This window comes from Streptomyces poonensis (assembly GCF_014650915.1).
Classification (GTDB): Bacteria; Actinomycetota; Actinomycetes; order Streptomycetales; family Streptomycetaceae; genus Streptomyces; species Streptomyces poonensis.
Window position 1 is genome coordinate 1 of the sequence record NZ_BMVW01000001.1, and the last position, 57,671, is coordinate 57,671.

General features: G+C 71.3%; 43 protein-coding genes and 1 pseudogene (1 of these 44 running past the window's edge). 15 read left to right on the forward strand and 29 right to left on the reverse strand.

The window, feature by feature from the left end:
- The 6 genes from IE242_RS00005 to IE242_RS00030 form a co-directional block, all read right to left on the reverse strand.
- Positions 1 to 173, reverse strand: a 173-nt coding sequence (locus IE242_RS00005) for a flavodoxin-dependent (E)-4-hydroxy-3-methylbut-2-enyl-diphosphate synthase (RefSeq protein ID WP_189854020.1), incomplete at its 3' end; no start/stop codon positions are given.
- 212 nt (positions 174 to 385) lie between these two features.
- A complete protein-coding gene (locus IE242_RS00010) occupies positions 386 to 1,690 on the reverse strand; it encodes a M50 family metallopeptidase (protein ID WP_189854021.1) in 1,305 nt (434 codons plus the stop codon).
- Positions 1,687 to 2,997, reverse strand: coding sequence for a 1-deoxy-D-xylulose-5-phosphate reductoisomerase (dxr, locus tag IE242_RS00015; RefSeq protein ID WP_189854022.1), 1,311 nt, complete (start codon positions 2,995 to 2,997; stop codon positions 1,687 to 1,689). Before dxr ends, IE242_RS00010 begins: the two co-directional genes overlap by 4 nt.
- 129 nt (positions 2,998 to 3,126) lie before the next feature.
- Positions 3,127 to 5,880, reverse strand: a complete 2,754-nt coding sequence (gene secA / locus IE242_RS00020; RefSeq protein ID WP_189854023.1) for a preprotein translocase subunit SecA — start codon at positions 5,878 to 5,880, stop codon at positions 3,127 to 3,129.
- Between the two features lie 73 nt (positions 5,881 to 5,953).
- Positions 5,954 to 6,538 (reverse strand): hypothetical protein, encoded by a 585-nt coding sequence (locus tag IE242_RS00025; RefSeq protein WP_229857897.1) that lies wholly within the window; start codon positions 6,536 to 6,538, stop codon positions 5,954 to 5,956.
- A gap of 162 nt (positions 6,539 to 6,700) precedes the next feature.
- Positions 6,701 to 8,638, reverse strand: coding sequence for an acyl-CoA dehydrogenase family protein (locus IE242_RS00030; protein ID WP_189854025.1), 1,938 nt, complete (start codon positions 8,636 to 8,638; stop codon positions 6,701 to 6,703).
- A gap of 520 nt (positions 8,639 to 9,158) precedes the next feature.
- On the opposite strand from IE242_RS00030, the gene IE242_RS00035 reads away from it, so the two are divergent.
- Together IE242_RS00035 and IE242_RS00040 are read left to right on the forward strand one after the other, a co-directional pair.
- On the forward strand, positions 9,159 to 10,172 hold the full coding sequence (locus IE242_RS00035; RefSeq protein ID WP_189854026.1) for a LacI family DNA-binding transcriptional regulator: 1,014 nt from the start codon (positions 9,159 to 9,161) through the stop codon (positions 10,170 to 10,172).
- Positions 10,173 to 10,287: 115 nt separating this feature from the next.
- Complete coding sequence (locus IE242_RS00040; RefSeq protein ID WP_189854027.1) at positions 10,288 to 12,348, forward strand: glycoside hydrolase family 31 protein; 2,061 nt, start codon at positions 10,288 to 10,290, stop codon at positions 12,346 to 12,348.
- A 9-nt stretch (positions 12,349 to 12,357) separates the two neighbouring features.
- Here IE242_RS00040 and IE242_RS00045 read toward each other — a convergent pair.
- A pseudogene (locus IE242_RS00045) lies at positions 12,358 to 12,489 on the reverse strand (helix-turn-helix domain-containing protein); the annotation flags it as partial.
- Positions 12,490 to 12,505: 16 nt separating this feature from the next.
- Here IE242_RS00045 and IE242_RS00050 point away from each other — a divergent pair.
- Complete coding sequence (locus IE242_RS00050) at positions 12,506 to 12,745, forward strand: transposase (protein ID WP_189854028.1); 240 nt, start codon at positions 12,506 to 12,508, stop codon at positions 12,743 to 12,745.
- Positions 12,746 to 12,841: 96 nt separating this feature from the next.
- On the opposite strand, the gene IE242_RS00055 is transcribed toward IE242_RS00050, so the two are convergent.
- The 8 genes from IE242_RS00055 to IE242_RS00090 form a co-directional block, all read right to left on the reverse strand.
- Positions 12,842 to 13,105, reverse strand: coding sequence for a hypothetical protein (locus IE242_RS00055; RefSeq protein ID WP_189856504.1), 264 nt, complete (start codon positions 13,103 to 13,105; stop codon positions 12,842 to 12,844).
- A 288-nt stretch (positions 13,106 to 13,393) separates the two neighbouring features.
- Positions 13,394 to 14,125: a glycoside hydrolase family 12 protein gene (locus tag IE242_RS00060; RefSeq protein ID WP_189854029.1), complete on the reverse strand. Its 732-nt coding sequence runs from the start codon at positions 14,123 to 14,125 to the stop codon at positions 13,394 to 13,396.
- Between the two features lie 39 nt (positions 14,126 to 14,164).
- Positions 14,165 to 16,456: a glycosyl hydrolase family 95 catalytic domain-containing protein gene (locus IE242_RS00065; RefSeq protein WP_189854030.1), complete on the reverse strand. Its 2,292-nt coding sequence runs from the start codon at positions 16,454 to 16,456 to the stop codon at positions 14,165 to 14,167.
- Positions 16,453 to 18,459, reverse strand: a complete 2,007-nt coding sequence (locus tag IE242_RS00070; protein ID WP_189854031.1) for a beta-galactosidase — start codon at positions 18,457 to 18,459, stop codon at positions 16,453 to 16,455. Before IE242_RS00070 ends, IE242_RS00065 begins: the two co-directional genes overlap by 4 nt.
- Positions 18,459 to 20,741 (reverse strand): sialidase family protein, encoded by a 2,283-nt coding sequence (locus IE242_RS00075; protein ID WP_189854032.1) that lies wholly within the window; start codon positions 20,739 to 20,741, stop codon positions 18,459 to 18,461. The genes IE242_RS00070 and IE242_RS00075 overlap by 1 nt, the downstream gene beginning before the upstream one ends.
- A gap of 176 nt (positions 20,742 to 20,917) precedes the next feature.
- Positions 20,918 to 21,853: a carbohydrate ABC transporter permease gene (locus IE242_RS00080; protein ID WP_189854033.1), complete on the reverse strand. Its 936-nt coding sequence runs from the start codon at positions 21,851 to 21,853 to the stop codon at positions 20,918 to 20,920.
- Positions 21,850 to 22,881 (reverse strand): ABC transporter permease, encoded by a 1,032-nt coding sequence (locus IE242_RS00085; RefSeq protein WP_189854034.1) that lies wholly within the window; start codon positions 22,879 to 22,881, stop codon positions 21,850 to 21,852. Before IE242_RS00085 ends, IE242_RS00080 begins: the two co-directional genes overlap by 4 nt.
- A 27-nt stretch (positions 22,882 to 22,908) precedes the next feature.
- Positions 22,909 to 24,594, reverse strand: a complete 1,686-nt coding sequence (locus IE242_RS00090) for an extracellular solute-binding protein (RefSeq protein ID WP_189854035.1) — start codon at positions 24,592 to 24,594, stop codon at positions 22,909 to 22,911.
- A 378-nt stretch (positions 24,595 to 24,972) separates the two neighbouring features.
- On the opposite strand from IE242_RS00090, the gene IE242_RS00095 reads away from it, so the two are divergent.
- Complete coding sequence (locus tag IE242_RS00095) at positions 24,973 to 27,831, forward strand: glycoside hydrolase family 3 C-terminal domain-containing protein (protein ID WP_189854036.1); 2,859 nt, start codon at positions 24,973 to 24,975, stop codon at positions 27,829 to 27,831.
- An 87-nt stretch (positions 27,832 to 27,918) separates the two neighbouring features.
- Here the strand turns inward: IE242_RS00095 and IE242_RS00100 are convergent, their stop codons facing one another.
- From IE242_RS00100 to IE242_RS00110, 3 genes are all read right to left on the reverse strand, one after another.
- Entirely contained in the window at positions 27,919 to 29,364 is a 1,446-nt protein-coding gene (locus IE242_RS00100) for an aldehyde dehydrogenase family protein (protein WP_189854037.1), read from the reverse strand.
- Positions 29,365 to 29,514: 150 nt separating this feature from the next.
- Positions 29,515 to 31,230: a PucR family transcriptional regulator gene (locus tag IE242_RS00105; RefSeq protein WP_189854038.1), complete on the reverse strand. Its 1,716-nt coding sequence runs from the start codon at positions 31,228 to 31,230 to the stop codon at positions 29,515 to 29,517.
- Positions 31,231 to 31,334: 104 nt separating this feature from the next.
- Complete coding sequence (locus IE242_RS00110; RefSeq protein ID WP_189854039.1) at positions 31,335 to 33,698, reverse strand: ATP/GTP-binding protein; 2,364 nt, start codon at positions 33,696 to 33,698, stop codon at positions 31,335 to 31,337.
- 319 nt (positions 33,699 to 34,017) lie between these two features.
- Here IE242_RS00110 and gabT point away from each other — a divergent pair, with 319 nt between their 5' ends.
- Positions 34,018 to 35,352, forward strand: a complete 1,335-nt coding sequence (gene gabT / locus IE242_RS00115; protein WP_189854040.1) for a 4-aminobutyrate--2-oxoglutarate transaminase — start codon at positions 34,018 to 34,020, stop codon at positions 35,350 to 35,352.
- A gap of 162 nt (positions 35,353 to 35,514) precedes the next feature.
- On the forward strand, positions 35,515 to 36,375 hold the full coding sequence (locus IE242_RS00120) for a phosphatase PAP2 family protein (protein ID WP_189854041.1): 861 nt from the start codon (positions 35,515 to 35,517) through the stop codon (positions 36,373 to 36,375).
- A gap of 67 nt (positions 36,376 to 36,442) precedes the next feature.
- On the opposite strand, the gene IE242_RS00125 is transcribed toward IE242_RS00120, so the two are convergent.
- From IE242_RS00125 to IE242_RS00150, 6 genes are read right to left on the reverse strand one after another with little or no spacing between them, the layout of a single operon-like run.
- A complete protein-coding gene (locus tag IE242_RS00125; protein ID WP_189854042.1) occupies positions 36,443 to 37,861 on the reverse strand; it encodes an NAD(P)/FAD-dependent oxidoreductase in 1,419 nt (472 codons plus the stop codon).
- A gap of 58 nt (positions 37,862 to 37,919) precedes the next feature.
- Positions 37,920 to 38,753, reverse strand: a complete 834-nt coding sequence (locus IE242_RS00130; RefSeq protein ID WP_189854043.1) for an ABC transporter permease — start codon at positions 38,751 to 38,753, stop codon at positions 37,920 to 37,922.
- A 24-nt stretch (positions 38,754 to 38,777) separates the two neighbouring features.
- Positions 38,778 to 39,710 (reverse strand): ABC transporter permease, encoded by a 933-nt coding sequence (locus IE242_RS00135; RefSeq protein WP_189854044.1) that lies wholly within the window; start codon positions 39,708 to 39,710, stop codon positions 38,778 to 38,780.
- Complete coding sequence (locus tag IE242_RS00140; RefSeq protein ID WP_189854045.1) at positions 39,707 to 40,876, reverse strand: ABC transporter ATP-binding protein; 1,170 nt, start codon at positions 40,874 to 40,876, stop codon at positions 39,707 to 39,709. The genes IE242_RS00135 and IE242_RS00140 overlap by 4 nt, the downstream gene beginning before the upstream one ends.
- A 29-nt stretch (positions 40,877 to 40,905) precedes the next feature.
- A complete protein-coding gene (locus tag IE242_RS00145; RefSeq protein WP_189854046.1) occupies positions 40,906 to 42,153 on the reverse strand; it encodes a polyamine ABC transporter substrate-binding protein in 1,248 nt (415 codons plus the stop codon).
- Between the two features lie 59 nt (positions 42,154 to 42,212).
- The gene (locus tag IE242_RS00150; protein ID WP_189854047.1) at positions 42,213 to 43,895 is read right to left on the reverse strand and encodes a gamma-aminobutyraldehyde dehydrogenase; all 1,683 of its coding nucleotides are present in this window, start codon (positions 43,893 to 43,895) and stop codon (positions 42,213 to 42,215) included.
- A 168-nt stretch (positions 43,896 to 44,063) separates the two neighbouring features.
- Between IE242_RS00150 and ybiA the strand changes: the two genes are divergently transcribed.
- Positions 44,064 to 44,666 carry a riboflavin biosynthesis intermediates N-glycosidase gene (ybiA, locus tag IE242_RS00155; RefSeq protein WP_189854048.1) on the forward strand — a complete coding sequence of 201 codons (603 nt, stop codon included), beginning with the start codon at positions 44,064 to 44,066 and terminating at the stop codon, positions 44,664 to 44,666.
- Here ybiA and IE242_RS38495 read toward each other — a convergent pair.
- Complete coding sequence (locus tag IE242_RS38495) at positions 44,663 to 45,883, reverse strand: DUF4190 domain-containing protein (protein ID WP_268249411.1); 1,221 nt, start codon at positions 45,881 to 45,883, stop codon at positions 44,663 to 44,665. The genes ybiA and IE242_RS38495 overlap by 4 nt on opposite strands.
- A gap of 157 nt (positions 45,884 to 46,040) precedes the next feature.
- Between IE242_RS38495 and IE242_RS00165 the strand changes: the two genes are divergently transcribed.
- Positions 46,041 to 47,171 (forward strand): adenosine deaminase, encoded by a 1,131-nt coding sequence (locus IE242_RS00165; RefSeq protein WP_229857901.1) that lies wholly within the window; start codon positions 46,041 to 46,043, stop codon positions 47,169 to 47,171.
- 67 nt (positions 47,172 to 47,238) lie between these two features.
- Positions 47,239 to 47,952, forward strand: coding sequence for a glycerophosphodiester phosphodiesterase (locus IE242_RS00170; RefSeq protein ID WP_189854049.1), 714 nt, complete (start codon positions 47,239 to 47,241; stop codon positions 47,950 to 47,952).
- 46 nt (positions 47,953 to 47,998) lie between these two features.
- Here IE242_RS00170 and IE242_RS00175 read toward each other — a convergent pair whose 3' ends face one another.
- Both IE242_RS00175 and IE242_RS00180 read right to left on the reverse strand, forming a co-directional pair.
- Entirely contained in the window at positions 47,999 to 48,526 is a 528-nt protein-coding gene (locus IE242_RS00175) for a hypothetical protein (protein ID WP_189854050.1), read from the reverse strand.
- 169 nt (positions 48,527 to 48,695) lie between these two features.
- Positions 48,696 to 50,135, reverse strand: a complete 1,440-nt coding sequence (locus IE242_RS00180) for a gamma-aminobutyraldehyde dehydrogenase (protein WP_189854051.1) — start codon at positions 50,133 to 50,135, stop codon at positions 48,696 to 48,698.
- A gap of 164 nt (positions 50,136 to 50,299) precedes the next feature.
- Between IE242_RS00180 and IE242_RS00185 the strand changes: the two genes are divergently transcribed.
- From IE242_RS00185 to IE242_RS00210, 6 genes are all read left to right on the forward strand, one after another.
- The gene (locus IE242_RS00185) at positions 50,300 to 50,824 is read left to right on the forward strand and encodes an Lrp/AsnC family transcriptional regulator (RefSeq protein WP_189854052.1); all 525 of its coding nucleotides are present in this window, start codon (positions 50,300 to 50,302) and stop codon (positions 50,822 to 50,824) included.
- Entirely contained in the window at positions 50,809 to 52,227 is a 1,419-nt protein-coding gene (locus tag IE242_RS00190) for an aspartate aminotransferase family protein (RefSeq protein ID WP_373299426.1), read from the forward strand. Before IE242_RS00185 ends, IE242_RS00190 begins: the two co-directional genes overlap by 16 nt.
- Before the next feature lie 260 nt (positions 52,228 to 52,487).
- Positions 52,488 to 53,225 carry an ABC transporter ATP-binding protein gene (locus tag IE242_RS00195; protein WP_189854054.1) on the forward strand — a complete coding sequence of 246 codons (738 nt, stop codon included), beginning with the start codon at positions 52,488 to 52,490 and terminating at the stop codon, positions 53,223 to 53,225.
- A complete protein-coding gene (locus IE242_RS00200; protein WP_189854055.1) occupies positions 53,207 to 54,646 on the forward strand; it encodes a hypothetical protein in 1,440 nt (479 codons plus the stop codon). The genes IE242_RS00195 and IE242_RS00200 overlap by 19 nt, the downstream gene beginning before the upstream one ends.
- A gap of 123 nt (positions 54,647 to 54,769) precedes the next feature.
- On the forward strand, positions 54,770 to 55,177 hold the full coding sequence (locus IE242_RS00205) for a VOC family protein (RefSeq protein WP_189854056.1): 408 nt from the start codon (positions 54,770 to 54,772) through the stop codon (positions 55,175 to 55,177).
- Positions 55,178 to 55,437: 260 nt separating this feature from the next.
- Positions 55,438 to 56,133, forward strand: a complete 696-nt coding sequence (locus IE242_RS00210) for an LAETG motif-containing sortase-dependent surface protein (protein ID WP_229857904.1) — start codon at positions 55,438 to 55,440, stop codon at positions 56,131 to 56,133.
- Between the two features lie 295 nt (positions 56,134 to 56,428).
- On the opposite strand, the gene IE242_RS00215 is transcribed toward IE242_RS00210, so the two are convergent.
- Both IE242_RS00215 and IE242_RS00220 read right to left on the reverse strand, forming a co-directional pair.
- Positions 56,429 to 57,235, reverse strand: a complete 807-nt coding sequence (locus tag IE242_RS00215) for a maleylpyruvate isomerase family mycothiol-dependent enzyme (RefSeq protein WP_189854058.1) — start codon at positions 57,233 to 57,235, stop codon at positions 56,429 to 56,431.
- 65 nt (positions 57,236 to 57,300) lie between these two features.
- Positions 57,301 to 57,671: the end of an ABC transporter ATP-binding protein gene (locus tag IE242_RS00220; RefSeq protein ID WP_189854059.1), read on the reverse strand. 688 nt of this gene lie beyond the right edge of the window; the window shows 371 of its 1,059 coding nt (coding positions 689–1,059); the start codon falls outside the window, past its right edge; its stop codon occupies positions 57,301 to 57,303.

Genomic DNA, 57,671 nt, shown 5'->3' on the forward strand with positions numbered 1-57,671 from the left:
GCGATCTGCTGCAGCGTCGCGCCGATGTCCGACGTACGCGTCGTCGTCATCGACTGGACCGAGACGGGCGCGTCCCCGCCCACCGCCACGGAGCCGACCATGATCTGCCGGCTCTTCCGACGCTCGGCGATCTTGATCGGAACGGACGGCATGCCGAGAGAAATCGCAGTCATCTGCTGTGCAACCCCAAGTTGTCATCAAGGTCGGTCCCGGAGAACAGCGGGCCCCGGGCTCCGAGATTACGTCACCGGTCCGAGCCCCAGCACATCACGGGCTGTGAACCCACCCGAGGGGGCGACCGTGCGTCACCGCACGGCGACGGCCGGGCACCCAAGGTGCCCGGCCGTCGTGAACACGCGGTGACCGCGGTCTTCCGGAGCCCCGACTATGAGATGCGCACCGGATTCACCACGTCCGCGATCAGCACCAGGATCGTGAAGCAGACGAAGACACCGGCCACGACGTACGCGACGGGCATCAGCTTCGCCACGTCGAAGGGGCCCGGGTCCGGCCGGCGCAGCACCTTGGCCAGGTTCCGGCGGATCGACTCCCACACCGCGCCCGCGATGTGCCCGCCGTCCAGCGGGAGCAGCGGGAGCATGTTGAACAGGAAGAGGGAGAGGTTGAAGCCCGCGACCAGCATCAAGAAGGTCGCGAGCCGCTGGGTGGGCGGGATGTCCATGGCGGCGATCTCGCCGCCGACACGGGCCGCGCCGACCACGCCCATGGGCGAGTCGGCCTCGCGCGGGCCGTCGCCGAAGGCCGCGTCCCACAGGGCGGGGATCTTGCCGGGCAGGGCGACCAGCGATTCCACGCCGTTCTCGATCATGTCGCCCATGCGGTCCACGGACTGCCCGAAGGACTGGGGCACCACGTCGGTGACGGGGGTGAAGCCGAGGAAGCCGGCGGTCACGTACTCGCCCTCGACATAGCCGCCGTCGCCGTCGGTCTTGGCGACCTGGTTCTTTATGAGGGTGGCGGTGAGGTCGAGCTGCCTGCCGTCGCGCTCGACGGTGAGGGTGACCTCCTTGCCGGGGTTGGCGCGGATGTCGGCCTGGAGGGAGGACCAGTCCTTCACGGGCTCGCCGTCGAAGGCGACGATCTTGTCCTTCGCCTTGAGGCCGGCGGCTTTGGCGGGGGCGTCCTTGTCGCCCTTCTCACAGGTCGCGCGGTTCTCGCTGGCCTGGATGACGCAGTCGGAAACCGCGTTGACCTGGGTGGTCTGCGTGTTCGTGCCGAACGTCATCATCACGCCGACGAAGAGCACGACGGCGAGGACGAGGTTCGCGAAGGGGCCCGCGAACATCACGATCACGCGCTTCCACGGCTTGCGCGTGTAGAAGAGGCGCTTCTCGTCGCCGGGCTGCAGTTCCTCGAACGCGGCCGCCCGGGCGTCCTCGATCATTCCGCGGAAGGGGGATGTCGAACGGGCCTCTATGCGGCCGTCGGGGCCGGGCGGGAACATGCCGATCATGCGGATGTAGCCGCCGAGCGGGACCGCCTTGACGCCGTACTCGGTCTCGCCCTTCTTGCGCGACCAGAGGGTGGGTCCGAAGCCCACCATGTACTGGGGCACGCGGACGCCGAAGAGCTTGGCGAACGACAGGTGGCCGAGTTCGTGCCAGGCGATCGAGATCAGCAGCCCGAGTACGAAGACGACTATGCCGAGGATGGTCATCAGGGTCGTCATGCACGGGCCTCCGCGGTCGTCCGCTGGGTCGGCCCGGCCGGCGGCCGGCCCGATGGGGTCCGCTCGCCCGGCTGGGTCGTCTTGGTCAGTTCCCGGGCCCGGGCGCGTGCCCAGGTCTCCGCTTCGAGGACGTCCGCCGCGGTCAGGGAAGTTCCCGTGACGGGTGTGCCGTGCTCCTCGACGACCCGGGTCACGGTTTCCATGATCGAGTTGAACGGCAGGGCGCCGTTCAGGAACGCGTCCACACACTCCTCGTTGGCCGCATTGAACACCGCCGGCGCCGTGCCCGCGAGCTGTCCCACGTGCCGGGCGAGCCCCACCGACGGGAAGGCGTCGTCGTCCAGCGGGAAGAACTCCCAGGTGGACGCCTTGGTCCAGTCGAAGGCGGGGGCCGCGTCCGGGACGCGCTCCGGCCAGCCGAGACCGATGGCGATGGGCCCGCGCATGTCCGGGGGCGTCGCCTGGGCCAGTGTCGATCCGTCCGTGAACTCCACCATCGAGTGGACATACGACTGCGGGTGCACGACGACCTCAATGCGGTCGAAGGGAATGTCGTAGAGGAGGTGCGCCTCGATCACCTCGAGGCCCTTGTTGACGAGCGTCGCCGAGTTCACGGTGATCACCGGGCCCATGGCCCAGGTCGGGTGGGCGAGGGCGTCGGCGGGGGTGACGTCCGCCAGCTCCGCCTTCGTACGGCCCCGGAACGGTCCTCCGGAGGCCGTGACGACGAGCTTGCGCACATCGGACCGGGTGCCGGCGGCGAGCGCCTGGAACAGGGCGGCGTGCTCGGAGTCGACCGGGATGATCTGGCCCGGCTTCGCCAGCGCCTTCACCAGCGGGCCGCCGACGATGAGCGACTCCTTGTTGGCGAGCGCGAGGGTGCGGCCCGCCTCCAGGGCGGCGAGGGTGGGGGCGAGGCCGATGGAGCCGGTGATGCCGTTGAGCACGGTGTGGCCGGGGGAGGCGGCGAGCTCCGTGGCGGCGTCCGGGCCCGCGAGGATCTCCGGGAGCCGCTCCCCCGGGCCGTACACGGCGCTCAGGGCCTCCCGCAGCGCGGGCACGACGTCCTCGCGGGCGACGGCGACCGTCCGCACGCGCAGCCGGTGCGCCTGCCCGGCCAGCAGCTCCACCCTCCCCCCGGCGGCGGAGAGCCCGGTGACCCGGAACCGGTCCGGGTTGCGCAGCACGAGATCTATGGCCTGAGTGCCGATCGACCCGGTCGATCCGAGGATCACGACGTTCCGGGCCCCGGTGACGGGGTCGAAGGCGATGTGTGGGTCGGCGAGGGGGGCAGGACTGTCGCTCATGACCCCATTGTGGCCGTACGGCGGCCCCGGCAGGACAGGGGCATGGCAGGCCGCGCGCCCCTGGCGCTTCCCGGGCGCCTGCTGTGTGTCTCCTGAGTGCCTCCCGGCTGCCGCGTGCCGGGCCTGTCGTCAGCGCTTGCGGCGGCGCTTCGCCTTCGGCGGGCGGGGACCGGCGGCCGGTGGGGCGTCCTGCGGGGTGCGTGGTGAGGCGTCCGGTGAGGCGTCGGACGGGGTGAAGTCGCCCTCGACGACGCCCTCCGCCGTGTCCATGGTCGGGGCGCTGAAGTGGAGCGGGGCGTCCTGGGGGCGGCTCGGGGCGAGGCCCTCGGAGGTGGGGTCGAGGTTGAAGACGAACCCGACGGACTCCTCCTTGATGGCGTCGGTCATGGCGACGAACATGTCGAAGCCCTCCCGCTCGTACTCGACGATCGGTTCCCGGCCGAGGGTGAAGCGCAGGCCGATGCCGTCACGCAGGTAGTCCATCTCGTACAGGTGCTCGCGCCACTTGCGGTCCAGGACGGAGAGCACCACCCGGCGTTCCAGCACGCGCAGCGTCTCCGTGCCGAGTGCCGCCTCGCGGTCCGCGTAGCGGGCGTGGATGTCCTCGGTGAGGGCCTCGACCAGGTGCTGGGGGGTGAGGCCGGCGCGGCCGCCCGCCTCCTCGTCGAGGTCGTCGAGGGTGACCCGGACCGGGTAGAGCTGTTCCAGCGCGGACCACAGGCGGTCCAGGTCCCACTCCTCCGGGAAGCCCTCCTCCGTCTCCGACGTGACGTACGCCTCGACGGTGTCGTCCATGAAGTGCAGGATCTGCTCACGCATGTCCTCGCCGTCCAGGACCCGGCGGCGCTCGGCGTAGATGAGGGTGCGCTGCCGGTTGAGGACCTCGTCGAACTTCAGGACCTCCTTGCGGGACTCGAAGTGCGTCCGCTCCAGCTGGGCCTGGGCGGAGGCGACGGCGCGGGTGACGACCTTGTTCTCGATGGGGACGTCGTCGGGCAGGCCCGCCCCCTCCATCACACGGTCCACCAGCTGGGACTGGAAGAGCCGCATCAGGTTGTCCTGGAGGGAGAGGTAGAAGCGGGACTCGCCGGGGTCGCCCTGGCGGCCGGAGCGGCCGCGCAGCTGGTTGTCGATGCGGCGGGCGTCGTGCCGTTCGGTACCGAGGACGTAGAGGCCGCCGAGCTCGGTGACCTCGGCGCGTTCGGCCGCGACCCGGTCGGTGATCCGGTCGAGGACCGCCCGGTGCTCCTCCTCGCCGGCGTCCTCGGGAAGCCCGGCGGAGGCGGCGAGGGCGAGTGCCTCGGGGTTGCCGCCGAGCATGATGTCGGTGCCGCGGCCGGCCATGTTGGTGGCCACGGTGACGGCGCCCCTGCGGCCGGCCTGGGCGACGACGATCGCCTCGCGCCGGTGGTTCTTGGCGTTGAGCACCTCGTGCGGGATGCGCCGCCCGCGCAGCAGCGCGGAGAGCGTCTCGGACACCTCGACGGTGGTGGTGCCGACGAGGACGGGCTGTCCCTTGGCGTGCCGTGCCTCGATGTCGTCGACGACGGCCGCGAACTTGGCGTCCTCGGTGCGGTAGACCAGGTCGGGCCGGTCCTCGCGGATCATCGGCCTGTTGGTCGGGATCGGGACGACGCCGAGCCCGTAGATCTGCTGGAACTCGGCGGCCTCGGTCATCGCCGTGCCGGTCATGCCGGAGAGCCGGTCGTAGAGGCGGAAGAAGTTCTGGAGGGTGATGGTGGCCAGGGTCTGGTTCTCGTCCTTGACCCGGACGCCCTCCTTCGCCTCGATCGCCTGGTGCAGGCCCTCGTTGTAGCGGCGGCCGGGGAGGATACGGCCCGTGTGCTCGTCGACGATCACGACCTCGCCGTCGACGATGACGTACTCCTTGTCCCGGTGGAACAGCTCCTTGGCCCTCAGGGCGTTGTTGAGGTGGCCGATGAGCGGGGTGTGGTCGGACTCGTAGAGGCTCTCTATGCCGAGCTGGTCCTGTATGTGCTCCACCCCGCGGTCCAGGACGGCCACCGTGCGCTTCCGGGGGTCGTACTCGTAGTCGTACCGCTCCCGCAGCTGTGCCAGCCGCTCCTTGTCCTGCGGCCGGACGAAGCGTTCCTCCTGGATCCGGACGCCCTTCATGGGGCGCACCAGCCGGGCGAACGCCTCGTACCAGTGGGTGGCCTGGTCGGCGGGGCCGGAGATGATCAGCGGGGTGCGGGCCTCGTCGATGAGGATGGAGTCGGCCTCGTCGACGATCGCGAAGTGGTGGCCGCGCTGGACGAGTTCGTCCCGCGACCAGGCCATGTTGTCGCGGAGGTAGTCGAAGCCGAACTCGGTGTTGGTGCCGTACGTGATGTCGCAGGCGTACGCGGCGCGGCGCTCCTCGGGGGTGGAGCCGGTGCCGACGACGCCGACGGTCAGGCCGAGGAACTCGTACGCCCGGCCCATCCACGCGGCGTCGCGGCGGGCGAGGTAGTCGTTGACGGTGACGAGGTGGACGCCCTTGCCGGTGAGGGCGTTGAGGTAGACGGGCAGGGTGGCGACCAGGGTCTTTCCCTCACCGGTCTGCATCTCGGCGATGTTGCCGAGGTGGAGGGCGGCGCCGCCCATGACCTGCACGTCGAAGTGGCGCATGCCGAGGGTGCGGCGGGCCGCCTCGCGCATGGTGGCGAAGGCCTCCGGCAGCAGGTCGTCGAGGCTCTCGCCGTCGGCGTGGCGCTGTTTGTACTCGTCGGTGAGAGCGCGGAGTTCGGCGTCGGTCAGGCCGGTGAGGTCCTCCTCGACGGAGGCGACCTGCTGCGCGACGTACCGCAGCCGGCGCAGGGTCCTGCCCTCTCCGGCGCGCATGATCCTGCTGGTGACGGTGGTGAGGCCGAGAGCGGGCATATTCCGGACCCCCATGAACCATGAGAGAGAAGTGCGCGATCTTTTCCGGGGAGTTTTTCCTGTGCCCCGGGCCCTATCCTGGGGTTGTTCCGAGTTCCCGTTCCGAGGGCATTCCGAATTCCGGTTCCGGGGTCGTCGCTGATGCGCGTCCCGGGGGATCGGACGCGGGTTCCAGGGGGCCGGGATCGAATCCCGGCGACGTCTCCTGTTCCATCGCGTCCGTGAGCAGTCCGATCCAGCGGTTGGCCCGCTGGAGGATGTGGACGCCCTGCTGATTGGCCGTGATCACCTCGCGCAGGACGGGGTCCCCGACCACGTCCAGCGCGCTGCGGAAGAGCTGCTGGATCACCGGCCGCTCCCCCGGCCGTCCCGCGTCCAGCAGGGCGTCCACGTCGCGCGGGTCGATCCGGCGCACCCGGAGTGCGCCGAACCCGGCCACGGGCGGCCTCGGTTCCTCGTCGACGACGGCGAGCGCGCATTCGTTGAGCAGGACGGCGAGGGCGTCGCGGTGGGACTCGAAGGCCGCGGGGGCCGTGCGGCGGAGTTCTCCGGCGAGCGGAAGCACGTCGTCGCGCACCGTGCGCAGAGCCCGTAGGCGCTCCGCCTCCTGAAGATGGCGCCATGCCTCGCGGCGGGCATACCTGAGCCGGACGGACAATGTCCGTCCGTTCCCGGCCTCTGTTTCTTGGCGCATCTGTCGTCCCCGTTCACCCTTTTGCCCATTGTTGACGCATCACTTTCGTGCGGCAAGCAGCTGAACGGCAACGGGGACGACAGTGCATCAGCGTGAGGAATGGGAAATCAGTGAAATGCGAGGTGTTCAGCGGATGGGGCGGTGGACGTTCTCCCGTTCACTCGGACCCGGGGTCGCGTCGGCGATCCACGGCCCGTCGCCGGACGGGTCGATGACGCCCTGTTCCAGCCATGTGTACGTACCGGACAGAACACCCTTGACGACCTTGCGGTCGATGTCGTCGGTGTTGGTCCACAGGCGGGCGAACAGTTCGTCGACGCGGATGCGGGACTGACGGCAGAAGACGTCGGCGAGCTGGTAGGCCTCGCGGCCGTGGTCGCCGGTGGCGCGCAGGTGCTCGGCGCGCACACAGGCCGCGCTCATCGCGAACAGCTCGGCGCCGATGTCGACGATCCGGCCCAGGAAGCCCTGCTTGGTCTCCATCCGGCCCTGCCAGCGGGACATGGCGTAGAAGGTGGAGCGGGCGAGCTTGCGGGCGCTGCGCTCCACATGGCGCAGGTGCCCGGAGAGGTCGACATGGCCCTCCGGGTGGAAGTCTCCGTACGCGCGCGGGAGCCGGCCCGGGCCCGCGACCAGCTTGGGCAGCCACTTGGCGTAGAACACGCCCGCGTTGGCACCCGCCTTCGCCTTGTCGGCCAGGGACTTGTCCGGGTCGATGAGGTCGCCGGCCACGGACAGGTGGGCGTCGACGGCCTCGCGGGCGATCAGCAGGTGCATGATCTCCGTGGAGCCCTCGAAGATGCGGTTGATGCGCAGGTCGCGCAGCATCTGCTCGGCGGGGACGCCCCGTTCGCCGCGGGCCCGCAGGGACTCGGCGGTCTCGTAGCCGCGGCCGCCGCGGATCTGGACCAGTTCGTCGGCGATCAGCCAGGACATCTCGGAGCCGTACAGCTTGGCGAGGGCGGCCTCGATGCGGATGTCGTTGCGGTTCTCGTCCGCCATCTGCGACGACAGGTCGACCACTGCCTCCAGGGCGAAGGTGGTGGCCGCCATGAAGGAGATCTTCGAGCCGACCGCCTCGTGCAGCGCGACCGGCTTGCCCCACTGCTCGCGCGCCCCCGACCACTCGCGGGCGATCTTCAGGCACCACTTGCTCGTGCCGGCGCACACGGCGGGCAGTGAGAGACGTCCGGTGTTGAGCGTGGTCAGGGCGATCTTGAGTCCGGAGCCCTCCGGACCGATGCGGTTGGCCGCCGGGACGCGCACCTGGTGGAAGCGGGTCACGCCGTTCTCCAGGCCGCGCAGGCCCATGAAGGCGTTGCGGTTCTCCACGGTGATGCCCTCGGAGGCCGCCTCGACGACGAACGCGGTGATGCCGCCTTTGTGCCCCTCGGACCTCGGCACCCGTGCCATGACCACGAGCAGGTCGGCGACGACTCCGTTGGTGGTCCAGAGCTTCACCCCGTCCAGGACGTAGTCGTCCCCGTCCGGTACGGCGGTGGTGGCGAGGCGGGCCGGGTCGGAGCCCACGTCCGGCTCCGTGAGCAGGAAGGCGGTGATGTCGGTACGGGCGCAGCGCGGCAGGAAGGTGTCCTTCTGCTGCTGGGTGCCGAACATCTTCAGCGGCTGCGGTACGCCGATCGACTGGTGCGCGGAGAGCAGGGCGCCGATCGCGGGGCTCACGGAGCCGACCAGGGCGAGCGCCTTGTTGTAGTACACCTGGGTGAGGCCGAGGCCGCCGTACTTGGTGTCGATCTTCATCCCGAGGGCGCCGAGCTCCTTGAGCCCGTCGATCACGGAGTCGGGGATCCGTGCCTCGCGCTCGATGAGGACCGGGTCGACCTTCGTCTCACAGAAGTCGCGCAGTTTGGCGAGGAACTGCTCGCCGCGCTGGGCGTCCTCGTCGGCGGGCATCGGGTGCGGGTGGATCAGGTCGAGCCGGAAGCGGCCGAGGAACAGCTCCTTGGCGAAGCTGGGCTTGCGCCAGTCCTGCTCCCGGGCGGCCTCCGCCACCTGGCGTGCCTCACGTTCGGTGACTCGGGGTTGGGTTGGGCTTGCGGACATGAGGCTCACCTCGCCGCGAATAGGGATCTTGGGCCGGTTACGTTACTGACCGGTGCTACTCGATCGTATGTACCCGATTCCGGGCACGCCCACCAGTCCTCGCGCAGCGATCGGCCCAATGGGCACCGTCGGCCCGGCCGCTGTCCGGGGGCTGATGCGGAGTCAGTGACTGCTGCTGTACGGACCGAGGTGACGGTCCTCCTGCGGCCGCTCGGACGGTTGCGCTGGTGAGAGGGAAGGACCCGACCCCATGCTTGGACCGGGGGCTCGTCCCGGACGGGAACCCGCCCCCGGACCGGACCCGTCCCGAACGGGGAACACTCTTCCCGGACCGGGCGTCCCCACCGGGAAGGACGCGTCCACTCCGTCCGGATCGTCTGCGTCTCGCAAAGTCCTGTCGAAGCGCTTCGACAGCCTATGGACACCCACTCACCGTCGAGCTACTGTCGAGCCACCCTCACTCGTCCCCGTCCATGAGAGCGCATCGTCGAAGCGCTTCACACACTGCTTGGAGAGCCGGATGGTCACCCTCGCCGAGGTCGCCCAGCACGCCGGAGTCTCGGCGAGCACGGTGAGCTATGTCCTCAGCGGCAAGCGGTCCATCTCCGTGGGCACCCGGCAGCGGGTCGAACGGAGCATCCAGGAGCTCGGCTACCACCCGAACGCGGGCGCCCGGGCCCTGGCGAGCAGCAAGTCCAACATCATCGCTCTGATGGTCCCGCTCCGCACCGACATGTATGTGCCCGTGATGATGGAGATCGCCATCGCGGTCGCCACCACGGCCCGCACCCACGGGTACGACGTCCTGCTGCTCACCGGCGAGGAAGGCCCCGACGCCGTGCGCCGGGTCACCGGCAGCGGACTCGCCGACGCGATGATCCTGATGGACGTCGAGCTCGACGACGAACGGCTGCCGCTGCTCCGGCGGACGGACCAGCCGTCGGTACTCATCGGGCTGCCCGCCGACACCACCGGGCTGACCTGCGTCGATCTCGACTTCGGTGCGACGGGCGCGCTGTGCGCCGAGCATCTGGCGGCGCTCGGGCACCGCGACATCGCCGTCATCGGCGAGGCGCCCGCCGTCTACGAGCGGCACACCGGGTTCGCCGAGCGCACGCTCGACGGACTGCGGTCGCGCGCGAGGGAGATGGGGCTGCGCGTACTGCACCGTCCCTGCGAGGGCGGATACGACGCGATGGCCGTGACCCTCTCCCGGATCTTCGACGAACGTCCCGGCACCACTGGCTTCGTGGTGCAGAACGAGAACGCGGTCGAGCCGCTGCTCGCCCTGCTGCGCCAGCAGGGGCGCGCCGTGCCCGAGGACGTGTCCGTGATCGCTGTCTGCCCGGACCAGGTCGCCACCCAGGCGTCGGTACGGCTCACCTCGGTCGCCATCCCCGCGCAGGAGATGGGCCGGCGCGCGGTGGAGCACCTGGTCGCCAAGCTGGACGGACGCGGCGAGGACGACGTCGTGCTGCTCGCCCCGGAACTGACGGTACGGGCGAGCACGGGTCCGGCGCCGAGCGGCTCCTGACCCTCGACGCACCTCCGGCGCACCTCCCGAACAGTCCGAACAGTTCTGCGACCTCGCGGGCACCCCCCACCCCCTCCCGCACACCCCTGTCCGTACTCCTCCAGGAGCACCCGTCGTGCATCAGCCTGCCGAAAACCAGACCCAGCCGGCCCCGTCGGGCGCGGTCAGCCTCGCGCAGTCCTCCCCCACCGTCGGCACGTTCCGTGAGCGGGACGGTGCCCTGGAGTGGAGCGGGCGGCAGGAGACCGTGCGCATGGAACCGTGGGGGCCGGACGCGGTCCGGGTCCGGGCGCGGCTCGGCGGACCGGTCCTCGACGGACTGCCCGGCGCCCTGCTCGACGTACCGCCGAGCACCGAGAGCACCGTCAAGATCGAGGACGGGCACGGGCAGCTGACCGTCGGCGCGCTGACCGTCGAGGTCGACGCCGAGGGCATGGTCCGCTTCCTGCGCACCGCGGACGCGACCGAGCTGCTCGCCGAGGAGCGCGCCCACTTCTGGTGGCCCGGCCCGCGCCTGTACACCGCGGTCGGCAACGGGTACCACCGCCTGGAGCAGCGCTTCGCCGCGTACGACGACGAGAAGCTGTACGGCCTCGGCCAGCACCAGCACGGGCGGTTCGACCAGAAGGGCCTGGTCCTCGACCTGGTCCAGCGCAACGCCGAGGTCGGCATCCCGGTGCTCACCTCCAGCCGCGGCTACACACTGCTCTGGAACAACCCGGCCGTCGGCCGCGTCGAGCTGGCCGGCAACGGCACCCGCTGGGTCGCGGACTCGGCCCGCCAGATCGACTACTGGATCACGGCGGGCACCCCGGCCGACACCCAGCGCCGCTACAGCGCGGTGACCGGCCGCACCCCGATGCTGCCCGACTGGGCGGCCGGCTTCTGGCAGTGCAAGCTGCGCTACCGCACCCAGGACGAACTCCTCGCCGTCGCGCGCGAGTACAAGCGGCGCGGCCTGCCCATCGACGCCATCGTGTGCGACTTCTTCCACTGGACGCACCTCGGCGAGTGGAAGTTCGATCCCAAGGAGTGGCCCGACCCGGCGGCCATGGTCCGGGAGCTGGACGAACTCGGCATCAAGCTGGTGGTGAGCGTGTGGCCGTCGGTGTCGCCGCTCTCCGAAAACCACCCGGTCATGGAGCAGCGCGGCTACTTCATCGGCACCCAGTACGGCCCGATGGCGCACGCCGACTGGCCGGACAAGGAGGTCGCCTCCACCGTCCAGGTCGCCTTCTACGACGCCACGAACCCCGAGGCGCGGGAGTTCGTGTGGTCGCGGATCAAGGAGAACTACCTGGAGCCGTACGGCATCAAGGCGTTCTGGCTGGACGCCTGCGAGCCGGAGCTGAAGCCGGGCTTCGCCGAGAACCTGCGCTACTGGGCGGGCCCCGGCCTGGAGGTCGGCAACATCTACCCGCTGGAGAACGCCCGCACCTTCTACGAGGGCATGCTCGCCTCCGGCGAGGACGAGGTGGTCACCCTCAACCGCTCGGCGTGGGCGGGCAGCCAGCGCTACGGCGCCGCCCTCTGGTCCGGCGACATCGGCACCGACTTCGCGACCCTGCGCCGCCAGATCGCGGCCGGTCTGAACACCGCCCTGTCCGGCATCCCCTGGTGGAACACCGACATCGGCGGCTTCCACGGCGGCGACCCGGACGACCCCGCCTACCGCGAGGTCATGATCCGCTGGTTCCAGTTCGGCGCGCTCTCCCCGCTGATGCGGCTGCACGGCTTCCGCGACCCGGGCATGCCGCTCGGCCCCGACATGACCGGCGGCCCGAACGAGGTGTGGTCGTACGGCGAGGAGGCCGGCGCGATCCTGGAGCGGTACCTGCGGCTCCGCGAGCGGCTGAAGCCGTACGTGCTGGATGTCATGCGGGAGGCCCACGAGGAGGGCTTGCCGGTGATGCGCCCGCTGTTCCTGGAGTTCCCGGACGACCATGCGGCCTGGTCGGTCGACGACGCGTACCTCTTCGGTGCGGATCTGCTCGTCGCCCCGGTGCTGACCACGGGCGCCACGGCCCGCACGACGTACCTCCCGGCGGGCGCCACCTGGACGGACGCCTGGACGGGCGAGACGTACGAGGGCGGCCGGGCGGTGACGGTCAAGGCTCCGCTGGACCGGATTCCGCTGTTCCTGCGGGACGGGGCGCGGCTGCCCGTCGCCGAGTGACCGGTGGTGACGGGCGTCCTCGCGGGTGCGGACCGCGTCGTTGAACACGACACGGGCGCACCCGAACGCCTTCGCCAATGCGGTCTGCTGGCCGGTGTCCGGGTACAGGCGGAAGCTGTACCGAAGTTGCTCGACCCTCACGCTACGTACTTGGGTTATGGGCGAGATGCATAAGACCAGCACTGGTAGGCACTGTGCTTTCGTGATGCATGTCCACTTGGTCTTCGTGACCAAGGGTGTCTCCTCCCGCCGCCTGCGCCAGGAGTTCCCCGACTTGGTGAGCCGCTACTGGCGCGCCAACAAGCTGTGGTTCGGGTCCTACTTCGCCGGAACCGTCGGCGGCGCCCCGCTCTCCGTGGTCGAGCAGTACATCGAACAGCAGAACCGGCCGGTGTGAGCACTGCCCGGTCCCGCCGGACCTGAATCCGCGACGCTCCGCGTCGCCACCATCAGATTCGCTTCACCACCGGCCTGAAGGCCGGTTCGCTGCGAATCAATCCCGGTAGCCGTCGCGCGGGGCGTAGACGTGGAACGTCGCCTCGTCACCACGGCGCAGCACGAGGGCACGATCGCCCACCCCGGCCGACGAGGAGTAGTCGTACGAGGGCTTTCCACTGGTGTCCGCCAGCGTGGCCTCGTACGACGCCGACCAGGGGACGGAAGGGGCGGACGGGGTGCCGGTGCCGCCTGAAGTGAGGACGAGGGCTCGTGCGGGACGCGGTCCGTACGTACAAGGCGGTCCGTGGCGACCTTGCACGGGCCCTGCCATTACGGCCGCCGGCCTGCCGGGGTGGACGGACGAGTGGCCGGCACTGGGAATGCGAGGGCCGGGCGGCCCCCCATACGTGCAGGTGTGGCGTCGGGGCGGGGAGTCCGTACTCCGGCTGCCCATAGCGCATGCGGCGGGCCAGGGAGTTCGTACGGAGATCCCGCACCCGTCGGCTCCGGCCGCCGTCGGCGACGGTCTGGGACGGGGAGGCACTGCGGGTGTCGCTGCCGCGCACACCCGCAGTGCTGCTGATCCGTCTCGCCCGTCTCTGAGGTCTCAGCTGGAGGAGACCGTCAGGTTGTCGGTCCGGAAGTCCAGCCCGCCGGACGACGAGGTGATCTCGTAGCCGAACTGCACGTCGCCGATGGTCTCGTTGCCGATCCAGCCCTTGGTGTCCTTGATCCACTTCAGGATCGGGAGGATGTTGACGGTGCCGGAGGTGGAGTCGGACGTACGCAGGAACGAATAGACCTGGTTGGCGCCGTTGTCGCCCTTGTAGACGTTCCAGGTGTGGCCGCCGAGGGTGACGGTGCCCTGCGAGGTGCCGAGCGGGCCGACGGCGCCGTTGTAGTTGACCCACAGCATGATCTCGTGGTCGTAGTCGGTGTCCCAGATGTCGTACGACGTGTTGTATGCGCCGGACGACGGGACGGTGACGTTGTAGCTGCTGGTGAGCGAGGAGAGCGAGGTGATCGACTTGTTGATCACCTTCTTGGAGTTGGGGTAGGACTTGATGCCGCCGGTGTTGGGGTGGTTGGCCCAGACGCCCCAGTTGGTGCCGGAGTTGGCCCAGGTGCACTGGCTGCCGGCGCCGGAGCCCCAGATGTTGTTGTAGAGGGTGTAGCCGTTCAGCGTGGTGTTGCCCCACTGGTCGCAGGTGTTCCAGACGGCGGCCTGTGCGGGGGCGGAGGCGAGGCCGACGGTGGCGCCGAGCGCGAGGGCGGGGGCGAGCAGGGCCTTGGCGACCTTGCCGAGGGCGCTGGTCCTGCTGGGGGTGCGTGTTGCCATGGGGTGCGTTCCTTCCATGGGTGGGGGGATGACGGGGGTCTACTGCGGCCCCAGGTCGAGGACGCAGTCCTCCTCGGCACGCAGGTCGAGCGGGCGCGCGCCGGAGGGAGTCCGGAGTTCGATGCGGTGGGTGCGGGTGGGGCGGATGACCGATCGGAGGGCGCCCTCAGGCCCCCACTCCAGGTCCACCTCGGCGCCGAACCGCGTGCGGACGCCGCTCAGCCGGCCCTCGGGGTACGCGTCAGGCAGCGCGGGCAGCAGGACGAGCCGGTCGGGGGTGGAGTGGATCAGCATCTCGATCAGCACGGCGGGCAGGGCGTGGGCGGCGTCCGCGTTGTAGACGTCGCGGTGGGGGTAGTGCGCGCTCATCAGGGAGACGTGGAAGTAGTCGCCGGTCAGGACGTGGGCGAGGGCGGCCCGCACCCGTGTCCCGTCGCCGAGCCGCGCGGCGACGAGGGCGTGGTGCAGATGGCCGTGCGCGGAGTCGTTCTCGGCGCCGCGGAGTTCGAGCGCGCGGTACGCGGCCGCGGCGAGCTCCGGGGTGTCGTACGGGGTGATCTCGTCGAGCGGCCAGACACCGTACAGATGGCTGAGGTGCCGGTGGTCGTACGTGTCGTCGAGGCCGGGCCGGGCCCACTCGGCGAGGGCGCCGTCGGCGTTGACCCGGTGGGGCGGGAGCCGGTCGGCGAGGGCCCGCCAGCGGTCGGCGTCGGCGGTGCCCGGGTGGTACGCGGCGGCGGTGCGCAGCGCGTGGCGGGCGGCGGAGAGGTCCATCGCCGCGTTGATCGCGCCCCAGCTCGCGTTGGCGGGGCGGTTCTCCGGGGAGTAGGAGGGAAGGACGAGGAGGTGACCGTCCGCGTCGGTGCGGGTGAGGAAGTCCTCGTAGAACAGGGCGACTTCGGCCAGGGCGGCCCCGGTCCGCGGATCGCGCTCGCCGCGCGTCTCGTCGTGGTCGACGAGCGGCTTGAGCAGCCAGTCGGCGCCCGCGGTCCACAGGTGGAGGGGGTACTCGCGGCTGAAGTGGTACGTGTGCCCGTTCTCGCCGTCGGTGTGGGAAGGGGCGACGATCCCGCGGGCGCCGAAGATCGCGCGGGCGTTCTCGCGCCAGTCGGGGAGCTGGTGGTGGATGAGTTGGGCGTGCGCCTCGGTGACCTCGGGGAGGGCCGCCGCTGCCGCCGACGCGGTCTGGAGGTTGAGGTTGGCGTTGGTGGTGAAGGCACCGGACCAGGCCGTGTCCCAGTCGCCGGTCCACAGGCCCGTCAGCCGCGGCGGGAGCATGCCGGAGGCGGAGAGCAGGTGATAGCGGCCGGCCGCGTGCAGCCGTTCCAGCAGGGCGCGGCTGTCCGGCCGCTTGAGCAGCTCGCTGCCGGGGAGGGCGCGTTCGGCGGGGTCGGCGGCGAGGTCGAGGGTGACGCGGGTGTAGGCGGTGCGGTGGAGGGCGGTGTGGCGGGTGAGGAGATGGGTGTACGGGTCCGGGTCCTCGGCCGAGTCCGGCTCATCGGCATCCGGCAGCAGCTCGCACAGCTCCCGGCCGTGGGCCGTCACGTCCAGCTCACCGGTGTGCCGTACGACGCGGGTCAGCAGCAGTACGGAGGCCGCGCCCTCGATCCGCACACCCGGCGGGGTGAGCGTGGCGCGGCCGCCCGTGACGGCCACGAGGGTCACCCCGGTGTACGCCCGGTCGCTGTCCGGGTAGCGGGCGCGCAGGCTGAGCAACGCGCCCTCGGCGGTGAGGACGGCACCGTGGCCGACGGCGAGTTTCGGGGGCGCGCCCGGCAGCTGGTGGTCGAGAGTGATCTCCAGCTCCTCGGCCGTGATGCGCTGGACGATCACGTCGTCCGCGCGGGACACGAAGACCCTGCTGCTCCAGCCTTCGAAGACCGCCTCCACGACCCCCGTGGTGAAGTCGACGGCACGGCGGTACCGGCGCGGGTCGTCGGAACGGAGGTACCGGCGCGGCTCGGGGGAACGGCGGTCCCGGCGCGAGTCGGCGGACGACGGCCGGCGCAGTCGTATCCGGAAGGCGGGGTGGAACGGCTGCACCCACTGCAGGCCGCGCCCGTCCGTGAAGTCCTCGGCGGCGTCCGGCTCCCCGGTGAGCAGCCGGTCCTGGAGTTCGGGGAGCCGTGCCGCGAGCTCCGGCGGCCTGGCGCGCTCACCGCCGTTGGGGCGGACGAGGGTGTGATGGGTGACGATGACCCGGTCATCGTTCGGCTCACCGAACACCATGACGCCATGGCGGCCGTTACCGCTCAGGAAGGCGTCCTCCCAGCGCTCCGCGGGCTGTGGCTCCCAGGTGCCGTGCGGTGAAGCCCCGCCGACGACGCTCATGACGCTCCTGACGCTGCTGAGGTCAGCACCGCGACGCCGTACCGGCCGAGCACGACCGATCCGCCGACCGTGGCGCCCGTCAGCAGATCGCGGTGCGTGCCGGGCACGTCGACCGCGATCTCGTCCCGTCCGTGGTTGAGCAGGAAGAGGGCGTCACCCCGGCGGACCGCTTCCACCTGTGCGGGCAGCCCGTCGAGCACGGGCCGTACGCCCGCCCCGTCCGCGATCCCGGCCAGCAGGTCGCGCAGCGCCTCGGGCTCGGGGAGGGTCGAGAGGTACCAGGCGCGGCCCTTGCCCAGCACGGCGGGCAGCCCGTCCAGTTCCCCGCCCTTGTAGGGGACGGTCTCGCCGGCGGTGCCGTCGGCCTCCAGCTCCTCCGACCACAGGGTGCCGCGGAAGCCGTCGCACTGGACGGTCTCCCCGGCGGGCAGCGGCCACCACTCGTGCAGGGTGCGGATGCCGAACAGCTCGCGCAGCCGGGCGTCCATGCCGCCGGGCCGTACCCGGTCGTCCTCGTCGGCGACACCGGTCAGGAAGCCGCAGACCAGGGTGCCGCCGCCGCGGACGTAGGCCAGGAGATTGTCGATCGCGGTGTCCGTGAGCAGGTACAGCTGCGGAACGACCACCAGCCGGTAGCGGGACAGGTCGTGCTCGGGGTGGGCGAAGTCGGTGGTGAGGTGCGCCTCCCACAGGGCGCGGTGCCAGGCGCGCAGGACGACGGGCAGGTCGGCCCGGTCGAAGGGGCGGGCCTCCTGGGTGCCGGCCCACCAGGAGTGCCAGTCGTGCAGGACGGCGACGTCGGCCTCGATCCCGGTGCCGGACACCCGGGGAGCGAGGGTGGCCAGGTCGGCGCCGAGCTGCTTGACCTCCTGGAAGGCGCGGCCGTGCTCGCCCGCGTGGCCGACCATCGCGGAGTGGAACTTCTCCGCGCCCTGCCGGGACTGCCGCCACTGGAAGTAGCAGACGGCGTCCGCGCCGCGGGCCACGGCCTGCAGCGACCACAGGCGGTTGAGGCCGCGCGGTTTCGGCTGGTCCACGTCCCGCCAGCCGACGGAGCCGGTCGCCTGTTCCATGACCATCCACGGGCCGCCGCGGGCTTGGGAGCGGGTCATGTCCTGGACGAGGGCCCCCTCCTGGGCGCCGTACGGGTCGCGCGGGTCGGGGTAGAGGTCGACGGAGACGACGTCCTCCTCCCCCGCCCAGCGCCACGCGTCCTGCCCGAACCACAGCGGCATGAAGTTGGTGGTCACCGGGATGTGCGGGGTGTGCCGGCGGACGATGTCCCGCTCGGCGGTGTAACACTCCAGGAGCATGTCGGAGGTGAAGCGGCGGAAGTCCAGGACCTGGGTCGGGTTCTTCAGGTAGTGGGCGCGGCGGGGCGGAAGTATCTCCTCCCAGGCGCCGTAGCCCTGGCTCCAGAAGGCCGTCCCCCAGGCCGTGTTGAGGGCGTCGAGCGTGCCGTACCGGTCCCGCAGCCAGCCGCGGAAACGGGCGGCGGCCTCGTCGCCGTAGTCGTAGGTGCAGTACTCGTTGTTGATGTGCCAGAGGGTGAGGGCGGGGTGGCCGCCGTAGCGGGCGGCCAGGGCCTCGGTGATCGCGGCGGCGTGGTGACGGTAGGTGGCGCTGGAGTGCGAGAAGTGCTGGCGGCCGCCCCACCACTCGATGCGGCCGTCCTCGTCGACGGGCAGGGTGTCCGGGTACAGCCGGCCCAGCCAGGGCGGGGGCGAGGCGGTGGGGGTGGCGAGGACGACGCCGACGCCGTTGTCGTGCAGCAGACCCAGCAGCCGGTCCAGCCAGCCGAAGTCGTACTCGCCGGGCCGCGGTTCCAGCCGGGCCCAGGAGAAGACGCCGACGGTGACCGAGTTGACGCCCGCGTCCTTCATCAGCCGGACGTCGTCGTGCCAGGTCTCCTCGGGCCACTGCTCGGGGTTGTAGTCGCCGCCGAAGAGAATGCGGCCGCGGGTGACGTCGCCGAGACCGGGACCGGGACGGGGTTCGGGCATCAGACCGGCTCCCCGTACTGGATGCCGCGCCCGTTGGTGGCGAGGTACACCCGGCCGTACACGCGCGGGTCGCCGACGATGACCTCACCGGTCCAGCCCCACTGGTGGGCGTCGTCGTTGATCCGCACCCAGGTCTTGGCCTCGTCGTCGGAGCGGTAGACGGCGGTGATGCTCTCGGTGGACCCCACCTGGTAGATCGCCGGGTAGTCGGCACCGCGGGCCGCCTTGCCGAACCCGACGGTGTACGAGGCCCAGCAGCTCTCCACCTTGGCGAAGGTCGCGCCGCCGTCGGTGGACCGGTAGAGCCCGTTCCACTTGGTGCTCAGCCACAGGTCGCCGGAGCGTCCCGGCGCCGCGACCACCTTGAACTGGCTGTCCCCGGAGGGCAGTCCGCCCGCACGCGCGGTGAAGGAACGGCCACTGTCAGTGCTGGCGTATAGCGTTCCTGTGTCGGTGTCGTACGCGTAGAAGAGCGTCGGGTCGGCCGGGTCGGCGACCGGCGTGGCGCCCTTCGGGAAGGAGGTGACCTCGGACCAGGTGGCGCCGTTGTCCGTCGAGCGGTGTGCCGCGTACTTCGTGCCGTCCCAGTGCACGAAGGACCACAGCAGCGCGCTGCCGTCGGCGTTGGTGGCGATCGGTCCCGGTGCGTCCTTGGCGATGGAGGGCTGGGCCGCGAAGGGCGCCCAGGTCCGCCCACCGTCGTTCGAATACGCGCCGTTGCCGTGGTCGCCCCAGCCGCTGCGGACGACGTACGACGGCCTGGCCGCGGCCTGCGCGAGTCCCGTCGCCGTCCCGAACACGGGGTTCGCCGCCATGCCGCGCGACGGGGACGCCGTGAGCCTCTCGTGGTACATCACGCCGATGTCCCCGAGTCCGCTGATCAGGTGTGCCTCCCCGACCGGGGGCGAGATCAGCTGGCGCACGGACGTCTCCTCCAGGCCCCGGATCTGCGGCGCCCAGCGCTTGAGGTCCCGGGTGCCGTAGAGGGTGGCGCCGGTGCCGTACACGAGGTGCTTCGAGTCGTACGGGTCGAGGGCGAGCGCCTGGATCCACCAGCCGAACTTGGGCTTGTCCTCGCCCCACTTGAGGAAGGGAGTCTCGGACACGTCGAACACGGCGGAGTCCTTGAGGGACGTCCAGGTGCGGCCGCCGTCCGTGGAGCGGAACACGGTGTCGATCGCGGCCCAGCGGTTGTTGGTGGAGACGACGACGGTGCCGGGACGGCGGGCGTCGACGGCGACGCCGCCGTAGCCGAAGGTGTCGGCCGAGCCGTCGGCCGTCGTCCCACCCGGCCGCACCGGGGTGACCTCGCTCCACTTGCCACCGCTGGTGCGCAGCTTGTGCACGCTGCCGTCGGACTGGCCGTTGGGTCCGGGCGCGTCGGCGTACGTCACGTACAGCTCGCGGGTGTGCCGGTCGTACGCGGCGCGGATCGGAACCTTGGCGGCCTTGCCGGAGGGCTGCCCGGGTACGGCCTCCCAGGTGGTGCCGTCGGGCGTGCGGTACAGGTTGGCGACGCCCGCCGAGCCGTCACCGCCCGCGCCGCCGTCGCCCCAGCCGGCGTAGACGGTGCGGCCGGCCGCGACGAGGAGGGTGACGCCCTGCCCGGACGCGCTCGCCTCGGCGGGGAAGCCGTCGGCGGGTGCCCAGGTGGCGCCCCGGTCGGTGGACTTGAGCAGTCCGTCGTGACGGGTGCCCAGCCAGAGGGTGTCGCTGTCGCGCGGGTCGACGAGCAGCCGCTCGCCCGCGCCCCGGCCGTCCTCGTTGGCGCCGAGCTTCACGTCCAGGTCGGTCCGGGTCCAGGTGGCGCCGCGGTCGTCGGAGCGCAGGACGGCGCCGTTGCTCGCGTACGACTGGGTGTAGGTGCCGACGGCGAGGTACAGCCGGTCCGGGTGGGCGGGGTCGACCGCCATGGCCTCCACGCCGAGGAGGTTCCAGTCGTCCCAGCCGATGTGGTCGGTCAGCGGGGTCCAGCGGGCGGCGCGGTCGTCCCAGCGGTAGGCGCCGCCGATGTCGGTACGGGCGTAGGCGAGCCCGCGCACGGACGGGTGGAACAGCACACCGGTGATGAAGCCGGTACCGCCGATGACGACATTGCGCCAGCGGTACGTCACGCCCTCGGCCGCGCTCCCGGATGCCGTCCCGGTCGCGCTCCCGGATGTGCTCCCGGACGTGCTCCCGGCGGCGAGGGCCCGGGTGCCGAGCGCGGGCACGGCGGTGAGGGCGGCGGCGGCCGTGGTCCCGGCGAGAACGGTACGTCTGCCTGGCTGGGGCGTGGGCATGGCTTACCTCGTTCTGGAGGGAGAGGGAGGGGGAGGAAGAAGGAGAGGAGCGGGAGGGTGTGCCCGGAGACCTGGGCCCGCCGTGGCCGGCCGGGGACAGGCACGGCCGGCCACGGCGGGGGCGTGGGGCTCGGGGCGCGGCGGGACGTGGGTCGGGCAGGACGTCGGTCCTGCCGTCAGCCCTTGACCGCGCCGGTGAGCATGCCCTTCTTGAAGTGCTTCTGGACGAAGGGCGACAGGACGGCCACCGGCAGCAGCGCCATGACCATCACGGCCATCTGCACCGCGAGACCCGACAGCTGTCCGGTCTTGATGGCCTGGCCGAGCCCGACCGGCGCCTCCTGCTTCTGCACCAGCTGGATCATGACGTTCTGGAGCGGCATCATGTCCTGGTCGTTGAGGTACAGGGAGGCGTTGAACCAGGCGCTCCAGTAGCCCACCGCGTAGAACAGGGTGATCACGGCGATCACCGCGCGGGACAGCGGCATGACGATCTGCCACAGGATGCGGAAGTCGCCGGCGCCGTCGATGCGGGCACTGTCGATCAGCTCCTGCGAGATGCCCTGGAAGAAGCCGCGCAGCACCAGGATGTTGAAGACGCTGATCGCGCTCGGGAGGATCAGCGCGAGATAGCTGTCCGTCAGGCCGAGCGACTGCACCAGCAGATAGGTCGGGATGAGACCGGCGCTGAAGAACATGGTGGCCAGCAGGGTCATCAGGATCCAGCGGTGGCCCAGCGAGCCGGTGCGGGACAGGCCGTACGCGCAGAGCACGGACACCGTCATCGAGAACAGTGTGCCGACGAGGGTGATCACGATGCTGATGATCGCGGCGCGGGTGACCTGGCCGCCGCTGAGCAGTTCCTGGTAGGCGACGAAGGTGATGTCCTTGGGGATCATCACCAGGCCGCCGGCCTCGTCGATGGTCTTGCGTGAGGAGAGGCTGGTGACGATGACGATCCACAGCGGGAACAGGATGGCCAGGCAGGCGAGGGCCAGCACGAGGCCCTTGGCCGCCAGGCCGGTGTGGCTGGGCTTCTCCTCCCACACGGGGCGGGGCGGGGCGGCCCACCGGGACGGCTCGGTCGCGGGCTTGTCGATCACTGCGGTCACTTCTTGTACACCCCCTGCTCGCCCATCAGATGGGCCACCTTGTTCGCGGCCAGGACGAGACCGATGCTGATGACGCCCTTGATGAGTCCGGCGGCGGCCGCGTAGCCGAAGTCCTGGTTGCGGACGCCGTTCCACCACACGAAGGTGTCGAGCACTTCCGAGGCGCCGGGGCCCACCGCCTCGCGTTGCAGCAGGATCTGCTCGAAGCCGACGGTCAGGGCGTCACCGACGCGCAGCACCAGCAGCAGCGCGATCACCGGCCGCAGAGCGGGCAGGGTGACGTGCCACATCCGGCGCCAGCGTCCGGCGCCGTCCATCGCGGCGGCCTCGTACAGGTCGGGGCTGACCGAGGCCAGCGCGGCGAGGAAGACGATGATCCCCCAGCCGGCGTCCTTCCACACCGCCTGCGCCGTGACCAGGAACTTGAAGGTGTTCGGGTCGGTCATGACGTCGAGGCCGTCGTACCCGTGGTCGCGCAGCAGCTGCGAGAGCAGCCCGGCACCGCCGAGGAGCTGCTGGAACACGGCGATGACCAGCACCCAGGAGAAGAAGTGCGGCAGGTAGAGGACGGCCTGCGCGATCGCCCGCACCCGGGGCCTGATCACGCTGTTGATGAGCAGCGCGAGCAGGATCGGCACCGGGAAGAACAGCACGAGCTGGAGGAAGAACAGCACCAGGGTGTTCTGGACCGCCTGCCAGAAGGCGGAGTCCTCGAAGATCCGCTGGAAGTTCTCCACGCCCACCCAGGGGCTGTTCAGGATCGACACCACGCCGTTGTCGCTGATGTACGGGTCGTAGTCCTGGAAGGCGACCACGTTGCCGAGGATCGGCACGTAGTTGAAGAGCAGGACCAGGGCCACCGCGGGCAGCGTCATCAGCAGCAGGACGCGGTCGCGTCTCCATCTGAGCTTCAGGCTCAGCTTCCCGGAGGGCTTGCTCCGGGGGCCGGTGGCGCCGCCGGACGCCACCGGGGTCTTCTCCGTCGTCTCGGCCTCGGCCCTGCTCCGAGGCACCGTGCTGTTCGACACGGCCGTTCTCCTTGCCTGGGTACCGGGTCAGCTCGCCGCCGAGCCGTTCTCGTCGAGGATCTTCTGGTACCAGTCGCGCAGCTTGTCGCCGCCCTTGCTCTTCCAGTCCGAGACGGCCTGCTGCATGTCGCTGATCTTCTTGCGGCCGCGGGTGATGTCGTCCTCCAACTGCTCGAAGTCGTTGGAGAGGTTGGTGTAGCGGCTGGGCTCGACGATCTGCATGCCGTAGAAGGGGGACTTCTTCGTGAAGGCGCCCATCCGCTGCTGCCACTCGACCTGTCCCTTGGTGACATCGGGGAAGTCGGGGTGGGCGAGGGTCGAGGCGGGGCTGGCGACCATCACGTAGGCGTTCATCACGTCGATGTTGCCCTGGTCGGTCTTGGTGGGGAGGCCGTCCTTGACGGTGTAGTGGGTGCCTTCGACGCCGTAGTTGGTCATCATGTACTCCTTGGTGCCGTACGGCGCCGCGGTGACGTTGGCGACGGCGAGCACGTCGCGGATGACCGCCTCGGAGGCCTTCTTGTTGACGAAGGCGAAGATGTTGGCGGGCTGGGTGGCCCACAGCACCGGGTCACCGCCGTCGTGGCCGAAGAGGTCCATTCCCCAGATCTTGAACTCGGGGTTCTGGACGGCCTGTTCGGCGGCGCGGCTCCACCACTGCGAGATGTCCTGGGCGTAGATGATGAACTCGCCCTTGGCGAACTTCGGGCCCGGGTCCGGGGCGTTCTTGCCCATCTCGGCGTCGGGGTGGACGACTCCGGCGGCGAAGAGCTTGCGGGCCCACTCCAGCGCTTCGAGGAACTCCTCGGTCTCGATACGGTTGACCAGCTTGCCGTCGACGAGGTTCCAGCCGAGCGGCTTCTCGCTGCCCGAGAGCACGCCGAAGGCGTTGAAGGAGACCCACTTCATGTCCATGCAGGCCCAGCGCTTGGCCTTGGCGTTGGTGATGTCCTTGGCCAGCGCCATGAACTCGGCGCAGGACGTGGGGACCTCGTACCCCTCCTTGTCGAAGATGTCCTGCCGGTACAGGGGCACGATGTTGGGGACGTACGAGGCCGGCATCGGCAGGCCGCGCAGCTTCCCGCCGAAGATGGAGCGCTGCCAGGCGTCGGTCGGGACGGCCGCGAGGTTGGGGTAGTCCTTGACCGCGTCACCGGACAGGTAGGGGCCGAGGTCGGCGAACTTGCTGATGATGGCGCTGGGGATCTTGCCGCTCATGTTCCAGCCGGGGACGACCACCACGTCCGGCACATCGCTGGAGGCGAGCACCGCGCCGAGCTTCTGCTCGTAGGTGTTGCCGTCCTGGTTCTGCCAGGCCACGTCCACGCCGATGAGGTCGTTCATCGCCCTGTAGTAGGCGTTGTCCGTCTTGGGCGGGGAGCCCCAGAACGGCGACATGATGGTGACCTCGCTGCCCTTGCCGAGCTTCTTCGGCACCGAGGTCTTGAGGCCGGCCAGGTCGAGCTTGCTGGTGAAACCGACCGAGGAACCGTTCTTGCTGGGGATGTCCGGGGTGACCACGTTGCTGGCCACGTACGCCGGAAGGATCTTCTTGGCGTCCTTGCCCGAGGTGGTGCCGTCGCGCGAACCGCTGTCCGAGCCACCGCAGGCGGCGAGCAGCGGCATCCCGCCCGCCACCGCTGCGGCGGCGACCGCCGAGTTGGCGAGGAAGCTTCTCCGGCTGGGACCGGAGGTGGCGGTGTTCGGCGTCATTGCGTCAACCCTTCATGGCGCACACCAGGACACCCGGCGGGGAGGCCGTCGGCTGCGGTGTCTTGAGTGGGACTGGCTGTGCTGAAGCGGTGGACATCGGAGGGCTGTGAGCACGCGAAGCGCGCCCTCCGTCGTCGAAGCGCTTCGATGTTGCTGCGAGGTTAAGTGAACCGCTGGGGGTGCACAAGAGTCGATCGCACAATTCCTCGGAGGTCTGCGGGAGCGGAACGGACCCTTCCCATGCCTGCTCCGGCACCCGATATGACGAGGAGGAAACGGATCTGTTGCACCTTGGTCTCTTGACACCCACCCCTGAGCCGAATGAGCATCGAAGCGCTTCGAAAGCGCCTTGTCGCTCCACCGCAAAGGGATCCCCAAGTGACCGCACAGACGCCATCCGCGCTGCCTTTCCGTGACCCTCAGCTGCCGCTCACGAAGCGCATCGACGATCTCCTGGGGCGGCTGACCCTCGATGAACGCATCGCGTTCCTGCACCAGTTCGCCCCCGCCGTCGAGCGCCTCGGCGTCGCCGCGTTCCGCACCGGTCAGGAGGCTCTGCACGGGGTGGCGTGGATGGGCCCGGCGACGGTGTTCCCGCAGGCCGTCGGCCTGGGCGCGACCTGGGACGAGGACCTCGTCCGGCGGGTCGGCGAAGCGGTCTCCACCGAGGTCCGCGCCATGCGCGCCCGCGACGACCGCGTGGGCCTCAACGTCTGGGCGCCCACGGTGAATCTGCTGCGCCACCCGCTGTGGGGCCGGAACGAGGAGGGCTACTCCGAGGACCCGAAGCTGACGTCGGCCATCGCGACCGCGTACACGCACGGTCTGCGCGGCAGTCATCCGACTTATTGGCGGACGGCCCCGGTCCTCAAGCACTGGCTCGCCCACAACAACGAGACCGAGCGGGACCTGACCTCCTCCTCGGTCCGCCCGCGCGTGCTGCACGAGTACGACCTGCGCGCCTTCCGCGAGACGGTCGAGGCCGGTGCGGTGGCCGGTGTGATGCCCGCGTACAACCTGGTCAACGGCCGCCCGAACCACGTCTCCCCCTATCTGGAGGAGCACCTGCGCACCTGGACCGACGAGGACCTCTTCGTCTGCTCGGACGCGGGCGCGCCCTCGAACCTCGTCGACTCGGAGCACTACTTCGACACCCACGAGGAGGGCACCGCGGCCGCGCTGCGCGCCGGCGTCGACAGCTTCACCGACCACGGCACCGACGGCTCGAAGATCGCCGCCCGGGTCCGGGGCGCCCTCGAACAGGGCCTGCTGACCGAGGACGACATCGACCGGGCCGTCCGCCGCCAGCTGTCCGTGCGCTTCAGGCTGGGCGAGTTCGACCCCGCGGCGGACCCGTACGCCGGCGTCGAGGACTTCGACACACCGGACCACCGCGCCCTCGCCCAGGAGGCCGCCGAGCAGGCCGTCGTCCTGCTGAAGAACGAGGGCGGCCTGCTGCCCCTCGCCGAAGGCACCCGCGTCGCCGTCGTCGGACTCCTCGCCGACGAGTGCAAGCTCGACTGGTACAGCGGCACGCTGATCCACCGCTCCACCCCGCTGGAGGGCCTGTACGAGCGGTTCGGCGCCGACCACGTCACGTTCGCCGAGGGGGTGGACCGGGTCCGGCTGCGGACCTCCGCGGGCACGTACCTCACCGTCCCGGAGGCCACCGGCGCCGAGGACGAGGTACGCGGCGCGGAGGGCGCCCTCGACCCCGCGCTGCTCGCGGGCCGCACGGACCTCCCGCCGCTGACCGCCGACGCGGACGGCACCGAGCTGGCGCTGGTCGACTGGGGCGGCGGCGTCCTCACCTTCCGTGCCCCGGACGGCCGTTACCTCTCGGTCGCCGACGACGGTTACGTACGCGCCTCCGCGGACCAGCCCGGAGGCTGGGTCATCCAGGAGACGTTCCGCCTGGAACCCCATGACAACGGTCACCTCCTCAAGCACACGGGGACGGGTGGCTACGTCTCTGTCGCCGCCGACGGCGTGAAGGTTGCCGCGCGGAACGAGGCGGATCCGGAGGTCTTCGAACTCGCCGTCACCGAACCCGGCGAGGAGGCCGTCAGCCGGGCCGCCGCCGGGGCCGACGTCGTCGTGGTCGTCGCGGGCAACGACCCGCACATCAACGGGCGCGAGACGGAGGACCGCACCACCCTGCGCCTGCCCGAGCACCAGGAGCGCCTGCTGCGCGCCGCCCGCGCGGCCAACCCGCGCACGGTCCTCGTCCTGACCTCGGCGTACCCGTACGCGGTCGACCACACGGATCTGCCCGCGCTGCTGTGGACCGCGCACGGCGGCCAGGCCGCCGGCACCGCCCTGGCGCGCGTCCTCGCCGGCGACGTCTCCCCCGCGGGCCGTCTCCCGCAGACCTGGTACGCCGCCGACGCCGATCTGCCCGGCCTCCTCGACTACGACGTCATCGGCAGCCGCCAGACCTACCTGTACTTCGAGGGGACGCCGCTGTTCCCGTTCGGGCACGGGCTGTCGTACAGCGGGTTCGCCTACGGCGGCCTGAGCTGCCGTACGGACGACGACGGGGTCACGGTGACCTTCACCGTCACCAACACCGGCGACCGGACGGCCGACGAGGTGGCCCAGCTCTACTTCCGCGCCGTGGACCCGTCGGTGCCGCGCCCCCGCCGCGAACTGGCCGCCCACCGCCGCGTCACCCTCGCGCCCGGCGCCTCCGCCGAGCTCGCCTTCCACGTCCCCCGCACGGCCTTCGCCTTCTGGGACGTGACGCTGGGCCGGCACCGTGTGCAGCCCGGCGCGCACGAGCTCCTCGTCGGCGCGTCGAGCGAGGACGTCCGGCTGACCACCACGGTCGACCTGAAGGGCGAGCCGGCCGCGCCCCGCCCGGTCCGCGCCCACGGTCTCGACGCCGCCGACTTCGACGACCAGCGCGGCACGGAGATCGTCGACCGTACGAAGACGTCGGGCGACGCGGTCACCCCCGCCGGGGCCGGCACGGGCGGCACGGGTGAACTGCTCTTCCACGACTGCGACTTCGGCGCCGGCGTCACGCGGGTCACGGTCGAGGCGGCGGGCGAGGGCGAGATCGAGTTCTCCCTCAACGGCGGTCCGGTCCTCGCGGTGCTGCCCCTCACCCCCGGCACCTCGGGCCCGTACGACTACCGCACACTGAGCGCCGGCATCGAGGCCGCCGGTGTGCACGACGTCCACCTCAGGCTGCGCGGCCCGCTGCGGCTCGCGCACGTCGGCTTCTCCGGTTGAGGGTCCGGAGCAGGCCGACACGGCAAGGGGCCCGGCACCGCTCCGCGCGGTGCCGGGCCCCTTCGCCGGAACGGACCGGATACCGGCTCAGAGGTCGATGTCCGTGAGCACCAGCACCCGCTCGTACGTGTAGTCCTCCATCGCGAACCGCACGCCCTCGCGCCCGACACCGGACTGCTTGACCCCGCCGTACGGCATCTGGTCGGCCCGGTAGGACGGCACGTCGCCGATGACCACGCCGCCGACCTCCAGCGCGCGGTGCGCCCGGAAGGCGGCCTGGAGGTCGTGCGTGAACACACCGGCCTGCAGGCCGTACTTGGAGTCGTTGACGGCGGCGAACGCCTCGGCCTCCCCGTCCGCCTTCTGCACGGAGAGCACCGGCCCGAAGACCTCCTCGCAGGCAAGGGTCACGTCGGCGGGCAGCTCGGCCAGCACGGTCGGGGCGTACGAGGCGCCGTCCCGCTCGCCGCCGGTCAGCAGCTTCGCGCCCGCGGCGACGGCCTCGTCGACCCAGGACTCGACCCGCTTCGCGGCGTCTTCGCTGACGAGCGGCCCGACGTCGGTCGCGTCGTCGTTCGGGTCGCCGGTGACCTGCGCCTCGACGGCGGCGACGATACGGGGCAGCAGCCGGTCGTACACCGCGGCGTCGGCGATCACGCGCTGCACGGAGATGCAGGACTGGCCGCCCTGGTAGTTGGAGAAGGTGGCGATGCGGGTGGCGGCCCGGTCGAGGTCGGCGTCGCTCGCCCAGTCGGCGAGGACGACGGCCGCGCCGTTGCCGCCGAGCTCCAGGGTGCAGTGCTTGCGCGGCACCGAGTCCATGATCGCGTAACCGACCTTCTCGGAGCCGGTGAAGGAGATGACCGGCAGCCGCTCGTCCTGGACGAGGGCGGGCATGCGGTCGTTGGCGACCGGGAGGATGCTCCAGGACCCGGCGGGCAGGTCGGTCTCGGCGAGCAGTTCGCCGATGACCAGCCCGGAGAGCGGGGTGGCCGGGGCCGGCTTCAGGATGATCGGCGCGGCGGCCGCGATCGCCGGGGCGACCTTGTGGGCGCACAGGTTGAGCGGGAAGTTGAAGGGCGCGATGCCCAGCACGACGCCCTTGGGGAAGCGGCGGGTGAGCGCCAGCCGGCCCTGGCCGCCCGCGTCGGTGTCGAGCCGCTGGGCGTCGCCGCCGTTGAACCGCCGGGCCTCCTCGGCCGCGAACCGGAACACCGACACGGCGCGCCCGACCTCACCGCGCGCCCACTTGATCGGCTTGCCGTTCTCTGCGGAGATCAGCCGGGCTATCTCCTCGGTCCGCTCGGCGAGGCGCCGCGAGACGTGGTCGAGTGCCGCGGCGCGTACGTGCGCGGGCGTGGCCGCGAGCTCGTCCCGTACGGCGTACGCGGCGGCCACCGCCTCCTCGACCTGCGCCTCGGTCGGCACACTGACCTTGCCGACGAGCCGTCCGTCCCACGGGGAGGTGACGTCGAAGCCGGTCTCGCCGGTGGCCTGACGGCCGGCGAGCCAGAAGGCGTGGGTGGAAGTCATGGTCCGGCCCTTCCGCGCTTGGGTGCTGTGCGTTTCGGATGTTCTTCTCGGGCACCACGGTAGGTGGCCCCGCCCGGCGGGTCGTTTGTCCGCCGCGTAGCACTGCAGGTCGCGAACGCGCCACTTCGTCGCCCCACGCGCGTACCCGCCCTACGCCTCCCCCGCCCCCGCCGAGGCCTTCAGCGCCAGCCACAACTCCATCCGCACATCCGGATCGTCCAGCGACCGGCCCAGGATCTCCTCCACCCGCCGCATCCGGTACCGCAGCGTGTGCCGGTGCACCCCGAGGTCCGCGGCGGCCGCGTCCCACTGCCCGTGCCGCGACAGCCACGCCCGCAGCGAGGCGACCAGGTTCCCCCGCCCGGTCGCGTCGTGCTCGCGCAGCGCCCGCAGCAGCCCGTCCGCGAAGGCCCGCACCGCGTCGTCGGCCAGCAGCGGGAGCACCGACCCGGCCGCGACCTCGTCGTGCTCCACCAGCGCCCGCCCCCGCCGCCGGGCCACCGACAGCGCCTGCTCGGCCTGCTGATACGCGGTCGCCGCGCCGACCGGGCCGGCCGGGCCGGACAACCCGGCGACCAGCTGGTCCTCCTCCGCCGTTCCGCCGCCACCCGAACCGCGGCCGCCCGTTCCGCCGCCGCGCACCCCCGGGCCCCGCAGCGCGAACTCCTCGCAGGCGCCCACCGCGACACCCCCGTCCACGGCCACGATCACCAGCCGCTTCCCGTCGGGCACCATCAGCACCGGCTCGCCCGCCCGCGCCACCGCGGCCTCCACGGCATCCGCCAGCCGGCCCAGCACCTCCCCGTCCGCCCGGTCCGCTCCGGTTGCTCCCGGCACTCCGGGCACTTTGGGCGCCATGGGCGCCATGGGCGCTCCGGTGGCCGGCTCCGCGACGACCAGCCGGAACGGCGCGTCCAGCAGATCCCCGTACAGATCCCCCGCCACCGCGCGCGCGTGATCCGGCTCCCCCGCGAGCAGCATGCGCAGCACCGCCGCCCCGATCCGCTGCTCGGCCGCGTGCAGCGACCGCGACCGCTCCGTCGTCAGCGTCAGCAGGGCGACGGCCGAGTGGACGGCGTACCGTTCGGCGGTGCCGGGCGCCGCGGCCGTCCCCACGGCCAGCGCACCCCGGGCCCGCCGCCCGGTCCCGAGGGAGTGCAGCTCGATCCGGTCGCCCCCGCCCCCGGCGCCGTCCCCGCTCTCCGCGCCGCTCCCGCCGTCCGCGCCCCAGCCCCCGACGACCGCGCTCGCCGGCGCCGGGCGCTCCCGCAGCCGCTCGACGTCCGCGGTGAGCCGCGCGGCCCGCCGCCCGGCCCACTCGGGCGCCGCCGCGACCACGGCACCGGCGGCGTCGTACAGCGCGGCCCACCCGTCGACCTGCGCGGCGAGCGCGCCGAGCAGCCCTTCGGGGCCGCCGGCCAGCGCCTGTCTGGTGAGCTCGCGCTGTGCCGCGAACCCGGCGGTCACGGCCCGGTACTGGTCGGCGGCGATGGCGGCGGAGACGGCCTTGCTGATCGCCAGGAACGGCGTGCGCCGCGGTACCTCCAGCAGCGGCAGCCCCTCCGTCTCCGCCGCGTCGGCGAGCGCCCGGGGCACCTCGTCGTAGTTCAGCCCGACGGCGAACCCGAGCCCGACCACACCGGCGCCCGCCAGCCGTCTCACATACCTGCGCATCGCCTGCGGATCCTCCGCGTCCAGCTTCAGCGCGGTGGTCAGCAGCAGCTCCCCGCCCTCCATGTACGGCACGGGGTCGGCGAGCTCGCTCACATGGGCCCAGCGGACGGGGACGTCCAGCCGGTCGGCGCCGGCGCGGACGGTCAGCTTGAGCGCGGAGTGGTGGACGAGGGAGGCGAGCGTCGGGGGCATGGGGCCTTCGCGTTGTTCTGGCCGACCTTCACGTTCTTCTGGCCGAGAGGTACGAACAGCCTATGCCGGTCCGGCCCGCCCGTACGGTCACGCGGTGACGACCGCTACCGCTGCCGCTCCGTCCCGTCCCGCAGATCCACCAGCAGCGGCGGCGCGTGCTCGCCCCGCACGTCCGTGAGCGACAGCACCGCGTGCCCCGGCGGCACCTCGTGCGCCAGCTGCGACGCCGACCACCGCTCCCGCTCCACCTGCCGCGTGGTCACCGCGTCCGTGGTCACCGCCTCGCCCGTCACCGCCTTGCGCAGGGCGTGGATGGCCCGGGTCATCGGCTGGTCGGCGAACACGGTGTGCTTGGCGACCTCCGTGGTCTCCACCCACTCCGTGCCCCAGGCCTGCGCGAACCGGCTGCCGTCCCAGGTGGTGATCCCGGAGAACGCCATCCGGCAGCCCACCGCCCCGTACAGCGGGCCGTGCAGTGCCTCCGGCACGTCGGCGATCGTGCGCAGGGCCAGCACCACGCCCGCGTTCTGCGAGCGCAGCCGTTGGATCCGGCGCACCGAGCCGGTGGTCACCGCCCCCGTCGCGTCGTCCAGGACCAGACAGGCGAAGTGGGCGCGCCTCCCCTCCCGTACGACGGCGTGGAACTGGGCGAGGACGAGCCGGGTGATCAGCCGCCCGGCCTCCTCGTGACCGTGCTCAGGGAGGTCGATGCGCACCCGGAGGGGGTGGTGGGCGACGGCCCGGAGGGAGAATGCGCGGTGCGTCCCGCCGCTGCCGAAGAACTTCGCGAACACCGGCCGGTTCAGCAGCGCCAGCCGGTCGGCGAGCGCCCGGCCCGGGTCGCCCGGCGCGCCGGTCTGACGCACGCGCGCCTCCAGTTCCCGGCGCATCACCTCGTCCCCGGCCACCGCGGCCCGCAACTCGCCCAGCGCCCCCGGATCGCCCTCCAGCAGCTCCCGCAGCTCGGGCAGCCCGGGAAAGCGGCCGTGCGCGGCCCGGTAGGCGCCGAGCAGCTGGGCCAGCGCGGTGGCGGCGCCCTGTCCGCTCACCGTGTCCAGGTCGCCGACCAGCGCCTCGGCGAGGATCGCGGCGGCCTCGTCGGAGTCGTCGCAGTCGGCGTACGGGTCCAGGTCGTGCACGGACGACGGGTCGCCGATCCGGACGATCACGTCGAAGGCGGAGTCGGGGGCCGGCGGGGCGCCGCCGGGCGAGGACACCACGACGACCGCGCAGCCGCCGGTCAGCGCCTGGAGCGCCAGTGCCTCCGTCAGCGGTTCCACCAGCGCGCGGGTCTTGCCCGCGCCGGAGGGGCCGACCGCCAGCAGCGAGGTGGCCAGCACCTCCGGACCGAGCGCGGCGCCCGCGCCGCGATGGGTGAGCGGGGTGCGCTCGGCGGCCACCCAGCGGCCGATGCGCACCTGTCCGACGAGCAGATCGTGGCGCGCGGTGCGCCGGGGCAGGTCGCGGGCGCCGGAAGGGTGGGTCCAGGCGGCGCCGCCCTGGCGCAGCACGGTCTCCCGGAAGTCGGGCTGTCCCGTCGTCCACGCCCGGCGAACGCGGACGCAGTCCACGTCGTTCATGCGCCCGGCGGCCACCTCGCCGGTCAGCAGCTCCGCCGCCTCGTACTGCCCGGCCTCCCGCAGCTCCGGCCACTGGGCGCGCGGCCGCTCCGGGGCGTGCTCGGGGGTCTCCGGCCGGCCACGGGAGGCGAGTCTCTCCTTCGCGTACGGCAGCCAGCCGCCGACCCGGGCGAAGGGCCAGAGGATGAGCAGGACGATGACGGCGTAGAGGCTGTAGACGAACAGCACGGATGTGAACAGGTGGTATCCCCCGGAGAGCACGACGACGAGCTTGAAGATCGTGTCGAGCACCGGGACGGGATCCCAGAAGGCTCCCGGGAAGGCGTCCGGGAACACCAGGGCCAGCACGACCAGCGCGCCCAGGGCAGCGGTCAGGGCGCGCCTGGGCTGTGGCCATCGCCGTTCGAAGAAGTACCGGAAGGCACGGCCCCAGCTGCCGAGCCGGCCCATGGCGAAGAAGATGAGGACGAACCCCACGTGCTGGTAGACGAACAGTGCCTCGTTACCGAACAGGCCGGCCTCCTCCACGGCGTCCATGGAGCCGCCCCACCACCAGTCGTCCGGGGTGAGCATCCGCAGGGGGATGAACTGGTACGGGACGGCGCCCCGGGACCAGAACGACCAGATGATCAGCCCGACGGCGAGGGGGATCACCATGCCGACGACGGTGACGGGCGCGAGCCGATCCGCCGAGCGCTCTTCTTTCGGCGGCCGGTATCCGAAGCGCCAGATGCCGGGCCGCGCCGCGGGGCGGCGTTCATCGAGCCAGTCGGCCACGGCCGACGTGGGTGGCGTCGTGGGACGTGGCGGCACCACCGGAGGCCCCGCCGGGCGCGGCACAGGATTCGCATGCGTACCCCGCACATCCTGCGTTCCGTCGCTGTCCATCGCCCTTGCCCCCTGACCAGCCGTTCCGTCCACCGTCAGCGAGCCAATCTAACGCCCCCGCAAGGGGAGTTCACCGTTTACGCGGCCGGGGCGGCGGTAAGGGGTCGGCTGCCCGCCGGGACGTCCCGGCGGGCCGGCCTCAGGACACCGTGGCCAGGGCGGCCCTCCGCCATGTCCACCACGGACAATCCGGCCCCCTGACAACGCCCACATGGAGCATGCCCAGCCGCGATCCCCGGCCCTAGCCTGCGGGAAAAGCAGACAAGCACACGTCGACGGCACCGCCGACCGCCACACGCAAGATCATCAGGGAGCTCTCATGACCGCACTTCCGCAGGAGCGCCGCGTCGTCACCGCCATCCCCGGCCCGAAGTCGCAGGAGCTTCAGGCCCGCCGCACCGCCGTGGTCGCGCAGGGCGTGGGCTCCACGCTGCCGGTCTTCGTCACGCGCGCGGGCGGCGCGATCCTCGAGGACGTCGACGGCAACCGGCTGATCGACTTCGGCAGCGGCATCGCGGTGACCAGCGTCGGCGCCTCCGCCGAGGCCGTCGTACGCCGGGCCTCCGCGCAGCTCCAGGACTTCACCCACACGTGTTTCATGGTCACGCCGTACGAGGGCTACGTCGCCGTCGCCGAGGCGCTGGCCGAGCTGACGCCGGGCGACCACGCCAAGAAGTCCGCCCTGTTCAACTCGGGCGCCGAGGCCGTGGAGAATGCCGTCAAGATCGCCCGCGCGTACACCAAGCGCACGGCGGTCGTCGTCTTCGACCACGGCTACCACGGCCGCACCAACCTCACCATGGCGCTGACCGCCAAGAACATGCCGTACAAGCACGGCTTCGGCCCCTTCGCGCCCGAGGTCTACCGGGTGCCGCTGGCGTACGGCTACCGCTGGCTGACCGGCGCCGAGAACGCGGGCCCCGAGGCCGCCGCGCAGGCCATCGACCAGATCACCAAGCAGATCGGCGCGGAGAACGTGGCCGCGATCATCATCGAGCCGGTGCTCGGCGAGGGCGGCTTCATCGAGCCCGCGAAGGGCTTCCTGCCCGCGATCCGCCAGTTCGCCTCCGACCACGGCATCGTGTTCGTCGCGGACGAGATCCAGTCCGGGTTCTGCCGTACGGGCCAGTGGTTCGCCTGCGAGGACGAGGGCATCGTCCCGGACCTGATCACCACGGCCAAGGGCATCGCGGGCGGTCTGCCGCTCGCCGCCGTGACGGGCCGCGCCGAGATCATGGACGCCGCGCACGCGGGCGGCCTCGGCGGTACCTACGGCGGCAACCCGGTGGCCTGCGCGGGCGCGCTCGGCGCGATCGAGACGATGAAGGAGCTCGACCTCAACGCGAAGGCGAAGAACATCGAGGCCGTGATGAAGGCCCGCCTCACCGCGATGCAGGAGAAGTTCGACGTCATCGGCGACGTCCGCGGCCGGGGCGCCATGATCGCCATCGAGCTGGTCAAGGACCGCGCGACGAAGGAGCCGGCCCCGGAGGCGACCGCCGCGCTCGCCAAGGCCTGCCACCAGGAGGGCCTGCTGGTCCTGACCTGCGGCACCTACGGCAACGTGCTCCGCTTCCTGCCCCCGCTCGTCATCGGCGAGGATCTCCTCAACGAGGGCCTCGACATCATCGAGCAGGCGTTCACCCGCATCTGAGCCCGCCCGTACCGGATCCCCGTGCCCGACCCTCGCCGCCCCGCCCCGGGTTCCGGTGCGGGGGGCGGCGAGGGTCGGAGGCGTGAAGAAGGTGTGCAAGGTGGATGTCGGGACGCGAATCCGTCTGTCGTCACTTCCTCCCCTGCCGTAGGTTCTAGCCAGATGAGAGATACACCCCGCCCACGGGAAACCGCGGGCGAGACCAGGCCGCGGTCTCCCCAACCTCGCCCTGGTCGTGCCGTCGCGCACACACCCGGAGCTTCCGGCTCCGGATCTCCTCACCGATCGGACGGCCGCCCGCCCCAGACCCCCCGGGGCGCGCGGCACACCGGTCAGGCCGGCCGTCCCGGAACAACCCCCCCTGGTCCGGGGCGGCCGGCGTCTCCCTCCCACAGCCGGACGACGGTCCTCCGCACCGTCCCGCCCGCCCTGCTCCTCGCCCTGATCACCTGGCAGGTGGCCGCCCACGGCCCCCTCGCCCGCGCGGACGAGCGGATCGGCGGCCGTCTGGTACACCCCGACGACGTCTCCCAGTTCCTCGCGGACCTCGGCAGCGTGCCGGTGGCCGTCCCGGTGCTGGCCGTGGTGCTCGTCGTCGTGGCCCTCCTCGCCCGCAGAAGGGGTACGGCCCGCTGGTGGCTCCCGCCCGTGGCCGCGGCCCTCCTCATGGCGGCCGTCCCGCTCCTGGTCGTCCCCCTCAAAGAGCTGGTCGACCGCCCGGGTCCACCGCCGATGAGCCCGGAGACGGGCTTCTATCCCTCCGGTCACACGGCGACCGCCGCCGTCGCGTACGGCGGGGCGGCCCTCGTGCTGTGGCCCTGGCTGCGCGCCGTGTCCGCGCGCGTCACAGCGCTCGCGCTGTCTGCGGCACTGAACGCCGGCACCGGTTTCGGGCTGGTCCGCCACGGCTACCACTGGCCCCTGGACGTGGTGGCGAGCTGGTGCCTGTGCGCGCTGCTGCTGGCCGGGCTCGCGGTGTTCCTCACCGCCCGCGCCCGGGGCGGCGGCACCCGGCGGGAGTAGCCGCCGCCCCCCGGGCCGAGCGCCGGGCGAGGCCGGCAGGAGGAACCGCCGGCCTCGCGTCCCCGGCTCAGCTGTCGAAGCCCAGGCCCAGCCGGTCCATGGTCCTCAGCCACAGGTTGCGGCGCCCGCCGTGGGCGTCGGCCCGCGCCAGGGACCACTTGGTGAGCGCGATCCCGGTCCACGCGAACGGCTCGGGCGGGAACGGCAGGGGCTTCCTGCGGACCATCTCCAGCTCGGTGCGCTCCGTACGCAGACCCGCCAGCAGGTCGAGCATGACGTTCGCGCCGAACCGCGTCGCGCCCACGCCGAGTCCCGTGTAGCCCGCCGCGTACGCGACCCGCCCCTGGTGGGCCGTGCCGAAGAAGGCCGAGAAGCGCGAGCAGGTGTCGATCGCGCCGCCCCACGCATGGGTGAAACGGACGCCCTCCAGCTGCGGGAAGCAGGTGAAGAAGTGCCCGGCGAGCTTGGCGTACGTCTCGGGCCGGTCGTCGTACTCGGCGCGCACCCGGCCGCCGTACGGGTACACGGCGTCGTAGCCGCCCCACAGGACGCGGTTGTCGGCGGTGAGCCGGAAGTAGTGGAACTGGTTGGCGCTGTCGGCGAGCCCCTGCCGGTTCCGCCAGCCGATCGACGCCAGTCGGTCGGCGGTGAGCGGCTCGGTCATCAGTGCGTAGTCGTAGACGGGGACGGTGTAGGACCGTACGCGCCTGACCAGGTTGGGGAAGACGTTCGTGCCGAGCGCCACGCGGCGGGCGCGGACCGACCCGTAGGGGGTGCGGACGGCCATGCCCGCGCCGTACGGCCGCAGGGTCAGCGCGGGCGTGCGCTCGTACACCCGCACGCCGAGGCGCAGGCATGCGCGCTTGAGGCCCCAGGCGAGCCGGGCCGGGTTGAGCAGGGCCACGCCCCGGCGGTCGTGCAGACCGGCCAGGAACGTCGGTGAGTCGACCTGCTCGCGCACCGCGCCCGCGTCCAGGAACTCAAGACCGTCCGTGAGACCGCGGCGCTCCATCTCGTCGTACGCCGCGCGCAGCTCGCCGGCCTGGTGCGGTGCGGTGGCGATGTCGATCTCGCCGGTGCGCTCGAAGTCACAGTCGAGCGAGTGGCGGGCCACGGTCGCCTCGATCTCGTCGAGGTTGCGGGCGCCGAGCTCCTGGAGTGTGTGGATCTCGTCCGGCCAGCGGGTGAGGCCGTTGGCCGGGCCGTGGGTGAGAGAGGCGGCGCAGAACCCTCCGTTGCGGCCGGAGGCGGCCCAGCCCGCCTCCCGCGCCTCGACGAGCACGACGTCCTGGCCCGGGTCGCGCTCCTTGGCCAGGAGCGCGGTCCACAGTCCGCTGTAGCCACCGCCGACGACCAGCAGGTCGCAGATCTCGGCCGCGGTGAGCGCGGGCTCGGGGCGGGGCCTGCCGGGGTCGTCCAGCCAGTACGCGACCGGCTGGGCCTCGGAAAGGGATTTCGTCCACCGGGTCATGGCACCAGGGGCCATGATTTCAACTCCCTACAGAGCTTCTGTCTCACACGACGGGTGTCGGTTCTGTCTCTTGCTATTCCTGTTGTTTCTTTCGACGGTTCGCAACGGCCGTTCCGGCCAGGACGAACACGACGGCGACGACGAACATGGCCGTGCCGATGACATTGATCTGTACGGGCGTTCCGCGCTGCGCCGAGCCCCAGACGAACATGGGGAAGGTGACGGTGGAGCCCGCGGTGAAATTGGTGATGATGAAATCGTCGAAGGAGAGCGCGAACGCGAGCAGCGCGCCCGCGGCGATACCCGGGGCCGCGATCGGCAGAGTGACCCGTACGAAGGTCTGCACGGGACCGGCGTAGAGGTCCTGCGCGGCCTCCTCCAGTCTCGGGTCCATCGACATGACCCGCGCCTTGACGGCCACGACCACGAAGCTGAGGCAGAACATGACGTGGGCGATCAGGATCGTCCAGAACCCCAGCTGAGCGCCCATGTTGAGGAACAGGGTCAGCAGGGAGGCGGCCATGACGACCTCGGGCATCGCCATCGGGAGGAAGATCAGCGAGTTGACCGCCCCACGCGCGCGGAAACGGTGGCGCGCCAGCGCGAAGGCGATCATCGTGCCGAGGACCGTTGTGCCGAGCGTCGCCCACGCCGCGATCTGCAGGCTGACCGCGAGCGAGCCGCACAGGCCGGAGACCCCGCACGGGTCGCGCCAGGCGTCGGCGGAGAAGCCCTGCCACGCGTAGTTGAAGCGGCCCTTCGGGTCGTTGAAGGAGAAGACGGTCACGACGACGTTCGGCAGCAGCAGATATCCGAGCGTGAGCAGGCCTGCGAAGACGACGAGACGGCGTCTGAACCAGCGTGCGAAGCGCGCGAAGGCCGTTACGGGAGTCGTTCCGGTAGTCATTGCGGAAGTCGTTGCAGAGCCCATTCAGACCAGATCCTCCGTCCCCGACTTGCGGATGTAGAGCGTCACCACGAGGAGAATCGCGGCCATGAGGAGGAACGAGAGAGCCGCGGCGGTCGGGTAGTCGAGAATCCGCAGGAACTGCGTCTGGATCACATTGCCGATCATGCGGGTGTCCGTGGAGCCGAGAAGATCGGCGTTGATGTAGTCGCCGCTCGCCGGGATGAAGGTCAGCAGCGTGCCGGAGACGACACCCGGCATCGACAGCGGCAGCGTGACCTTGCGGAAGGTCGTGAACGGCGTCGCGTACAGATCGCCGGCCGCCTCGTGCAGCCGCCCGTCGATGCGCTCGAGGGAGGTGTAGAGCGGCAGGATCATGAACGGCAGGAAGTTGTACGTGAGGCCGCAGACCACCGCGAGCGGGGTGGCGAGCACCCGGTCCCCGGCGGTCATGCCGAGCCAGCTGGTGACGTCGAGGACGTGCAGCGTGTTCAGCGCGCCGACGACCGGGCCGCCGTCCGCGAGGATCGTCTTCCAGGCGAGCGTACGGATCAGGAAGCTGGTGAAGAACGGTGCGATCACCAGGATGAGGACCAGGGTGCGCCAGCGGCCCGCGCGGAACGCGATCAGGTACGCCAGCGGATAGCCCAGCAGCAGGCACAGCACCGTCGCGGAGCCCGCGTACAGCACCGAGCGCACGAACTGCGGCCAGTACTCGGACAGGGCGTCCCAGTAGGTCGCGAAGTGCCAGGTGACCTGGTAGCCCTCCTCCAGGGAGCCCGTCTGCACGGACGTGGAGGCCTGGTAGACCATCGGCATCAGGAAGAAGACCAGCAGCCACAGGACACCGGGCAGGAGCAGCCAGTACGGGGTGAGGCGGCCCCGCGCGCGTGGGGGCGTCCTTTGCTGTGCGGTGGACGCGACAGGCGGTGGCGCCTCGGTGAGCGTCGTCGTCATGCGAGGGCCTCTTCCTCCGCCGTCCCGACGCCCGCGTCGATGTCCTGCGCCGCGTCCAGGCCGAAGGTGTGCGCCGGGTTCCAGTGCAGAACCACCTCGGCGCCCGGGACGAGCCGGGGGTCGCGGTCGACGTTCTGCGCGTACACCTCGAACCGGGGGCAGACCGGGCTGTCGACGACGTACTGCGTGGAGACGCCGGTGAAGCTGGTGGCGGCGATCCTCCCCGTGATGCGGTTGCGGCCCGCGGGAACCTCGCCGGAGTCGTCCGCGTGCACGAGGGATATCTTCTCCGGGCGGACACCGGCGAGGACCTTGCCGCCGGCCGTGGCGGGCGCGGAGCATCGCGCCCGGGGCAGCACCAGCGTGGACACGCCCGCCCTGAGGACGATGTCGTCCCCGCTCGCCGCGTCGACCTCGGCCTCGAGGAGGTTGGAGGTGCCCAGGAAGTTGGCGACGAACGTGGTCCTCGGGTTCTCGTACAGCTCGGCGGGCGGGCCGAGCTGCTCGACACGGCCCGCGTTCATCACGGCGACCGTGTCGGCCATCGTCATGGCCTCCTCCTGGTCGTGCGTGACATGGATGAACGTGATGCCGACCTCCGTCTGGATGCGCTTGAGTTCCAGCTGCATCTGGCGGCGCAGCTTGAGGTCGAGGGCGCCGAGGGGCTCGTCGAGGAGCAGCACCCTCGGGTGGTTGATCAGCGCGCGGGCGACCGCGACGCGCTGCTGCTGGCCGCCGGAGAGCTGGTGCGGCTTCTTCCGGGCGTGCTCGCCGAGCTGGACGAGCTCCAGCATCTCCTCGACCTGCTTCCTGACCGACCTGATGCCGCGCCGGCGCAGCCCGAAGGCGACGTTCTCGAAGACGTCGAGGTGCGGGAAGAGGGCGTAGGACTGGAAGACGGTGTTCACCGGCCGCTTGTACGGCGGCAGGTGCGACACGTCCTGGCCCCCGAGGGACACGGTGCCCGCGGTGGGCTCCTCCAGTCCCGCGATCATGCGGAGGGTCGTCGTCTTGCCGCAGCCCGAGGCGCCCAGGAGGGCGAAGAACGAGCCCTCGGGGACGGTCAGGTCGAGCGGGTGCACGGCGGTGAAGGAGCCGTACGTCTTGGTGATCCCCGAGAGGCGGACGTCACCGCTGTGGTCCGTCGCGGTTCTGGTGGTTGTCATGGTGTTCGTGGTCTTCTTCGTCACCGTCGTCACGCCCCTGTGAGCTTCGCGAACTTCTCTTCGTACGCCGTCTCTTCCTCGCTGGTCAGCGAGCGGAAGGCGAAGGACTTCGCGGCCAGGTCCCGGTCGGGGATGATCAGCGGGTTGTTCGCCGCGTCCGCGTCGATCTTCTCCAGCTCGGCCTTCACCCCGTCCACGGGACAGACGTAGTTGATGTAGGCGGCGAGTTCGGCGGCCGGCTCCGGCTCGTAGTAGTAGTCGATGAGCCGTTCGGCGTTCGTCTTGTGGCGGGCCTTGTTCGGGATCAGCAGGACGTCGGTCGACGTGATGCAGCCGCTGTCGGGAACGATGTGGCCGACGTCCGGGTTGTCCGCCTGGAGCTGGACGACGTCACCGGCCCAGGCGAGACAGGCCGCGAGGTCGCCGCTGTTGAGGTCGGCGGTGTAGTCGTTGCCGGTGAAGCGGCGTATCTGGCCCCGGTCCACGGCTTTCTGGATGCGGGCCAGGGCCGCGTCGTAGTCGTCCCCGGTGAACGCCGCCGCCTCCTTGCCCATGTCCTGCAGCACCATGCCGACGGTGTCGCGCATCTCCGCCAGGAAGCCGACACGGCCCTTCAGCCTCGGGTTGTCGAGGAGATCGGAGACCGAGGTCACCTCGATGCCGTCGAGTGCCTTGCGGTTGTACGCGACGACGGTCGAGACGGCCTGCCAGGGATACGAGTAGGCATGGCCGGGGTCCCAGTCGGGATTGCGGAACTGGGCGGACAGGTTCGTGTACGCGTGGGGCAGGTTGGCCGGGTCCAGTTTCTGCACCCAGCCCAGCCGGATCAGCCGGGCGGCCAGCCAGTCGGTGAGCACGATGATGTCCCGGCCGGTGTCCTGGCCCGCGGCGAGCTGCGGCTTGATCTTGCCGAAGAACTCGTTGTTGTCGTTGATGTCCTCGGTGTACTCGACCTCGATGCCGGTGCGCCGGGTGAACGCCTCCAGCGTCGGGTGCCGTTTGCCGCTGTCGTCGACGTCCATGTACTCGGTCCAGTTGGAGAAGGCGACGGTCTTCTCCTTCGCCGAGCGGTCCTCGGCTCTCTCGCCGCCCCGGCTCCGGCCCGCCGGGGGGATCCCGCAGGCACCGAGCGTGCCGAGGCCGCCGAGCGCGAGCGCGCCGCCCGCGGACGCGCGCAGCAGCGAACGGCGGGCCAGGGCGGCCCTGCCGCCGCTGAGACTGCGCCGCGCGGCGGCCCGTAGAGCCGGGGACGGGCGGTCGGGCTGGTACTGCTCCATGCGCGTGGTGCCCTTTCGGGAGGATGTCAGGAGGTGCGGCCGGGGTCAGCCGCCGAGGGTCACTGTCGGTCCCCGAAGACGGTGCGGTGCCAGTCCTTCCGGGCGACCGCCGTATTGTCGAACATGACATGCTTGATCTGCATATACTCCTCGAACGAGTACAATGACATGTCCTTGCCGAAGCCGGAGGCCCGGTATCCGCCGTGGGGCATCTCGCTGATGATCGGGATGTGGTCGTTCACCCACACGCACCCCGCCCTGATCTCGCGGGTGGCGCGGTTCGCCCGGTAGACGTCACGGGTCCAGGCGGAGGCGGCGAGACCGTACGGGGTGTCGTTGGCCAGCCGGATGCCCTCGTCGTCGGTGTCGAAGGGCAGCGCCACGAGAACCGGACCGAAGATCTCGCACTGGACGATCTCGCTGTCCTGGGCCGCGTCGACGATGAGGGTGGGCCGGTAGTACGCACCACTCCCGAGCTCCCCCTGGGGAGCCTCGCCGCCGGTCACCACGCGCGCGTAGGCACGCGCCCGGTCGACGAAGGCGGCGACGCGGTCCCGGTGGGCGTGCGAGACGAGCGGGCCGAGGTCGGTGCCGGGGGCGAACGGGTCGCCGAGACGGACGCTCTCCATGAGGGCGGCCGTCCGCGCCACGAACTCCTCGTAGAGGGGCCGCTGCACATACGCGCGCGTGGCGGCCGTGCAGTCCTGCCCGGTGTTGATCAGCGCGCCCGCGACCGCGCCGTGGACGGCGGCCTCCAGGTCGGCGTCGTCGAAGACGACGAAGGGCGCCTTGCCGCCGAGTTCCAGGTGGATGCGCTTGACGCCCGCGGTGGCGAGCTCCGCGACGCGCCGGCCGACGGCGGTGGACCCGGTGAAGGAGGTCATCGCCACGCCGGGATGGGCGACGAGGTGCTCGCCCGCCTCCGCACCGGTGCCGCTGACGATGTTGATCACGCCGTCCGGGACGCCCGCCTCGGTGGCGGCCTCGGCGAACAGGAGTGAGGTCAGCGGAGTGAGCTCGGCGGGCTTCAGCACGATGGTGTTGCCCGCGGCGACGGCCGGGAGGATCTTCCAGGCGGCCATCTGGAGCGGGTAGTTCCAGGGCGCGATCGAACCCACCACACCGATGGGCTCCCGGCGTACGTACGAGGTGTGGTCGCCCGAGTACTCGCCGGCGGACTGCCCCTGGAGGTGCCGGGCGGCACCGGCGAAGAAGGCCGTGTTGTCGATGGTCCCGGGGACGTCGAACTCCCGGGTCAGCTTCAGGGGCTTGCCGCACTGGAGCGACTCCGCGCGCGCGAACTCCTCGGCCCGTTCGGCGAGCACGGCGGCGAAGCGGCGGAGCACGTCGGAACGCTCACCCGGGGTGGTCCCGGCCCACCCGGGGAACGCCGCGCCCGCGGCGGCGACGGCCGCGTCGACGTCTTCGATGCCGGCCAGTTCGTAGGTGCAGACCTCGCGGCCGGTGGCCGGATCGACGAGGGTGTGCGTCCGGCCGGAGGTGCCCCGGGCCGGGCGGCCCGCGATGTACTGGGCGCCGCGCGCGAAGCGGTCCCGGGCGGGGAAGCGGTCCTGGACCGGGAAACGGGTCCGGGACGAAACCTGGCCGGAAACCGGAAGCCGGCGGGAAGCGGGAAGTCCGTCGGAAGCCTGGGGTCCGTCGGAAGCCGAGAGTCTGTCGGAAGCCGGAAGTCTGTCGGAATCCGGGAGTCGATCCGGGTCGGCGGTGCCCGGGTTCTGCATGTCGCTCTCCTCCGTGTCCCCTGGGGGCCGGGCGTAGCTCCAGCTCGATGTGGGTGCCGATCCTGACAGAGAGACAGCTCTCCAACAAGGGATTCCGTTGTTTCCTTTTGATTACGCAACGGAATCTGTCGACGAGGTGGTGCGTCGGCACGGAAAAGGACGGCCGGGATGTCAGTGGGGCGTGCCAGACTCGCGGGCATGGCGAAGATCGATTCTTGGGACGCCCTGACCAGGGAGGTCCGCACGGGGGCGAGGGTCAAGTACCTGCACTTCTGGGGGCACCGGTCACGGCCCGACGGCCGGATCGGCGCGAGCTGTCTGAGCCAGTGGTGGCCGTCGCCGTTCACGGTGGGCGGCGTGGAGTACGCGACGGCCGAGCACTGGATGATGGCGTCGAAGGCCCGGCTGTTCGGGGACGCCGAGGCGGAGCGACAGGCGCTGGCCGCGGGGCATCCGGCCGGAGCGAAGAAGGCGGGGCGGCTGGTACGCGGCTTCGACGACGCCCTATGGGAGCGGGAGCGGTTCCGGATCGTCGTCGAAGGCAGCGTGCACAAGTTCCGCGCCCATGCGGACCTGCGGGAGTTCCTGCTGTCCACGGGGGACCGCGTACTCGTCGAGGCCAGCCCGTTGGACCGGGTGTGGGGCATCGGACTGGCCTCGGACGACGAGCGCGCCTCGGATCCCGAACGGTGGCGCGGTCCCAACCTCCTGGGCTTCGCCCTGATGGAGGCGAGGGAACGGCTTCGGACGGACGGGTCGAGCGGCTCCTAGCCGGCGTGGGGGGTCAGGGAGGTCTGCGAGGTGAGGGAGGCGTGGGAGACGATGAGTGACGTGGAATAGCCGTCGTCGAAGGAGTCCGTGTCCGAGGAGTCGCTGTCGTCGGCCATCACGAGGATGAGGACGAACAGGCTCACGCCGAGCACGATCCCGGCCACTCCGCAGATGATCCCGGCCAGCGCCTGGCCCGGATTGGTCGCCTCGCCCCGGCGGGCCTTGCCGCGTGCGATCACACCGAAGATCAGTGCGAGCACGCCCAGCACGATGGCCAGCGGCCACATGCAGAAGACCGCCGACGCGATGATGCCGAGCACGAGGGATGTGGTCCCCATGCCGTTGCTCGGCCCGAACGACCCACCGGACCAGCCGTAGCCGCCGGCGGCACCGGGGTACGGCGGGGCGTAGGGGTGGCCGCCGTGGCCCGAGGGGCCGAAGTGCCCCGGGTGCTGCGGGTAGCCGTACAGCTCCCGGCCCGGACCGTCCGGGCCGATGGGGGGCGGCGGGACCGGTCCGCCCGCGGCGGGCGCGGGGTGGGGCGCGTACTGCGCGGGCGGGAACGGGCCGGTCCACGGCTGGGACGGGGACGCCGGGCTCACCGGAGTGCCGGCGCCGTGGGCGGGGCCGCCCGCGGCCGGTATCGGGGTGACCGGCCGCTGGTCGTACACGGAGTCGTGCACGGAGGGCGGCTGCGGCATGCCCGCCGGGGCGGCGTCGTCGGCAGGGGGCGCCCAGGGGTCCGGAGCGGAGGGCTTGCCCAGACCGACCTTCGGCTCGGGGGCGGTCGCGCCCTCCGGCCGGCGCTGTGCCGGGGGCACGGCATCCTCCGGCTCGGCTCTGCCGCCGACGGCGGTGTCTCTCGCCTCGGCGCCACCCCGGGAGACAGCGTCCTTGTCGGCACCACCCCAGGAGACAGCGCCCTTGTCGGCGCTGTTGCCAAGAGCGGCGTTCAGCGGCTCGGCGCCGTTGCCAAAAGCGGGGTTCAGCGGCTCGGCACCGTCGTCGGGAGCAGCGTCTCGCTGCTCGGTGCCCTCCTGGGAAGCGGCGTCCCTCAGCTCGGCACTGGCACCGACGGTGGCAGCGGTGCTGGTGGTGCCAGCTGTGGCAGCAGTGGCGGTGCCGGCCGTCGGTTCACCGTCCCGCGGGGCAGCCCACGGATCCGATGCCGATCCCGGACCGTCCGGCATCCCGGGCGTCTGTGCCTCGTCGGACATGCGTGGGCCCCCCTCTGTCGAAACGTTCCGTCATGCTACGGCCCACGCTTCCCTCGCACGGGACGCCGCCTACGATGATCCCTGAGCCACCGATCAGCCGATCACCCGCGTCCCCCGGCCCCGCCCGGTCCGGGGACCCCGTTCCCGGGGAGGAACCATGACCGACCACCACGCAGCACCCGACGGCCCCGCCGCCCCCTCCGGCCTCACCGCACCCGGGACGCCCCCCGGACCCACCGGCCCCGACGCCGCCGTCCGCCCCGGACTGCGGGAGTTCATCGCCGGGCTGCCCAAGGCCGAACTGCACGTGCACCACGTCGGCTCCGCCTCCCCTCGTATCGTCTCGGAGCTGGCCGCCCGGCATCCCGACTCCAAGGTGCCGACCGACCCCGAGGCCCTCGTCGACTACTTCACGTTCACGGACTTCGCCCACTTCATCGAGGTGTACCTGTCCGTGGTCGACCTCATCCGCACCCCGGAGGACGTCCGGCTGCTGACGTACGAAGTGGCGCGGGACCTCGCCCGGCAGCAGGTGCGCTACGCCGAGCTGACGATCACCCCGTACTCCTCCACCCGCCGCGGTATCGACGAGCGCGCCTTCATGGACGCGATCGAGGACGCCCGCAAGGCGGCCGAGGCGGAGTTCGGCACCGTACTGCGCTGGTGCTTCGACATCCCCGGCGAGGCCGGGCTCACTTCGGCGGAGGAGACCGTCCGGCTCGCCACCGACGACCGGCTGCGCCCGGAGGGCCTGGTCTCCTTCGGACTCGGCGGGCCGGAGATCGGCGTACCGCGGCCGCAGTTCAAGCCGTACTTCGACCGGGCGATCGCGGCCGGACTGCGCTCCGTGCCGCACGCGGGCGAGACCACCGGCCCGGAGACGGTCTGGGACGCGCTGACCGAGCTGCGCGCCGAGCGCATCGGCCACGGCACCAGCTCCGCACGCGACCCGAAGCTCCTCGCCCACCTCGCCGAGCACCGCATCCCGCTGGAGGTCTGCCCGACCTCCAACATCGCCACGCGCGCGGTCCGCACCCTCGACGAGCACCCCATCAAGGAGTTCGTGCGGGCCGGGGTCCTGGTCACGATCAACTCCGACGACCCGCCGATGTTCGGCACCGACCTCAACAACGAGTACGCGGTCGCCGCCCGCCTCCTCGAGCTCGACGAGCAGGGCGTGGCGGCCCTCGCCAGGACCGCGGTGGAGGCCTCCTTCCTGGACCCGGCCGGCAAGGCCCGCATCCTGGACGAGATCGACGCGTACACCTCGGCCTGGTCCACGCCCTGATCCGGCCGCCGCACCGCGCGGACCGCGAGAGCGCCGAGTCACCGACCGAGCCGGCAGAAGGGGCGCCATGCGCACCGTGACCGCCGTGGCCCACCGCGGCCACCCGTACCGTGCCCGCGAGAACACGGTCGACTCGCTGCGCTCCGCGTTCCGGGCGGGCGCGGACGCGGTGGAGGTGGACGTCCGGCTGACCCGGGACGGCGTCCCCGTGCTGCTTCACGACGCGACACTGAAACGGCTGTGGGGGCGGGACCTTCCGCTGGCCGCCCTCTCCTCGGCCGAGGTGCACGGCCTCACCGGCGGGGGCGTGCCGACCCTGGCCGACGCCCTGCTCGCCGCCGGGGACGCCGGAGCCGCGGGGAACACCGGAGAAGGCCGGCTGATGCTCGACCTGCCGGGCGGGGCCGATCCCGGCGCGGTACGACGCGTCGTGGACGTCGTACGGGAGTGCGGCGCCGAGGACCGTGTGTACTACTGCGCGGGCCCCGCCGCCATGCTCGCGGTGCGCGCCGCCGCCCCGGACGCGGAGATCGCCCTGACCTGGACGACCCTCGCCCCGCCCCGCCCGGTACTCCTCACCGCCGTACGCCCGCGCTGGCTCAACTACCGCTTCGGCCTGGTGACATCGCAGCTCGCCGCCCGCGTCCACCGGGACGGGTACCTGTTGTCGGTGTGGACGCCCGACACCCGGCGGTCGATGCGGCGACTGCTCGACGCCGGCGTCGACTCGATCACCACGAACCGCATCGACGCGCTGTGCGCGCTGCGAAAGCCCCGCTGACCGGCTCCCGGCCGTCCGGCTGCCGGGCGCAACCCCCGGTCGGCCCTCACGCGGCCGTGGCCACCGGCACGGCGCCCGGGCCGCCGAGCGCCTCCAGCCGCTTGATCTTCTTCCGTACGAGGTACAGCGGGATGATCCCGAAGACCCCGAACGCCATGTCGATCACGCTCCACCAGAAGGGGATCCCCCGGATCGGCCCGCAGATCAGGGCGAGCGGGAGGATGCCGACGCAGGCGATCATGCCGAACTCGATGACCCAGATGTTGCGGACGGGATCGCGGTAGGGGCCGTAGAAGGCGACCGCGATCACGAGGTGGGCGAAGGCGAGCCAGTCCGTGCCGTACAGGAGGAACGGGTACTCGGCGTCGGCTTCGTCGAGGCCCCGCCGTACGCGCTCGATCCATTCCATGAGCCCCGGCAGGTGCTCGGGCACGGACAGGGACCGCAACAGCTCCTCGGCCCAGCGGAGTTCGTGCACCAGCGGGAAGGCGGTGGCGCCGCTGAGCACCAGACAGACGACGAAGAAGGCCAGCCAGACGCGAATGCCCCTGAGCAGGGCGGCTCTGTCGCTCATGACGGCAGCGTACGCCCGCCGTTGAACATGTTCAAAAACCGGGACGGCGGGGACGGCATGGGGCGACAGCAAGAGATGTGCCCGCGTCGAACACCGCGGCCCCGGGCGGGAGGGTTCCCGTCCGGGGCCGCACGCGCGCAGGCGTCAGGCGGACTACGCGTCAGACGGACTACGCGTCCAGCGACGTCATCACGTGCTTGATCCGCGTGTAGTCGTCGAACCCGTACGCCGACAGGTCCTTGCCGTACCCGGACTTCTTGAAGCCGCCGTGCGGCATCTCCGCGACCAGCGGGATGTGGGTGTTGATCCACACGCAGCCGAAGTCGAGCGCCTTGGACATGCGCATCGCGCGCGCGTGGTCCTTCGTCCAGACCGAGGAGGCGAGCGCGTACTCGACGCCGTTGGCCCACTCGACGGCCTGCGCCTCGTCCGTGAAGGACTGGACGGTGATGACCGGCCCGAACACCTCGTTCTGCACGATCTCGTCGTCCTGCTTCAGCCCGGAGACGACGGTCGGGGCGTAGAAGTAGCCCTTCTCACCCACCCGGTGACCGCCGGCCTCGACCTTGGCGTGGGCGGGCAGCCGCTCGATGAAGCCGGAGACCTGCTTCAGCTGGTTGGGGTTGTTGAGCGGGCCGAACAGCACGTCCTCGTCGTCCGGGGCGCCGGTCTTCGTCTCGGCGGCGGCCTTGGCGAGCGCGGCCACGAACTCGTCGTGCACGGAACTCTGGACGAGGACGCGGGTCGCGGCCGTACAGTCCTGGCCCGCGTTGAAGAAGCCGGCGACCGAGATGTCCTCGACGGCCTTGGCGATGTCGGTGTCCTCGAAGACGACGACCGGCGCCTTGCCGCCGAGCTCCAGGTGGACGCGCTTGACGTCCTTGGCCGCGGACTCGGCGACCTGCATGCCGGCGCGTACGGAACCGGTGATGGACGCCATCGCGGGGATCGGGTGCTCGACCATCAGGCGGCCGGTCTCCCGGTCACCCGTCACGACGTTGAAGACGCCCTTCGGGAGGATCGAGCCGATGATCTCCGCGATGAGGACCGTCGACGCGGGGGTGGTGTCCGACGGCTTCAGCACGACCGTGTTGCCCGCCGCGATCGCCGGGGCGAACTTCCACACGGCCATCATCATCGGGTAGTTCCACGGCGCGACCTGAGCGCAGACACCGACCGGCTCACGGCGGACGATCGAGGTCATGCCCTCCATGTACTCGCCGGCCGAGCGCCCCTCCAGCATGCGGGCGGCGCCCGCGAAGAAGCGGATCTGGTCGACCATCGGCGGGATCTCCTCGGTGCGGGTGAGCCCGACGGGCTTGCCCGTGTTCTCCACCTCGGCCGCGATGAGCTCCTCGGCCCGCTCCTCGAAGGCGTCCGCGATCTTCAGCAGGGCCTTCTGGCGCTCCGCGGGGGTCGTGTCGCGCCAGCCCGGGAAGGCCCGCGCGGCGGCCTCCATGGCGGCGTCGACGTCCGCCCGGCCGGACAGCGGCGCCGTGGCGTACGCCTCGCCGGTCGAGGGGTTGACCACCTCGGTGGTCCGTCCGTCGGCGGCGTCACGGAATTCGCCGTCGATGTGGTTGCGCAGACGACGCAGCTCGCTGCTCACTGCCGGCCCTCCAGGTTCAGGTGTCCAGTCCTTGAGACACCACACTAATCCGCGGCCCGACGTTTTCAACACCCCCCACCCCACGGATGCTGCGAAATCCGCACGCTCCGCGCCCACCGACAACGAATTTCATCGATTCGGCCTTGCATGACTGTCGAGTCCTCATGCACAGTGAGTTCGTGGCCAGTCGAAGCGCAGACCCGAAGGACTCCAGGGACGCCCGCGAGTCCAGACACGGCACCCCGCACCTGGATGCCGTCTCCCTCGCCATCATCGAGCAGCTCCAGGAGGACGGCCGGCGCCCGTACGCCGCGATCGGCAAGGCCGTCGGCCTGTCCGAGGCAGCCGTGCGCCAGCGCGTCCAGAAGCTGCTCGACCAGGGCGTGATGCAGATCGTCGCCGTCACCGACCCGCTCACCGTGGGCTTCCGGCGCCAGGCGATGGTCGGTGTCAACGTCGAGGGCGACGTGGAGTCCGTGGCCGACGCGCTGGCTGGCATGGACGAGTGCGAGTACGTGGTGATGACCGCGGGATCGTTCGACCTGATGGTGGAGATCGTCTGCGAGGACGACGACCACCTGCTGGAGGTCATCAACAAACGCATCCGGGCCGTCCCGGGAGTGCGCTCCACCGAGAGCTTCGTCTACCTGAAGCTCAAGAAGCAGACCTACATGTGGGGAACCCGATAACCGTGAGCACCGCCAGCCAGAAGGAACAGACGGAACAGACGGAACAGAAGGATCTCAGCCGGACCGCGTACGACCACCTGTGGATGCACTTCACCCGCATGTCCTCGTACGAGCACTCCCCCGTCCCCACCATCGTCCGCGGCGAGGGCACGCACATCTACGACGCGAACGGCAAGCGCTACCTCGACGGCCTCGCCGGGCTGTTCGTGGTGCAGGCCGGCCACGGCCGCACCGAGCTGGCGGAGACGGCGGCCAAGCAGGCGCAGGAGCTGGCCTTCTTCCCGGTGTGGTCCTACGCCCACCCGAAGGCGATCGAGCTGGCCGAGCGCCTCGCGCACCACGCGCCCGGCGATCTGAACAAGGTCTTCTTCACCACCGGCGGCGGCGAGGCCGTCGAGACCGCCTGGAAGCTCGCCAAGCAGTACTTCAAGCTCACCGGCAAGCCGACCAAGCACAAGGTCATCTCCCGGGCCGTCGCCTACCACGGCACCCCGCAGGGCGCCCTGTCCATCACCGGACTCCCCGCTCTCAAGGCCCCGTTCGAACCGCTGGTGCCCGGCGCGCACAAGGTCCCGAACACCAACATCTACCGCGCCCCGATCCACGGCGACGACCCGGAGGCGTTCGGCCGCTGGGCCGCCGACCAGATCGAGCAGCAGATCCTCTTCGAGGGCCCGGACACGGTCGCGGCCGTCTTCCTGGAGCCGGTGCAGAACGCCGGCGGCTGCTTCCCGCCCCCGCCCGGCTACTTCCAGCGGGTGCGGGAGATCTGCGACCAGTACGACGTGCTGCTCGTGTCGGACGAGGTGATCTGCGCCTTCGGACGGCTGGGCACGATGTTCGCCTGCGACAAGTTCGGCTACGTACCGGACATGATCACCTGTGCCAAGGGCATGACCTCGGGCTACTCCCCGATCGGCGCCTGCGTGATCTCCGACCGGATCGCCGAGCCGTTCTACCGGGGCGGCAACACCTTCCTGCACGGCTACACCTTCGGCGGCCACCCGGTCTCCGCGGCCGTCGCCCTCGCCAACCTCGACCTGTTCGAGCGCGAGGGCCTGAACCAGCACGTCCTGGACCACGAGGACGCCTTCCGCGCCACCCTGGAGAAGCTGCACGACCTGCCGATCGTCGGCGACGTCCGCGGCAACGGCTTCTTCTACGGGGTCGAGCTGGTCAAGGACAAGGCCACCAAGGAGACGTTCGACGCGGAGGAGACCGAGCGCATCCTGTACGGCTTCCTCTCCAAGGCGCTCTTCGACAACGGCCTCTACTGCCGTGCGGACGACCGGGGCGACCCGGTCGTCCAGCTCGCACCGCCGCTGATCTCCGACCAGGGGACGTTCGACGAGATCGAGCAGATCCTGCGGGCGACGCTGACGGAGGCGTGGACGAAGCTGTGAGCGCGACCCGTCCGCGCGCACCGTACGAGGATGATCATCGGTCCGCGCCCGCCCCGGAAACGGGGATGATCTTCCGCATTTGATGATCAACACCGGCCCCGGTGTCCTCCGTTCGAGTGAGAAACGGCGGTCCGGGGCCGCGTACTGTCCGGCCCGGCTCCGGCGACTACCTAGCGTGCCTGTAACCGATCGGCCCCGCCTTCGTTCCCCCGTCCGGGGGACTCCCCACGGCATCCTGATCCGAACCGAGGTGTACGCCCATGGTGGCCCAGCCGGACAGCGACGTGCTCTGGGCACGCGCCCTCACCCATGCGCACAACGGCTCGCCCGCGCTGCGCGGCGTCTCGATCGGCGTCCGCGAGGGAGAGATCCTCGCCGTCAGCGGCCCGCGCGGCAGCGGCAAGACCACGCTCCTGCGCTGCCTGTCGGGGCAGTTCCGCCCACAGGAGGGCGAGGTGTGGTTCAACAGCACACCGGTCCACACCATGGGCCCCCTCACCCGCGAGCGGCTGCGCCGCGACCGCTTCGGCTGGATCGACCCCGAGCCGGTCCTCGTTCCGGAACTGACCGCCTGGGAGAACGCGGCCCTGCCGCTGATGCTGCGCGGCACCGGCCGGCGCGCCGCCAAGAAGACCGCCCTGGAGTGGCTGGAGCGGCTGGACATCGGCGGCTGCGCCCGCAAGCGCCCGTACGCCCTGCTGCACTCCGAGCGCCAGCGCGTGGTCGTGGCACGCGCCCTGGTCGGCGCCCCCACCGTACTGTTCGCGGACGAGCCGACCGCCCCGCTGCACCGCGCCGAGCGCGCCCACGTCCTGCGCACCCTCACCACGGCGGCCCGCTCGCACGGCATCACGGTCGTCCTCGCCACGCACGACGCGGACACCGCCGAGCTCGCCGACCGTACGGTGACGCTGCTGGACGGGCGGCGGGTGAACACCGTGCACCTTCCCCACCCCCCCGAGGCGGAGGGCCGCGCCGCGTGCTCGCTCTCCGTCTAGCCCGCGGCGCCCGGCCGGCCGTCCATCTGCGGCGCCTCCTGGTCACGGCCGCCTCGGGCGGCACGGCCTTCCTCCTGCTGTGCGTCCTGGGCCATGCGATCACCCACCCCGAGACACCCGCCAGGTCCGTTCTGCGGCTCGCATGGTGCGCGGGGCCCCTCGCGGCCACGGCGTACTGCGCGGTGACGGTCGCGCGTACGGACCCGGCGACGCGCCCCCGTCCCGGACTGTCGGCGATCGGCCTCGGCCCGCGCCGTCTGATGGCCCTCTCCGCGATGACGACGGCGCTGTCCGGCGTCATCGGCTCACTGTTCGCCCTGTTCCTCTTCCTCCATCTGCGCGGCGAGCCGGAGCGCCCGCCCTTCACCGGCGATGCCGCCCGCGCCCTGGCCCCGGGCCTGCCGCTGCCGCTGCCGGCCGCCCTGACGCTGCTGTCGGTGGTGCCGGCGGTCCTGGCCGTGACGGTCGCGCTGGCGCTGCGCCCCGCCGGCCCGGGACCGTGGTGGGCGACGCTGGCAGAAGGCCGCGGACTGCTGGCCCCGCGAGGGACCGGTGCCGACGCATCACGGCAGGCCGGTGCCGACGGAGCACGACAGGCCGGCGGCAGCGGAACACGGACGGCGGAAGGTCCCGGCGGCGTGCGCCGTACGCAGCCCGGACGGCTCGGCGGCCGCAGGCTCATCCGTGCTGGCGTCCGCCGCGGCGGCAACGGCTCGCACGCCCTGTCCACCGTGCTGGACACCTGCGAACCGGCGCTCACCGCCACCGGTGCCCCCGCGTGGGAACCGGACCCGTACACCTGCGCCGCGCCTCAACCCGCCCCCGGCGGCCTCCCCTGGGGCGTCGCCGTCCTGGCCGTCGGCCTCGCGATCGAGGCGTACGCGAGCAGTTCCGGGTCCGCCCCCGCGCTCCTGCTTCCCGGCGGCTTCGCGCACAGCTCCGCAGGGGCGCTCGCCGGCTGGCTGCTCACCACCCTCGGGCTGGTCCTCGCGGGACCGGGGCTGACCCACCTGTGCGGCCGGCTGCTGCAGGCCGTACGGCCGGGTGCGCTGCGGTTGCTCGCGGGGCGCGTACTGCAGGAGGAGGCACGGCGGATCGGACGTCCGCTCGGCGTGCTGTGCGCGGTGGCCTGCGGCGTCTTCACCATGGCGACCCTGTACTCCGGCGCGCGCCACTCCATCGGCCCGTTCACCACGCTGGGCGGTCTGGTGATGGTCGGCTGCACCGTCATGACGCTGGCCATCGTCGCGACCGAGGCGAGGGATGCCCGCGCGGGCACCACCGCCGCCCTCGTACGGCTCGGGGCGCCCGCCACGATGCTCCGCACCGCCGCCCTGCTCCGAGTCGGCGCCCTGCTCGCCCTCTTCGGCCCGCTGACCTGGGTGATCGCGGCACTGACGGCCGCTCCGCTGCGCCCCTGAACGGCGTACGAAAGCAGCACACGAAAGCGGCGTACGAAAAAAGTTTCGCTTCCGCCGATGAGTTCCGCGAGGCACCTCGGTCTACCCCCACGAAAGGATCACCACCGACGGGAGAGACCACGCATGTACCAGCAGATGATCTTCGTGAACCTGGCCGTGAACGACCTCGACACCTCGAAGAAGTTCTTCTCGGAGCTCGGCTACACGACCAACCCCCAGTTCACGGACGACAACTGCGCCTGCGTCGTGATCAGCGACACGATCATCGCGATGCTCCTCACCAAGCAGCGCTACGCCGAGTTCACCGGGAAGGAGATCGCGGACTCCACGAAGACCAGCGAGGTCCTGCTGTGTCTGAGCGCCGAGAGCCGCGAGAAGGTCGACGAGCTGTGCGACAAGGCGATCGCCACGGGCGGTACGGACTCCGGCCGGGTCCAGGACTACGGCACCATGTACGGCCGCTCCTTCGACGACCCGGACGGCCACACCTGGGAGGTCATGTGGATGGACCCGGCTGCCGTCCAGGGCTGAGCCGCGCCCCGGTGGCGGACGGCGCCGCGCACACGGAGCGCCGTCCGCCACCACTCAACACGCCCAAACTTCCGGGGAGTTAATAAGCGGGCAAAGCACATCGCGGGGACGCGGGTTCGCATTGACAGTGCTTATGGAGCGCTTATAGACCTGTGAGCCACATGAGGACACCGCTGCCACAGTCGGCTGTGTTCCCGTCCAACCCCCCGCTTTTCCCGTGAAGGGCAATCGTGTCCATATCTCCGCGCATCGCACGACCGGTGCGATACCTGGGTGTTGCCTCCGCCTCCGCCGCGCTGCTGCTCGGCGTCGCGGGCAACGCCATGGCCTGCAGCATCCGTGACTTCTCGGCCACGGCCGAGTGCGACGCCGACGGCAAGGGCGTCATCAGCGTCACCGACGTGGACCCGACGGGCGTCCCCGCCGAGGTCACCGTCCACCTGGAGAACAAGGGAGCGGACGAGCGGCTCGTCGGCACGAAGAGGATCGAGAACTCGACCGCCGAAGGCGTCACCGTCACGTTCCCCGAGGACTGGAAGCCGAACGCCGAGTACCGCATCCACATCACGGCCGGGAGCTACGTCAACGAGGACCTCGAGCCGCTGATCACGCCCGCCGAGGCATGCACGGCCTCCGACAACCCGCCGCCGGCCGACGAGGCCCCGAAGCCGTCGGAGGAGCCCGCCGACGAGCCCTCCGACGAGTCCTCCGCCGCACCGTCCGGCGACTCGTCCGCTCCCGCCGAGAGCCCGGTGCCGTCGGCGTCCGAGAGCACCGCACCCGCGGCGCCCGGGGACAGCGGCAACGTCCCCGGACCCGCGGGCCAGTCGAACCTCGCCGAGACCGGCGCCGGCTCCAGCACTCCGGTGATCGCCGGAATCGCCGCGGTCCTCGTTCTGATCGGCGGCGGCGCCGTGTACTTCGCCATGCGCCGTCGGGGAGCCTCTCGGGGCTGACGTATGACCGGCGCATGAGCCTGGTCCGTACGCAGGCCGTGCGCCGTACGGCGGCCTCTGCCGTACTCGGTACTGCGGCCGTTGTGGCCCGTCCCTCCCACCGGGGGACGGGCCATCGCGTCACCGTGATCCGTCTCCGTGATCCGTGATCCGTGATCCGTGATCCGTGATCCGTGATCCGTGATCCGTGATCCGTATGGATGGAGCCCGGGCCGGTCACGGCAGCGGGCCCACAGCCGAACCCAGCGGGCCCACAGCCGAACGCGGCAGGTTGTCAGCCGAACGCGGCAGGCCCTCAGCCGAACGTGGCCCGCTCCAGCCAGAACTCCAGCAGTTCCCGCTCCCCCAGCACCTCCAGCTCCCCGCTGTCGAGCGGAACCCGGCGGTAGAAGGCGAGCAGCACCTCGGTGAGCGGCCCGCGCAGCGCGACGTCCGCCTTCTCGTGCCCCCGCCGCCAGGCCACGCCCTTCTCGGTGAGCTCGACGACCCACTCGGCATCCAGCTCCCGGGGCGCGTCGGTCGCGTGCAGGTGGATGCTGCGCCCCGGCCCGCGCAGCTCGTTCGCCGCGTGGTGCTGCATCACGCTCTGGACGTACTCGACGATCTGCAGCCACTCGTCGATGGCGTCGGCGGCGATGTCCGGCGCCACCTCGTACGGCAGCCCCGCGGCGAGCGTCGCGTCCGCCCGGTGGACCGTGATCTCATGGGTCATCCGCCGGGCCCAGAAGCCCGCGCTCTGCTCCCACCCCCAGGTCCACACCGTCGCGTCGGGCCCCGCCTCCCGCAGCGACTCGACGACCAGCTCGCCGGTCTCCGCCAGCCATGCGTCCAGCACGGCGGGCTCACCCCGCTCCACCGGCCCCTCGAACCCCGGCACCTCCGACTCGGGCACCTGCTGCAGCGCCCGGACACGCAGGATGCGGTCCACCCAGCGCAGTGCGCCGCCGGTGTGCCGTACCAGCTGCTCCAGAGACCAGTCGGGACAGGTCGGTACGGTCGCCGACAGATCGGCGCCGGAGGTCACGACGTCCCTGAGCTGCCGTACCTGCTTCTCGATCTCATCACCGTAGAGATCATGACGCGCTTGCCTGCTTATCGTCATGATCCGCACCTTAGGCGGCCGAAGGCCCCCGAGTACGACATTTTCAGCTACCCAGTACGACAACTTCAGCGACGGAGCACAACAACTTCCGCCGCGTCGAAGACAACTCCGATCTCGTCCCCAGGCTCCGGCGCTTCCCGCAGCGCGCACGCCGCCTCCAGTCGCGGCGCGCCCTCCGTACTCAGATGGACGGCGACATGGGTGCCCCGGAACGTCCGCGCGGCCACGGTGCAGCGCAGCCCCTCCCCGGCCGCCACGACCCGTACGCCCGCCGGCCGCACCAGCAGCGCGCACGGGCCCTGGGCCGATCCCTCGGGCACGGGCACCTTGCCCCAGGGCGTGTCGGCGACCTGACCGCTGACGGTCGCCGCGACCACGTTGTCGAAGCCGAGGAAGCGCGCCACGAACTCGTCGACCGGCCGCTGCCACACCTCGA

Coding starts and splice junctions, on each gene's coding strand:
- IE242_RS00060 (WP_189854029.1), bottom strand. CDS start 14,125: ATGGCAACACGCACCCCCAGCAGGACCAGCGCCCTCGGCAAGGTCGCC.
- IE242_RS00120 (WP_189854041.1), top strand. CDS start 35,515: ATGAGAGATACACCCCGCCCACGGGAAACCGCGGGCGAGACCAGGCCG.
- IE242_RS00070 (WP_189854031.1), bottom strand. CDS start 18,459: ATGCCCGAACCCCGTCCCGGTCCCGGTCTCGGCGACGTCACCCGCGGC.
- IE242_RS00050 (WP_189854028.1), top strand. CDS start 12,506: ATGGGCGAGATGCATAAGACCAGCACTGGTAGGCACTGTGCTTTCGTG.
- IE242_RS00195 (WP_189854054.1), top strand. CDS start 52,488: ATGGTGGCCCAGCCGGACAGCGACGTGCTCTGGGCACGCGCCCTCACC.
- IE242_RS00065 (WP_189854030.1), bottom strand. CDS start 16,456: ATGAGCGTCGTCGGCGGGGCTTCACCGCACGGCACCTGGGAGCCACAG.
- secA (WP_189854023.1), bottom strand. CDS start 5,880: ATGCCCGCTCTCGGCCTCACCACCGTCACCAGCAGGATCATGCGCGCC.
- IE242_RS38495 (WP_268249411.1), bottom strand. CDS start 45,883: ATGTCCGACGAGGCACAGACGCCCGGGATGCCGGACGGTCCGGGATCG.
- IE242_RS00170 (WP_189854049.1), top strand. CDS start 47,239: ATGCGCACCGTGACCGCCGTGGCCCACCGCGGCCACCCGTACCGTGCC.
- IE242_RS00035 (WP_189854026.1), top strand. CDS start 9,159: ATGGTCACCCTCGCCGAGGTCGCCCAGCACGCCGGAGTCTCGGCGAGC.
- IE242_RS00140 (WP_189854045.1), bottom strand. CDS start 40,876: ATGACAACCACCAGAACCGCGACGGACCACAGCGGTGACGTCCGCCTC.
- IE242_RS00075 (WP_189854032.1), bottom strand. CDS start 20,741: ATGCCCACGCCCCAGCCAGGCAGACGTACCGTTCTCGCCGGGACCACG.
- IE242_RS00165 (WP_229857901.1), top strand. CDS start 46,041: ATGACCGACCACCACGCAGCACCCGACGGCCCCGCCGCCCCCTCCGGC.
- IE242_RS00090 (WP_189854035.1), bottom strand. CDS start 24,594: ATGACGCCGAACACCGCCACCTCCGGTCCCAGCCGGAGAAGCTTCCTC.
- IE242_RS00110 (WP_189854039.1), bottom strand. CDS start 33,698: ATGGACAGCGACGGAACGCAGGATGTGCGGGGTACGCATGCGAATCCT.
- IE242_RS00100 (WP_189854037.1), bottom strand. CDS start 29,364: ATGACTTCCACCCACGCCTTCTGGCTCGCCGGCCGTCAGGCCACCGGC.
- IE242_RS00215 (WP_189854058.1), bottom strand. CDS start 57,235: ATGACGATAAGCAGGCAAGCGCGTCATGATCTCTACGGTGATGAGATC.
- IE242_RS00205 (WP_189854056.1), top strand. CDS start 54,770: ATGTACCAGCAGATGATCTTCGTGAACCTGGCCGTGAACGACCTCGAC.
- gabT (WP_189854040.1), top strand. CDS start 34,018: ATGACCGCACTTCCGCAGGAGCGCCGCGTCGTCACCGCCATCCCCGGC.
- IE242_RS00185 (WP_189854052.1), top strand. CDS start 50,300: ATGCACAGTGAGTTCGTGGCCAGTCGAAGCGCAGACCCGAAGGACTCC.
- IE242_RS00125 (WP_189854042.1), bottom strand. CDS start 37,861: ATGGCCCCTGGTGCCATGACCCGGTGGACGAAATCCCTTTCCGAGGCC.
- dxr (WP_189854022.1), bottom strand. CDS start 2,997: ATGAGCGACAGTCCTGCCCCCCTCGCCGACCCACACATCGCCTTCGAC.
- IE242_RS00150 (WP_189854047.1), bottom strand. CDS start 43,895: ATGCAGAACCCGGGCACCGCCGACCCGGATCGACTCCCGGATTCCGAC.
- IE242_RS00030 (WP_189854025.1), bottom strand. CDS start 8,638: ATGTCCGCAAGCCCAACCCAACCCCGAGTCACCGAACGTGAGGCACGC.
- ybiA (WP_189854048.1), top strand. CDS start 44,064: ATGTCAGTGGGGCGTGCCAGACTCGCGGGCATGGCGAAGATCGATTCT.
- IE242_RS00175 (WP_189854050.1), bottom strand. CDS start 48,526: ATGAGCGACAGAGCCGCCCTGCTCAGGGGCATTCGCGTCTGGCTGGCC.
- IE242_RS00010 (WP_189854021.1), bottom strand. CDS start 1,690: ATGACGACCCTGATGACCATCCTCGGCATAGTCGTCTTCGTACTCGGG.
- IE242_RS00130 (WP_189854043.1), bottom strand. CDS start 38,753: ATGACTACCGGAACGACTCCCGTAACGGCCTTCGCGCGCTTCGCACGC.
- IE242_RS00135 (WP_189854044.1), bottom strand. CDS start 39,710: ATGACGACGACGCTCACCGAGGCGCCACCGCCTGTCGCGTCCACCGCA.
- IE242_RS00105 (WP_189854038.1), bottom strand. CDS start 31,230: ATGCCCCCGACGCTCGCCTCCCTCGTCCACCACTCCGCGCTCAAGCTG.
- IE242_RS00145 (WP_189854046.1), bottom strand. CDS start 42,153: ATGGAGCAGTACCAGCCCGACCGCCCGTCCCCGGCTCTACGGGCCGCC.